The sequence below is a fragment of the Vibrio sp. R12-SG2-ISO1 genome (assembly GCF_059834045.1).
The window spans coordinates 1-47,958 of record NZ_JCBDGO010000012.1; the positions used below are offsets into that span (position 1 = coordinate 1).

The window sequence follows — 47,958 nt, forward strand, 5'->3', positions numbered from 1 at the left end:
GGTGGAAGATTTGAGTTCCTAGAGGCGAGTGCCTAGTTCCTAGAGGGTGGAAGATTTGAGTTCCTAGAGACGAGTGCCTAGTTCCTAGAGGGTGGAATATTTGAGTTCCTAGAGGCGAATGCCTAGTTCCTAGAGGGTGGAAGATTTAAGTTCCTAGAGGCGAGTGCCTAGTTCCTAGAGGATGGAATATTTAAGTTCCTAGAGGCGAGTGCCTAGTTCCTAGAGGATGGAAGATTTGAGTTCCTAGAGGCGAATGCCTAGTTCCTAGAGGGTGGAATATTTGAGTTCCTAGAGGCGAGTGCCTAGTTCCTAGAGGATGGAATATTTAAGAAATTGTTTTTCTCTAGGAACTAGGATCTAGGAACTAGGAACTTTTACTTATCAACGATATTCTAGTGGCTAGGAACTATCATCTAGGAGCGTCCTATGCCTCGAGCGTCCATTGCTAAACGCCGCCGTTGGAACAACTGGCTTATCCTTGGCATCATCGCCTTTATGGTGATTCTCAATGCCCCTTCGCTCATCAAAGCGTACTTAATTGGCGAGCCCGCGACGCCGGTTGTATCGGATGCATCACTATCGAGCGAGTCGCAGGCGGCGCTGCCCAAATTACCAAAGCTACTCAACCCCAATTACCCTGTCAGCGCGCTCTATTACCGCGGTGTGGAAATTGAGCTCAAAGATGGCAAACTGGTTTCCAATGTAAAATTGAAAGACGATGTTCCACCGCCAGACATCATCGAGCGCTGGCGTTCGATTGAAGGGACATGGGTATCGCCAGAAAATTTCGACACCATGCAAGCCAGTCTCGGCAATCCAGAAACCATCGAAGTCTGGTATCAGGGCCTAGATGAGCCCCACCGCATCACGCTGTACAAAACCGAACAATTTTGGCTACTAAAAAACTGGCAAGACGATTGGATTGCGATCACCGTGGATCCCGACTTCCTACAGCCGCGGTATTGAGGGAGTTCCTAGTTGATGAAAGTTCCTAGTTCCTAGTTGATAGTTCCTAGTTGATAGTTCCTAGAGGGGGTTGACTTGACTGGGGGCTTAGACATACTTTTCTAGGCACTAGGCACTAGGCACTAGGCACTAGGCACTAGGCACTAGGCACTAGGCACTAGGCACTAGGCACTAGGCACTCAAAACTAGGAATTTACACCCATGCCAGAATTACCCGAAGTCGAAGTGAGCCGTATGGGAATATCGCCCCACCTTATCGGCCAAACCGTCGCCAAAATCACCATTCGAACGCCCAAACTGCGTTGGGCGATCCCCGCAGAGCTGGCTCAACTCGAAGGGCAAGTGATTCAAACCATTACGCGACGCGCCAAATATCTGCTGATTGAAACTCAAGCGGGCTGCGCGATTGTGCATTTGGGCATGTCTGGCTCGCTGCGAGTGTTGGATGCGGAGATCCCGGCAGGCAAACACGATCACGTGGATCTCAAACTCTCGAATGGCAAAGTGCTGCGCTACAATGATCCGCGCCGCTTTGGGGCGTGGCTATGGAGTGAGGACGGGCAGCACGCTGTACTCGCCAACTGTGGCCCAGAACCGCTGACCGAGGCATTTAATGCCGAGTACTTGCTAGAAAAAGCTGTCAACAAACGCGTTGCAGTAAAGCAGTTTATTATGGACAACAAAGTCGTGGTCGGAGTGGGCAATATTTACGCCAATGAGTCGCTGTTTAGTGCTAAAATCCACCCCAGCCGAGCGGCGGGCAGCTTATCTCTGCCAGATTGGCAGCAACTGGTCAGCGACATCAAAGCCGTACTGGCGACCGCCATCAAACAAGGCGGCACAACGCTGAAAGATTTCGCCCAAGCAGACGGCAAGCCCGGCTACTTTGCCCAAGAGCTACAAGTCTACGGCAAAGCCGGAAAGCCCTGCCCAACCTGCGGCGAGCCGATTGAAGCGCTCAAAATTGGGCAGAGGAATACGTTTTATTGTGGTAGGTGTCAGGTATAGCGCTCAGCTCAACTAACCTACTAATGCGAGTTTCTTTGCGGTTTGGGTGCGCTTTCGATTAGTGATAAATGTGGTAGTGAACTTTACAACAGTCGACATAAAAATGGAGTCTTGTCACCTTTGTTCAATATATAAAAAGGTATAGTTGTTTAAAATATGAATAAATATAAGTTTTTTCGCCCAAAATTAGATTTACTGTACTACTTTCCTTTGATTTGGATTGTTACAGGTATGTTTTGGGTATCCAATGGAGATAAGTCATTAGTTGCGTTTGTTGTCCTTTCTGCTAGCTTCTCGTTTTATCAGTTCGGATTTTCGGCGGTTAAAGAGAACTTTACCTCAAACCGATGGCTTCAGATAATACTCGCCTACGTCGTATTTGCATCTTTGTCTTATGCTACTCATGGGTTTGGATCAAGAGAGTTAAGAGCATCAGTTGTTGCTCTCGTCTATCTGGCAACACTACCAAAATCGGTTGTTAACGTTCATTTTTTAAAGGTTATTGTATTAATTGGCGTGTTGAATTGTTTAGCGATAAGTGTATTTTTTCAATATGTTAATCCTACCGATAGAATATTATGGCCAGTTAATGCTATCCCATTTTCAAATTTTTCAGCGCTACTCGCAATTTTATCTCTGATGTTTTATTTCAATGAAAGTGAATCAGTATTGAGAAAAATTTTTATCCCTGCTTTCTTATTTGGTTCTCTAGCGACAATATTTACTCAAAGCCGTGGAGTTATACTTAGTTTACTTGTTGTTTTGTTTTTTATTTTACTTTTTTCTTTTATGAGAGGAATCTTAAATAAAATAAAGATACGACATGCTGTTTTTGGTCTTGCTATCACTATTTCTTTTCTGATGGCTTCTTATCCATCTATAGAAAGTCGTATAAGACAAACAACCAATGAGATAAGTGAAATTAAGGCCGGAAATCTAAATACTTCGATCGGACTCAGAATATTAATGTATGAGAAAGCAATAGAGCTTTCTCAATACAAACCGTTTCTAGGGTACGGTAAGCAGCTTCAGCCTTATATAGACCAACTTTTCGAGCGTGGAGAAATCTCAACCTCTCTACACAAGTACATGTCTATGAACTTTCACAATGGCTATTTAGAAAAGTTAGTTATTTCTGGTATTGTTGGTCTAGCATTGATGTTTATTATGATTTTTTATCCCGTAGTGTATTTCTATCATAATAGAGATAGTTTTTGGTGTTTATTTGGTCTTGTCCCGGTTTCTCTCCTATATTTTCTTTCCAATATTATAGATACACCATTTACTAATGGGCATAGTTTCGTTGTTTATTTGATATTTATTGGTTTAATCTTTGTTTTAAATGAGATAAAAACGGAGAAAAAAGCATGAAGATACTCTACTATGTCAAGCATGCTCTTCTCAGTGCTTATCCTCATTGCTATTTTATTTTCGCTAAGAACCGTTTGGAAGCTAAGCATAAAAATAATAAAGATCAAATTGAGGATAGAGTTAATTATTATTGTTCAACGGATTGTTTTCTACTGAATGACGAGGGGGTTGAGATTGAAAAATATAAGCGCAAAGGTTACACGTCGTATTACTTCGATCTTAAAGAGTTTCTCCACTACTTCCCCAAGCATTTTCGATTCGCCTACTATTTTGGTGACGAAACGCATATTGAACCTATCCCAACCTTATTTAAAGCTCGCCCGATAGCAGGGAAGAACAGTAACTCCGTTTTGTTTAAGCTTGATAAACGTCGACATTTCCGTTTTGTGGATGACAAACTTCGCTTCGCGGAAAAGAAAGATATGGCGGTGTTTCGTGGTGCCGTTACGCAGCCGCATCGAATTCGCTTTATGGAGGCGATGTTTGAACACCCTCGCGTCGATGCCGGGCAGTCGAATCCATCGGACGAGCATCCAGAATGGCAAAAGCCTTTTATGTCGGTCGAAGAGCAGCTTCAGTACAAATTTTTAATTTGCTTGGAAGGCAACGATGTCGCGTCGAACCTGAAATGGGCGATGTCTTCGAATTCTGTGGTCATCACGCCTAAGATGAAATATGAAACTTGGTTTATGGAAGGGACGCTTGAGCCGGGCGTGCATTATATTGAAGTCAAAGACGATTGGTCAGACTTTGATGAAAAGATAGAGTACTACTTGGCGAACCCAGAGAAAGCAGAACAGATCGTTAAGAACGCTCATGCCTATATCAAACCATTTCAAGATGAAGAACTTGAAAAACTCGTGTGTATTAAGACACTTGAGCGATATTTCGAATTGTCTGGCCAGCTTAATAAAAGCTGACTGAGAAAGAGTAAGCAATGAACATATTAGTAATTGGCCCATCATGGGTGGGCGATATGGTGATGTCGCAGGGGTTGTACATTGAGCTAAAGCGACAATACCCTGATGCGAAGATCGACGTTCTCGCCCCCGCTTGGTGTAAACCGATTTTGGAGCGAATGCCGCAAGTGAACCAAGCGATTGAGATGCCGCTTGGGCATGGCCAGTTTGATTTGGCGACGCGCTACCGGTTAGGAAAATCACTAAAAAAGAACGCCTACGACGCCGCTTATGTGCTGCCCAACTCAGCAAAGTCGGCTCTCATTCCCTTTTTCGCAGGCATCAAACGACGCGTGGGTTGGAAGGGTGAAATGCGCTACGGATTACTCAATGACATCCGCAGCAACAAGAAAGCCTTCCAATACATGCTTGAGCGCTATGTTGCGCTTGCTCACCCAAAGAATGAGATGACGGGGAGCGGATGTTTAGGTGCCTTGCAGGATTTACCCTACCCTCACTTAACGGTGGTGCCTGAGGCTCAATCGCAAGCCATGCACGCTTTAGGGCTCAATCGTGAGCGCCCAATTTTAGGGTTGTGCCCCGGCGCAGAATTTGGCCCGGCGAAGCGCTGGCCAGATCAACATTTTGCTACCGTTGCGGCTGAGATGATTGGCCGGGGGTATCAGGTGTGGTTGTTTGGCTCAGCGAAAGACCGAGAAGTCACCGAACAAATCATTCAGCAGGTCCCAAAAGAGAAGCAAGGCCACTGTTTCAACTTAGCCGGAAATACCAGTCTTATTCAGGCGGTGGATCTTATTGGTGCGTGCCACACCGTCGTGAGTAATGACTCTGGCCTTATGCACGTTGCGGCGGCGGTGGGTTGCAATGTCGTCGCGGTTTATGGGTCGAGTTCACCGAAATACACGCCGCCACTGACTAAAAAACTGGCGATACTTAATACGGATATTGATTGCCGTCCGTGTTTTGAACGTACCTGTCCCAAGCAGCATCTTAAGTGCTTGGTTGAGCTTGATCCTCAGCGAGTGATCGGTGCCATTCAACAGTTTGATGGCGGCCACTCTCAAGCCGGGCGTTTGATTTGATGCGAGCTCTCTACACTCTGCTTCTCGCGTTAGTCAGCCCCCTGTTACTTTGGGGGCTGTATCGAAAAAGGCCAAACAAACCCGAATTCGGACCTCGCTGGAAAGAGCATTTTGGTGTTACCCCGCCGCTTGCTGAGGATGAAAAAATCTCTAGCGGCGTGATTTGGGTGCATGCCGTCTCTGTAGGTGAGGTGTTGGCGAGCAAAAAACTGGTGTTGACACTCAAGCAGCGTTACCCCAACAAGCGCGTTCTTGTCACCACTACCACCAGTACTGGCGCTGAGCAAGTGGCGAAGATGGGGCTAGAGCATCGCTACATGCCGATCGATTTTCAGGGATGTGTGAATCGCTTCCTGGATGTGATTCAACCAGAGGTGATGTTAATCATTGAAACAGAGCTGTGGCCAAATACGCTTCACACGGTGGCGAAACGACACGTGCCCATTGTATTGGTGAATGGTCGCTTGTCTGAAAAATCTGCACGTCACTATCACAGATTACGCCGTCTTATTGCGCCAGCTTTAGCCTGTATTCGGCAAGTCTTGAGCGTTCACGAAGAGGATTCGACGCGCTTTAAACAGCTTGGCGCTAGCAAGGTGCTTACTACCGGGTCGTTAAAATACGACATCACAGTGGATGCCAACACACCGTTATTAGGCCAGCAACTCAGAGAGAAATTAGGAACATCAAGACTGGTGTGGGTGGGCGCTAGCACCCACAGTGGCGAAGATGACATTCTCTTTAATGCTTATAAACAAGCGAAAAAGTCATTACCGAATCTCCTGCTTGTTTTGGTGCCCCGTCATCCTGAGCGTTTTGATGACGTCGCAAACAGTGCGATACAACAGGGTTTAACCCTCGAACGCCGCTCTGATCAGCAGGAGGCACCAACCCCAGAGCAAACCGACGTATACTTGGCCGATACCATGGGCGAAATGATGTGTCTGCTTGCCGCCAGCGATATCGTGTTTATGGGGGGAAGCCTTGTCGGCCAAAAGGTCGGAGGGCATAACTTCATTGAGCCTGCAGTTTTATCCAAGCCGTGCTTGACGGGGCCGAGTTATTACAACTTTGCGGATTTAGCGCAGCAGCTTATTCAAGCGAAAGCTCTAGCAGTAGTCAGTGATGAGCAAGAGATAGCGCAGCAGCTTATGATGTTTGCTTCTGCTCCAACCCTCGATGGTGGTGCGGGTTATGATATAGTGCGAAGAAACCAAGGTGCCTTAGATAACACCCTAAACCTCATTCAACGTTTAATAGAGAATTCACCATGATCAAAACCTTCATCATTCATGTCAGTAAGGGCTATGAAGAGCGGCGTAAACACATTGATGCTCACTTGCCGAAGAGGGGGATCAGTGAGTACGAGTATATGCTGCGTGGCGACATTAATGATTTGAGTGATGAGGTACGAAACGAATTTTTTGGCTCTGAGCTAAGCTTGGCTGAAAAATCCTGTTTCTATAAGCACTACTTAGTTATGAAAGAGGTGGTTAGTAGGAAAATACCACAAGTCTTAGTGCTCGAAGATGATGCCGTTTTAGATAGGTTTTTCTCTACTCATCTTGAGCGATTTTTGGATGAGTTAAAAAGTGAAAGTAATTATATTGTAAATATTGAAGAGGCATCCAGTCAGGTGCCATTTTCTATTCGAGAAAAGGGTAAGTCTTTGTATTTGTCAGAGATCAACAAACTGACAGGTGGTTTGATTTATGACTATCACTTTGCCAAAAAAGTAGTATTTTTTCTAGAAAACAATAGGAATGAACAGCCTATTGATACCACTATAGGAAAGATTAGGCATTGTGTTGGTTTTAACCTGTATTGGACTCACCCGACGTTGGTTAAGCAAGGTAGTAAAAGTGGTCTATTTAATAGTGATCTGAGTGGAAGGCGTGCGGGGTTTTATACGGCTTTTCGTGCTTTATTTAAAGACTTTTATAAGAAATACCTTTTGAGTAACGTTAAAAAAAGTCACAAGTCGCATTTTTTAAGCGTGAGAAAGTACTAGCTGTTGTATTGGGTTTCTATATTTTTAATTATAGATTCAGTGCTATTTACTTTTGATTTTTTTGACTCTTTTAATATAGAGCGTTTTAACCTCTCCAAATTCCCTTGCTTCCAAGAGTCCCCAGATTGTTGGAAGCACTTATCGAAGTCAATAATCCAAACGCTCTTATTTTCATCGATGAGAATGTTATGCACATTCAAATCGGTATGATTGACACCCACATCGTGCATTTTCCGAATTTCTTGCCCCACTGAATGCAGTGTCGATTCGCAAACTTTATTTTCTCTAAGTAGTGAGATTAGCGATTTAGCACCGACAATACGCTGAGTAATAATATCCGCTTGATAAGATAGGCAAGACTTGACTACTCTTGCTGCAACGGGCTTGGGCACGTTTACCCCATGTTCAGCAAGGTGTTTAAGTACTTGCAACTCTTGTAGATTTCGGAGCTTTTCTTCTCCGAAGTATAGAAAACGGTCATTGATGACTTTACCCAACAGCCCGCCACGATAGTAATGACGCATGGCATACTCAGCGATCTCCCCTTGCACAAACCATGTCACTCCTCGGCCTTTTGCACAGCCGGTGATAGCGTTTTGGCTGCGCCAAAAATCGATATTGAAAGCGTCACTGACATTTTCTTTCAGTAGTGAAGTATCGTACCAGTATAAATGGTCGCCTTGGATTTGCTTGGTTAGCATGCTGAGTTACGTATTGATCGGGGTTTGTGGCATACTAACATCTCAAGAAAAGAGATAGGAAATAAAACTTCATGGCTCGAACGCTCGCCAATGTGCCACCATCGGGAGAGGGGCTAAACATACTTCTGGTACTGACGCGTTATCTAGGGGACACCTTGCTGATGACGGGCGTTATTCGTAGCCTGCGTCATGCCTACCCGAAAGCCCATATTTGTGCCTTGGTGGCGAATAAAGGTAAGTTTGCACTCCAAGGTAATACAGACCTTGATGAGTTATTGGTGATCAGCGATAAGTTCTCCATGAAAGAACTCCTGACGTTGTTACCTAATCATTTTCGCCGCTACGATTGGGTGATCAATGATAAGCCATCGGGCAAATGTGAGACATTTGCATTTTTGTTTGGAAAGCTGGGGCGCAAGAAGCATTGGCAAGCCCGAGTCATCGATCAGAAAAGAGCGGGGACCTGGCGCTCAAAGCCACCATTTTGCCACCACAGTGTGATGGATGATGATGACACGGAGCACCGAATAGTCAGAGGGTCGAGATTGTTGCAACCCCTAGGGATTGAACAACAGGCAGGCGTTTGGGCACCAACCGAGGAACTGTCTTTTGCCTTGTCTAAACCCTATTGGGTGTTACATATACCGGCCTCCAATGATCTTAAACAGTGGCCAATCGAGTTTTGGACTCAGCTAATACACTGGTTGGTTGAGCATCAGCTTGCTGTCGTGCTCACTGGCTCGCCAGCAAAGAGAGACAAGCAGCTGGTTTCAAGTGTTATGAAGTTACTTGGGAAAGTAGAGAATGTAAAGGATCTCTCCGGACAGCTATCCATTGCCCAAATGGCGACGCTGATTGAAAAGAGCGACGGTTACATTGGTCCGGATGGCGGTACAACGCATTTAGCTTCTGCGTTTAACGTGCCGATTATTGCCATCTTTAATAAGCATAATGCGGCAATGTGGGCGCCATGGCCCTATCAGCTCTCTTTTGAAGCTTATATGTCGTCACCGTTCAATGATGAACTACCATCTCAGACATTACGCAATGTCACCGTCCTCCAGCCTGATAAAGCATCTCATTTAGTATCAATAGATGCCGTCATCACTTGTATTAAAGAGTAAACGACATCATGAAAGTGAGCTTAATTGTCACAACCTATAATTGGAAAGAAGCGTTAGAAGCGGTACTTAATAGTGTGCGCCAACAAAGCATGTTGCCCGATGAGGTGATCGTTGCTGATGATGGTTCACGTACTGATACTAAAGACCTAATTGACCGCTTAGCGTCACAATTTCCCATACCTCTTATCCATAGTTGGCAAAAAGATGACGGTTTTAGGGCTGCTGAAAGCCGAAACCGAGCGATGGCAAAGGCCAGTGGCGATTATCTTATCATTATTGACGGTGACATAGTCTTGCCCTCGTTTTTTATTGAAGATCATGTTAGGAGCGCGCGAAAAGGGTGCTTCATTCAAGGAGGTCGCGTGCAAATGAGTGAAGCACTCTCGAAACGAGTCATTCAGACGGGAGAATTGCCAGGTCTTTTCTCAAGTGGGATCAAAAATCGCAAGAACATGATTCATAGCCCTTTGCTTTCTCGCGTCTTTACTCGTGTATGGAACTCCGATCGCTCGACTAGAAGTTGCAATATGTCGTTTTGGCGAGAAGATGCCTTAACAGTCAATGGCTTCAATAATGACTTTGTTGGTTGGGGGAGAGAAGACAGTGAATTCGTCAATCGCCTGCTCAATGCAGGGGTTGAAAGGCTGTATCTCAAATTTATGGGGGCGGGTTACCATTTGTTTCACAATGAGAACTCTCGCGCTTCGCTTCCAGAAAACGATCGGATATTTTCTGATACCGTCAACAACAAGCGAGTGCGCTGTATAAATGGTATTGAAAAGTTTTTAAATCATGACTAAATCTCCCCAATCCATCTGCATCCTACGCCTTTCCGCCATTGGCGATACCTGCCACGCGCTGGCAATTGTTCAGCAGATTCAACGCACCTACCCCGATTGCCAAATCACTTGGGTAATGGGAAAAATAGAAGCGCAGCTGTTTGGTGATCTCCCCGGTGTGAAGGTGGTGGTCTTTGACAAAAAGCAGGGCTGGCAGGGGATGAGAGCCGTCTGGCACGCCTTGAAAGGGGAGCGTTTTGATTATTTACTCCACATGCAAGTGGCACTAAGGGCTAGCTTACTCTCGGCGGGCATTCGCGCGCGCATCAAAGTCGGGTTTAGTTGGGCAAGAGCGAAAGAAGGGCAGTGGTTATTTACCAATAAAAAATTGCCCGAGACTCACGCCGAGCATGTTCTGGATAACTTTGCTGAGTTTGCACGCTTTCTTGGCTGCCCAGAAGCGCCGCCTAAGTGGTCAATCCCGGTTAGTGAACAAGATAAATCCATCGTGAAGACGCTTGAGCATCCATACTTGGTGATAAGCCCTGCGGCAAGTAAAGACGACAGAAACTGGCTCTCCGAGCGCTACGCAGAGGTGGCCGACTACGCCCATGCGCAAGGGTTGCATATTGTATTGTGTGGCGCGCCAACCGAGCGAGAAAAAGCGCTGGCGCAGAGCATCACTGACAAGATGTCTGTACCCGTGACTAACCTCGTCGGCCAAACCAACCTAAAGGCGCTTACGGCTGTGTTGGCTGGGGCGCATTGTGTGCTCGCCCCTGACTCTGGCCCAGCCCATATTGCCACGACGCAATTGACACCCGTTATCGGGTTATACGCGCACAGTAACCCTAAGAGAACAGGGCCTTACTACAGCCAGCGTTTTGTGGTGTCTGTCTATGAGCAAATTGCGCAGCACCAATATGGCAAACCGGTTGAGGTGCTACCTTGGGGCAGCCGAGTCAAAGGCAAGGCCTTGATGGCGCAAATCACCGTGGAGGCCGTGAAACGCACTTTGGATGATTTGCTCTCACATTATCCAGTTCAGTTCTCACACATACCCACTCCACCGAAGACAGATAAATAAGGACGATGATGCGTATTGCTGTTTACCCAGGTACCTTTGATCCGGTTACGAATGGACATTTTGATTTAATTCAACGCGCCGCCAAGATGTTTGACCACTTGGTGGTGGGCGTTGCCGAAAGCCCGAGCAAAAATACCCTGTTTAGCCTTGATGAGCGAGTCGCGTTGCTTAAAGAGACCTGCCAAGGAGTGAACAATGTTTCCGTAAAAGGGTTTAGCGGCCTATTAGTGGATTTTGCCACTGAGCAAAACGCTACTATTTTAGTACGCGGGTTACGTACGACGATGGACTTTGAATATGAGTTTGGCCTCACCACTATGTACCGCCGTTTAAAACCCGGGCTAGAAAGTTTGTTTCTCACCCCTTCTGAAGAGTTTGCGTTTCTCTCCTCGACTCTGGTAAGAGAAGTCGCGATTCATGGCGGAGAGGTACAAGAGTTTGTGCCTGCTTGCGTGCATCAAGCCATACTGTCTAAAACCAACCAGACCTCCCATTGATGATGAATATCTTAATTTATACCCAAGCGACTTTGCCGGTAAAAAACTACGGCGGCACCGAACGCGTGATCTGGGATCTTGTGTACGCTCTGCACTTGCTCGGCCACAAGGTGACCTTATTGGCCGGGAAAGGCACGCAGTGTGAATGGGCAACGGTGATTGAGTACCAACCGGATCGCTCGGTCGCAGAGCAACTTCCACAAAACATCGATGTGGTGCATTTTCATAGCCAGCCGGAGCCCGTTCCCTGCCCCTATGTGATTACCCAACATGGCAACTCGTCAGGCCCAATTGACCGCAATACCATTTTTGTTTCCTCGCAACACGCACAAAACCATGGTGCACAGGCCTTTGTTTACAACGGCTTAAATTGGGACAACTACCTCAAGCCCGACTTTAATGCGAAACGAGAGCGTTTCCATTTCTTGGGAAAGGCCGCGTGGCGAGTGAAGAATGTCCAAGGTGCGATTGATATCACTAAGAAGGCGAATCAGTCTCTCGATGTATTAGGTGGGCACCGTTTGAACTTCAAAATGGGCTTTCGCTGCACGCTCGATAGACACGTGCGCTTTTTAGGCATGGTGGATGACACGACAAAATCTCAGATCATGACACGCTCAAAAGGGCTGATTTTCCCCGTCACCTGGCATGAACCGTTTGGTTTGGCGATCACCGAAAGTTTGTATTTTGGCTGCCCAGTCTTTGCTACGCCTTATGGCTCTTTGCCAGAACTCGTTAATGAGCAGGTGGGGGTTTTATCCTCTGATGAGGCCGCGCTGGTAGCGGCGGTGAAAGAGGCTCAGCGCTATCAACCTCACATTTGCCATGAGTACGCGCGTGATCACTTCAATGCCAATGTGATGGCAAAAGCGTACGTGGCGCAGTATGAAAAAGTGGTCAACGGTGCGGTGTTGAACCCAAATCTTGGCGAGATTATTAAAGACTTTAAACGCTTGCCCTACACAAAATAAACAAGGGAGCCATCGTGCTCCCTTGTTTGACTAGATAAAGGTTTACCGCTTGATTTGCTTATGTCTATGATCAGACGAGCGATTAGTAGCCTACGTAGGGATCATTACCATCTCGCTGCGTTTTCAACAGCTTTAAGATCCACATGTATTGCTCTGGTTTTGGCGTGACGAAGGTTTCGACGACTTCATTCATTGCTCGTGCATCTTGAACATCATCACCGGAAAACTCGGCCATCGGCGGCAAGATCTCAATTTCGTATTGGCCCGTTTGGGTATTGTAACTGGCAAAGGTTGGGACAATTTTTGCTCGGCTGACTTTCGCGAGTTTGCCAAGGCCAGGCAGCGTGGCTTTCTCTGTAGCAAAAAAGTCCACAAACACACTTTGCTCAGGGCCATGGTCTTGATCGGGCAAGTAGTAACCGAGGTAACCGTCTTTTACGGATTTGATAAAGGGTTTAATACCGCCGCTTCTGTCATACACTCGGCCACCGTATTGAACCCGTTGCTTGTGCATCAGCCAGTCTGTCACCGGATTTTTCTGGCTATTGGCCATCGCCGAGACAGGAAAACCGCGCGAGGCCAACAAAATGGCCGGAATATCAATCGCCCAAGAATGAGGCACCAATAAGATGGCACTTTGCCCGTCTTGCTGGAGCTGCTCTAAGTGCTCTAATCCCTTAATGACCGAGTGCTTTTCTAACCACTGTTTGCTGCGCAGTGAGATAGCCGCAAACCCCAGTAGAAACGTCCCCGCCGTAAGTAAGCACTCATGCAGTATGGCTTCTCGCTCTTCCTCCGAGCGCTCAGGAAAGCACAACGCCAAATTAATTCGCGCTTTTTGTACCGACCCTTTGCGTTTCTTCACCATTTTATCGGCAATAACTCGCGCAATCGCCACTCTCGCCCTATTGGGCAGCAGCGCTATCGGCAACCCGACCAATAACCCAAGCCAAAGCCCCCAATATTTAGGCGCTAGAAACGCTCGGCGAAACGTCGGATTATACGCCTTAGGATCAAAATCGTTTCGAATTGAACTCATAAATACCCGATACTCTTCCAGGAACTAGGAACTAGGAACTAGGAACTAGGCTCTCACCCCATTACCCAACACCCACAACCAATTACCCGTTACTTATTCACCAACCCCATATACTCCGCCACCCCTTCCGCTACCGTCTTAAACGCATGCTCACAACCTACTGCGCGCAGTTTCGTCAGATCCGCTTGAGTGTACTCTTGGTACGCGCCTTTCAAATGTTCTGGGAACGGAATCGTCTCAATCTCGCCTTTGCCGTGGTACTTGATCACCGCTTTCGCCACTTCTTCAAACGATTCAGCATTACCCGTACCAAGGTTAAAAATACCCGATACGCCATGCTCAAAGAACCACAAGTTCACAGCTGCCACATCACCCACGTAGACGAAATCACGCTTAAAGTGCTCGCTACCGGCGAAGAGTTTCGGGTTTTCACCTGCGTTCATTTGGTTATTGAGGTGGAAGGCGACAGAGGCCATCGAGCCTTTGTGCTGCTCACGCGGGCCGTAGACGTTGAAGTAGCGGAAGCCGGTCACTTGAGAGAGCGTCTCGCCGTGCGCTTTGGCATCTTCCCACACGCGTCTTACGTAGTTATCAAATTGCTGTTTGGAGTAGCCGTAGACATTCAGTGCGCCTTCGTACTCTTTCTCTTCAATAAAGGTATCCGTCTCACCGTAGGTGGCGGCTGAGGAGGCGTAAAGGAACGGGATCTCTCTATCTAAGCAGTAGTGCAGCAGCTCTTTCGAATACTCGTAGTTGTTGAGCATCATGTACTTGCCATCCCACTCGGTGGTCGCAGAGCACGCGCCCTCATGGAAGATGGCTTCAATTGGGCCAAAGTTCTCACCCGCCATGATCTGAACAAGGAAGTCGTCTCTATCCATGTAATCAGCAATATCCAAATCCACTAAGTTCTGAAACTTTTTGCCGTTCTTCAGGTTATCGACCACCAAAATATCGTTAATGCCTTGCTCATTCAGCGCCTTGACAATGTTACTGCCAATCATACCCGCGCCACCAGTTACGATGATCATACGTTTGTTTACCTCAGCCTAGAAATTGTTCGTTATGGGCGAAGTATATCAGGTACTGGGGATAAGTTCCTAGTTCCTAGATCCTAGTTCCTAGAAGGGGTGTGGGGGAGCGCGTCAATTAGGGTAAAGCCCCAGATTATTGCTGGCACGATAGACAAATCACTTCTACGCATCCAATTCTAGGAACTAGGCACTTGTCTTCCACTAGGAACTCACCTCTAGAAACTAGGCACTTGTCTTCCACTAGGAACTCCCCTCTAGGAACTAGGCACTGCTCTTAACTAGGAACTCATACCTAGGAACTAGGAACTTCTTTTCCACTAGGAACTTTTAAGAACTCTTCTTAACCACCCCTCCCGTCAAATACAACCCAATCGCCGCTAATACCGGGTACCCGAACGCCTCATTAATCATCTCGCTGATGGGTTGCCACTCAAAACCGTGCATACAGCCGATCACCACCATCGAATGGAGCAACACATAAGGGATGGTGAACAGCAGCACAATATAACGTTGAACCAACTTAAACGGTTCAAACGCTTTGAGCAGGGCGAGTTTGTGCTTGGCTTTCTCTTCGTTGGTGAAAAACATCGCATCTCCTGTGTCGGTGAGGGCTTCTAGGCTTTTATCGATAAACGACGGGCTACCAAAAATACGGCTCCAAAGGCTCATAGGGTCTCCTTGTTAGTTTGTTTAACCACAGAAACGGATTGGACAGGGTGAAGCACCATCACCGGGCAGGTTTTGTTGGCAAAGGCGTGGTGCGGTTTGACCTGCTCATCGCTAATGCCATGTTCTTGCTGCAACCGTTCGATTAAACCAAACAGCGCTTTGCGCTGGGCGAGGGTGAAGTTGTCTTGCGCACCGCCTTGCTCATCACACCCGCCCACCACACAAATGCCAATATTGCCGCGGTTGTGGCCACGCACATGGGCGCCGATGTGTGACAGCGGGCGGCCTGTCTCTACTTGCCCATCACGCGTGATCACAAAGTGATAGCCAATATCTCGCCACCCTTTTGCTCGGTGCCAAGCGCGTATGGTGCTGGCGCCAATATCCTGCTCGGCACGGGTCGCGCTGCAATGCACGGTGATCGTGTTTAGGGGGCAGTGTGGATTATGTGCAGAGGTCACGGGTAGTGAGGTGGGGTTTGTTGAAGTTGGGGGCATCGGTTTTCCTCATGATGGTAATGGGTAATGGGTAATGGGTAATGGGTAATGGGTAATGGGTAATGGGTAATGGGAAATGGGTAATGGGTTATGGGTGTTGATGTTCGGTGCATAGGGTGGTGAGCGCATCAGTAAAAGCCTTGATGGCGCGTGCGAGCGTTTGCAGCGCTTCACCGGATTGCTTGGCAAGGTTTACCAAATCACAGCCATTTACCCATAGGGCGTAGGTGAGCTCATAGCCTAGTGGCTCTGCGCGTTGGGCCTGGGCGATTAGGGCGATAAACCCCTCACGGCTGATGGGGCTGTGCGGGTAGGTGGAGGTGGGAAAGTAGATCTCCTCTAGGGTTGGGTCAAAGGGGGAATACACGTAGCAGAGGCGACGAATCGCCCATTCACGACATTGGTGACACACAGGCATAGCAACTCCCTTCTCAATCAGGAGGCGACACTCTACGCGACATTTCGCCATTAGGGTTGGTGAAATGCTGGTGATTTATACAGCCCGAGAGAGTAAGGGAAAAAATGCGAGCGGGTACAAAATTAGGTGCATATCCCATGAGCCAAAGAATGACCAGGCGTGAGGCGCCCTGCAACCTCATCAATTCGCGCGGCATTTCTGCCGTATGGCCAACCCTAATCAATAAGAGGCTGTTTTGTTTGTTGTTTACATTCCAATAACAAAACCGAGGAGCGCCCATGAGCCACACCCTAGTCGCCACCCTGATGAAAGCCAAAACCGGATCGCCTATCAGCAAATTGATCTTACTTAAGCTGGCCGATAACGCCGATGTGCACGGCCGCTGCTTTCCCTCTTACCAGTATTTAGCGCTCTATTGCGAAGTGTCGCTGCGCACAGTGAAAGAGCACATCAAACGGCTAGAGGAGCAAGGCTTTCTCGAACTGGTGCACCGCTTTGACAAACGCGGCCGCCAGCGAAGCAACTTGTACCAGCTCTACACGCCTGCCCATTTACACGTGGAACTAGACGGCACGAGCACCGGCGATGAGGCAAATGCTTCACCCTCACCCCGTGCAGCGGCTGCACCGAGAATCTCCCAGTTAAAGAGTAATAAAGAGGGTTATAGGCAGGCAGCGACACCCCCGCGCGCTGTGGATAAGTTAGTCAGCGAGTATCACGCCAAAGGGCGAACCCACCCGTTTGAAGAGCGCATTCAAGGTTTGATCAAAGCCCGCAAACGCAGCCGTGCGGATGAGCAAAAGAAAGGGGAGGAGGCATCATGAAACACCGACTATCACTCACTGAGCAAAAGCACATCTTAAACTTATACATCACCCGCGCCAGCGGCCGACCGCGAGAGTTGCTCGACGTGCTATTAGGCGCGTACCCCAAGCCAATGAGTTGCCGCGAACTCAGGCTCGCGCTTAATATGACCGGTGGCCATGCACTCCCCTCTGCGGTGCGCAATGCGGAGATTTTTATTGATGTGATTAAGCGTTACGATAGCACCACAAAAAAGACCTATTACCAATTAGATGATCAATGTATTCAAAGGGCCGCAGTGAACCAGCTGATGGATAGCTTAGTTCGCCCATCACCAAGCTAAGTGAAAGGGCATTCAGCAGTTTAATCCCCCTAATAAATGGTGTATTATTTTGCGCAAATTTATGCATAGATTTTCTATGTTTACATCAATTCGGTGAATGCTAGTGCTAGTGGGGGTGTGACCTAAGGGCGGTAGCGTGTTTCAAGAAAATGTTCACATGTCAATGTGGCAGTTACAGCGCTTTAAGCAAAGTGCTGTTTTAACTTTGGTAAAATGGAATGAAAATACTCGTAACAGGTGGTGCTGGTTTTATTGGTTCAGCAGTTGTTCGACATATTATTGAAAATACGACTGATAGTGTCGTGAATGTGGATTGTTTGACTTATGCGGGCAATTTGGAATCACTTGCCAGTGTGGACTCAAATTCTCGCTACACGTTTGAGCAAGTCAACATTTGTGATCGTGCTGAGCTCAACCGCGTATTTGCAACCCATAAGCCTGATGCAGTAATGCACTTAGCTGCTGAATCGCACGTTGACCGCTCTATCACAGGCCCTGCTGCGTTTATCGAGACTAACGTCGTTGGTACTTATACGTTGTTAGAAGCGACACGTGGGTACTGGAATAAACTCGATGACAGTGCGAAACAAGCGTTTCGCTTCCATCACATCTCGACTGATGAAGTTTATGGTGACTTACCACATCCAGATGAAGCGCCAGAGGGTTCAGAACTGCCAATGTTTCTTGAAACCACACCGTATGAGCCATCCAGCCCATACTCTGCATCAAAAGCCTCGAGTGATCACCTAGTCAGAGCATGGCTACGCACCTACGGTTTGCCAATCATGGTGACCAACTGCTCGAACAACTATGGCCCTTACCATTTCCCTGAGAAATTGATCCCACTTGTTATTCTTAATGCCCTTGAGGGTAAAGATCTACCTATCTACGGTAAAGGTGATCAAATCCGTGATTGGTTGTTTGTCGAAGACCATGCTCGTGCACTGTATAAAGTGGTGACCGAAGGTAAAGTCGGTGAGACCTACAATATCGGCGGCCACAACGAGAAGAAAAACATCGAAGTGGTGAACACGATTTGTGACATCTTGGACACGCTCGTACCAAAAGACACACCATACGCTGAGCAGATCACCTATGTTCAAGACCGCCCAGGTCACGATCGCCGTTATGCGATTGACTCAACTAAGATGCAAAAAGAGTTAGGCTGGACACCGGAAGAGACCTTTGAAACAGGCCTTAAGAAAACGGTGCAGTGGTATTTAGATAACTCAGAATGGTGCCAGAACGTGCAAGATGGCAGCTATCAGCGTGAGCGCCTTGGCGTTGTTGCAGGTGAGGTGGAGTAATGAAAGGGATTGTGTTAGCTGGTGGGTCTGGTACGCGCCTCTACCCTTTGACAAGAGGTGTATCTAAACAGTTATTGCCTATCTACGACAAACCGATGGTGTTTTATCCTATCTCGACATTAATGCTAGCAGGTATCCGTGATATCTTAATCATCACGACACCAGAGGACAATGCGGGCTTTAAGCGCTTACTGGGTGATGGCTCTGACTTCGGAATTAACCTTGAGTACGCGATTCAGCCAAGCCCAGATGGACTGGCACAAGCTTTCATCATCGGTGAAGAATTTATTGGTGATGATTCGGTGTGCTTAGTTTTGGGGGACAATATCTTCTACGGCCAATCGTTTAGCCAACAGTTAAAGCATGCGAATAAATTAACAGAGCAGGGCTTGGCAACGGTATTTGGGTATCAAGTCAAAGATCCAGAGCGTTTTGGTGTAGTGGAATTTGATGAAAAAATGAAAGCGGTCTCGATTGAAGAGAAACCGGATAATCCCAAGTCGAACTACGCAGTAACAGGACTATATTTTTACGATAATCGAGTCGTTGGGCTTGCTAAAAAAGTAGAACCTTCTGAACGAGGTGAGCTAGAAATTACCACCCTAAACGAAATGTACCTCAACGATGGCTCTTTAAATGTGGAACTTTTGGGCCGCGGATTTGCATGGTTGGATACAGGTACTCATGAAAGTTTACATGAAGCTTCTTCGTTCGTTCAGACAATTGAGCATGTTCAAGGTCTAAAAGTGGCGTGCTTGGAGGAGATCGCATGGCGAAACGGTTGGCTAACAAATGAACAACTACTTGAAATTGCAAAGCCAATGATGAAGAACGAATATGGGCAGTATTTATCTCGATTGGTGACCGAGGACAACAGATGCTAAAGAAGGTATTAGTTACTGGTTCGAACGGCCAAGTTGGAAGTTGTCTGGTTGAGCAACTGAGTTCTCGTGATGATGTCGAACTTTTAGCAGTTGATAGAGAGCAGTTAGATATTACAAAACAAAGCGCTGTGGATGAACTTGTTTCAACTTTTCAGCCGAACTTTATTATCAATGCTGCAGCACATACAGCAGTAGATAAGGCTGAAGAGGAAATTGAACTTTCTTACGCTATTAATGAGCAAGGACCTAAATTTCTAGCTGAGGCTGCTAACCGCATTGGTGCGACCATCTTACACATCTCGACGGACTATGTGTTTGAAGGTAATAAACATGGACCTTACTCAGAAGAGGATGAAACCAACCCGCAGGGGATTTATGGGGCTAGTAAACTTGCCGGTGAGTTAGAAGTCGAAAAGGTAAACCCCAAACACATAATTCTGCGTACCGCGTGGGTATTTGGTGAGCATGGCAACAATTTCGTAAAGACAATGATTAGACTCGCTAAAGATAGAAATACTCTAAGTGTCGTGGGCGATCAATTTGGTGGCCCCACCTATGCAGGGGATATTGCCAGAGTACTAATAGCCATGGTTGATACTATTGCAGAGAATGAGAAACAAGCGCGATTTGGCGTGTATCATTACTCTGGCTTGCCACACGTTAGTTGGTTTGAATTTGCAGAATGTATTTTTGCTAATGCAGTTGAGCGAGGGATATTAGAAAAAGCCCCAACACTTCGTTCTATAACTACCGAGCAATATCCAACACCAGCTAAGCGTCCTGCAAACTCCAAGCTGGATACTGGAAAGATTACACGTGAATTTGCAATTGACGCGAGCGATTGGCAGCAAGCAATTGAAAATTTAAATCAGTATGAAGGTTAATCATGAAAGTTATTGATACAGCGATTCCAGATGTGAAAATAATTGAACCAACAGTTTTTGGTGATGAACGTGGTTTCTTTATGGAAACATGGAATCAAAAACACTTTGAAGAGCTAGTCACAGGTAAGCAGACCAAGTTTGTACAAGACAATCAGTCAAAATCCAAAAAAGGAATTTTGCGTGGCCTTCATTATCAAACTGAAAACACTCAAGGAAAGCTTGTACGTGTTGTTTCTGGTGAGGTTTTTGATGTCGCTGTGGATATTCGTAAAGACTCGCCAACGTTTGGTAAGTGGGTTGGTGAGTATCTATCTGCTGACAATAAAAGACAGTTGTGGGTGCCAGAAGGGTTTGCTCATGGATTTTATGTAACCTCTGAAGAAGCTGAGTTTGTTTACAAGTGCACGGATTTTTATAACCCAGAAGCAAATGTAACGTTAAAGTGGGATGACGACTTGATCAATATAAGCTGGCCATTTGAGCGCGACTTCAGCCCAGTTTTATCATCAGCCGATTCAATAGGTTTATCATTTGAAGAATGTAAAGAAAGTAACATGCTATTATGATTAAATTAATAATAAAGCGCTTTACGCCAAATTTCCTAATCAATATCAAACGTGAGTTGTTCAATAATTTTAAACTATTAAGTAACTATTGCTACGACTATAAACGTTACACGAAGCATAGTGGGACAACGAAACAAGATAATCAAGAAAAGTTAATAGGTAAAATAATAGCACATTACCATGTGATAGAAAAAGGGCTCTCATACGAGATTACAAAACCCAGATTTGGACTAAGAACAGTATTGGATTTGATTGATTTAATCACTATATATCGAACAAGTGGATTTGACACTGAACACATTCATTACAATACATCCATTTCAGTTATTAAAAAGTACATTGCTAGACATACGGAAATGTCAGAGGATATTACAGTTGTCATAGAAAGGTTTAAGAGTATTGATATCAATGACTCACCTAATGATTTAGGTGGAGTTAGCTTGATAAGAAAAGCTGATATACATGAGTCAATTAAATTCGATTTTGAAAGCTTCTTTAACTCAAGACATTCGATACGCGACTTTTCGGAAGAAGAGGTAAATAATGAACTTATCTATGATGCAATAAGAATAGCTCAAAAATACCCTTCTGTATGCAATAGACAGGCAGCCAGAGTGTATATCTCAGAAGATAAAGAAACGGCTAATCGACATCTATCGTATCAGAATGGCAATCGAGGATTTAGAGAAAAAATAAATCGAGTACTGGTAGTAACCGTAGATTTGAGTGCTTTCGAGAATGCAAATGAAAGGAACCAAGCATACATTGACGGAGGGATATACTTAATGGGACTGTTACTATCATTGCATAGTAAAGGTCTCGGTACGGTCGCTCTTAATTGGTCTACATACAAAGAACATGATTTAGCATATAGGGATTTTTCAAACATACGAGACTCGGAAATTATAATTTCATTCATAGGCATTGGCCATATTAAAGATGACGTACTGATTCCCAGATCAGAGCGAACTCCATATCAAGAGGTAGTGAGAACTCTAAATGCTAGATGACATTAAGAAGTTTCTTAGGAGAAACCTCAATAGAATCATTTATAGGCGCTACATTGATAATGACTATGCTAATCCAACTAGCAACAATAAACTAGTCTTAGTTACACATGAAATGACTAGAACTGGAGCTCCAATGCTTTTGTTGTACGTTGCTAAAGCGCTATTTAGCCTTGGTTGGGACCTTGTGGTTATTTCTAGAACTACAGGTCCACTAATTAAAGATTTCTCAAGATACAGCAAGGTTATTATTTCATATGATGTAGGTAAACTTCAGAATAGAATAGTCGATTTAAGAGAAAATGGATTCAATCAGGTTTTTATTAACTCTGTTATCTCTGGAATATGGATACCTCATTTTAAACTAGCAAATTATAGAGTTGTTTCTTTGGTTCATGAGCTGCCGAGCGTGATTAAAGCATGGAAAGCAGAAGAGTGTCTCAGGATTGTAGCTGATGACTCAGATGAAATAGTTTTCCCATCTGATTTTGTAAAATCCTCTCTAGAAAAGCTTGGAGTAAAATTTCATAATTATCATATAAAACCTCAAGGTATTTTTCTTAATGAAGCCAATGAGCCAAAAGATGAAAATGCATATGACGAAATTATTGAAACATATAAGCTAGAAAAGAAAAAAATAATTTTGAATGTAGCAACTGGAAATTATCGCAAAGGCTTTGATATTTTCTGTAATGCTGCGGAAGCTATACCTGAGTATAATTTTATCTGGATTGGTGATATTGATACGTCACTGCTAAAAAATCACCCCGATAACTTAATTACTCCAGGCTATGTTAGAGATGTTACCATTCTAACAAAGTTTTATCGAGCTGCATCACTGTTCTTTATATCTTCTAGAGAAGAACCTTTTGGCTCTGTAATATTGGAGTCTTTATATAATGGGACGCCTATAATTGGATTCAGAAACGTTGGTGGATATGAGGATATAATAAATGAATATGGCCTTGGAGTTTTGGTTGAGCTTGGAAATATTGATGATCTGAAAAAAGCTATAGAAACACTTATAATTGACGGACGATATCTAGAAGAGCTATCGATGAAGAGTCATAGGGTAATTGTTGAGAATTATTCATTTGAAAGATATATAGACTACCTTGTGAACATATAAAAATGATCGATAAGTATAATTTCTTCCGTAGTACATTGTTTTTTTCGATTTCAACTTTTGGGAGTAGAGCTATTACATTGCTTTTACTCCCGCTATATAGTTACAGCTTGTCATTGTCAGACTATGGTGAAGTCGATTTAGCTTTAACAGCGATTATGCTGATTGTGCCTATTGTGACATTAAATATTCATGAGTCTCTCCTTAAATTTTTAATGGAGGGCAATGACGATGACTATTTATATTCGGCGTTGGTCTTCTTAGTGGTAGTACTACTCCCTCTTACGACCATATTCATATTTGTAAATTACCTAGTTGTTAAGCTTGAAATTATTTATTATCTTGGTGCTTCTATTGGTATGGTTGCAGTATATGAAGCGCTATCAAAGTCTGTTAAGGCTAAAGGACTGCAGCCCGATTTTGCTAAATCGAACATATTGATAGCGATAGTCTCTTTATGTTTGAATTTCGCGTTAGTCTACTACCTTAAATTGGGTTCTATTGGTGTAATCCTTAGCCACTCTATATCCTTTTTATGTGGTTCTATTTTCCTGCTCGGGAAGATAAACATTAGAAAATTGGTATCTGCTAGTGGCTTTAGATTTGAACATCTTAAGAAGATGTTAATTGTTTCGATCCCACTAGTGCCGAATGCAATTATGTGGTGGGTTTTCAATGCTTCAGATAGATTTATTATACTAAATTACCTAGGTACTGAAGATAATGGCTTATATGGCGTAGCGAATAGAATATCATCTATATTGCTAATTGTATCTACGATTGTCTATCAGGCGTGGCAACTGAAAGCTTTTAGTATTAAAAATAATGCAGCGAGAAAGGAAGTCTATACTATATATATTCAAAACTATATGCTATTCATTTTCTTCTTAGCAGCGGTATTTGTTTCTTTTAATCAACATTTCATGGGTTGGATACTATCAGATGAGTACAGTCAAAGCTGGAGAACTAGTAATATACTCATAATGTCAACATCATTCTACTCACTAGCTAGTGCGATAGGTGTCTTTTATGTAATTGATTCTAATACAAGGAAAGCCTTCTATAGCTCCTCTATTTCTGCCATAGTTAATTTGTTATTAAATTTTTTCTTGATACCTATCTACGGTATAGATGGTGCGGCGATAGCAACTCTGTTAAGCACATTGTGTATATTCATTCATAGAATATTTGATAATAAAACTTTTTTCTCTGTTAGTCTGAAATTTTTGATTTCCATTCTATCTTATTTGATTCTTGCTTTTTATCTATCTCTATATGAGAGTTTCTATATATCGTTGACTTTGTTGCTGGTAATGTTTTTTTATATTCTTCGCTCAAACAGTGGGTTTTTAAAAAGTAGGATTGATATATATGTCAAAAAATAAAGTTGGGATCATAACAATTTACTCTGTTTACAACTACGGGGCGATGTTGCAGGCTTACGCTTTGCAGCATTTTTTGGCTAGTAATAAAGTTGAAAGTGAGATTATATCATACAAGCCATATGATATATGTAAAGCATATGACTTCTATTGGAAAGACTTAATTTACAGACCAAGAAACGCATTGAGTCTCCTTAAGCAAAAAATCCTTTCATCAAAAAAGTTCTATAGGTTTAGAGCTTTTCACAATCAATATTTGGTACGTAGTTCTACCATTTATCGAAATGGAAGCGAACTCAAAAGCTCTAGCTATAACACTATTATTACCGGAAGTGACCAAATATGGAACCCAAATATTACAAATCAAGATACTAATTTTCTTGCAGCATTTGCTAATGATAATGTAAAGAAAATAGCCTATTCTTCAAGCTTTGGAGTCAGTCAAATTGATGCCAATTGGTCTGACAAGGTTGCAATTAATTTATCAAAGTTCGACACATTGGCTTTAAGGGAAGATACAGGAATTGACATTGTTGAAAAACTGGTGCCAACGAAGAAAAAACACTTAGTATTAGATCCTGTATTTTTGTTAGACCGCGAGTTTTGGGATGAATTTGTTCAGAAAGCAAATATATATACTGAGGATAAGTATCTATTAGTATACTCGCTCGAGGTTAGTAAAAAAATAATAGAACAGAGCATTGCAATATCTAGAGAACACAATTTGAAAATCATTACGGTACATCCATTTCGATCTGATTATGATTTTGCGGATATTTGTATCAATGACGCCGGTCCAATTGAGTTTGTCAATTTAATAAGAAATGCGGAATATGTACTGACAAATTCTTTCCATGGTACAGCCTATTCGATTATCTTTAACAAAAAGTTAGTTTGCGAACCTCATTCTATGACAGGTACACGTATGCTGAGTTTGTTAAAGAGGTTCGATGTTAAACAAACTCGAGAGATCGTATCTAATAAAGAAATTTACGTATATAGTTTGAACGAAGCAAGTTTGGATTTATTGGAAAAGAATAGGATCTTTTCAATGGAAACTTTGTTAAACTCTTTAAGTGTTGTTCATGAGTAATGCAATAAATATAGCTCTGGTTACAGTTGTCTTGTTTTTGTTGACAAGACAATTTCCACTTTCATATTTGTCGCCAGTAATGAACGTTGCTACATTAGCAATATTTATTGTTGCTCTCTGCACAAAATATAGAGATAGAGCTTTTTCTATCATATTATTATATATTGCTTTTCTAGGATTATATTCTTTATTTAAAGGTAATGACCCTTTGCTTTTGCTTAGGGCTATGATAGTGATGTTAATTCTAGTCAGCGCACATTATATAGTTATAAAAGGGCTATTACTATATCGAATTTTTACAATTGTTTACTTGATTCAGGCATTAGTAGTAATTTGTCTTTGGGTTTACTTCACAGTTAAATACCCAGGAGGTATTGGTTATCACGAAGCTCGTGTCTTTTTCTTGGACAACAGTTTTGGTGATATATATTCTCATGGACTGATCTATAAAGTCCAGATAAAGGGTAATGCATTGCTACCTTTTGCATATATGCTTTTCACATTTATTAATCACAGCAACAAGTGTTATAGAGTTTACTTTGTTAGAGTGATCTTTCTTCTTTCTATAATTTTGGCTGGTAACTTCATGTTCCTTGTTGCAATAGCCATATTCCACATATTATTCTATTGTTATAATCTCGACACCTTAAATGCTTATCGGAGAAAAGGTTTTTTAAACTTAAACAAGTTTATTTTGATTATATTTATGATACCAATCGCCGTAAGTATCTTTTTCGACGTTGTAGTATCTAAATCCGAATTAGGTAAAACTTCATCCATGGGTATAAGATATGACCAAGTTGAGGTACTAATTAATGATTTGTCAGTTACGCCAATAGACATGATTTTTGGTACGGGGCTAGGCCATACCATTTCTGCAAAAACAGAGTCGAGAGATTATCGAGGTGATGTCTACTTCGAACTCCAAGTTTTTTATTTCCTTAATCAGCTAGGGATTTTAAATTTCATTATTTTATTTACCATTATGTTTGGTGTTTTTTATACTAAGGCTAAGAATAAAGGAGTATCGGTATTATATGTATCTTATATTAGTTATGCCTGTTCAAACCCTTATATCTTAGACACTAATCATGTTGTTGTTATAATCATGTTGCTATATTTAAGTCATCTATGCGAGGATAATTTTGCTTTTCGATAATATATTTTCTTTTTTGGCTTCTGCTTTTAGAAGAAAGACAGTTCCCAATGTTCTATATCCAAGGACATTAACTGACAAAATTTTGAGGATAAAACTTTCGCCAAATCATCAAAAGGCTGAATTGCGTGCTTTGGTAGCGGACAGGTTGGCTGTGCGTGAATATGTAAGGAGTAGATCTGATAGATGTAAAACTATCCCGTTGTTATGGTTTGGGGATGTGTTTACTGAAGATTGTTATGACAAATTGCCTAGTAAGTTTGTTATTAAAGCAAACCACGGCTCAAAAATGGTTCGTATTGTTGATAAAACTGAGCCGGGAAACAACTTTGAATCTGTTTTATCAGAAGTAAGTGAATGGAAAGATATAGACTACTACAAAAAAGGACGCGAATGGGTTTATAAAAAAACACCCAAAACATTGCTTGTGGAGGCGTTTATTGATTTTGAAGATGATGTTCCTCCTGATTATAAGTTTTTTTGTTTAAATGGAAGAGTTGAGTTTGTTCAAGTTGACCTAGACAGATATACGGGACACTGTCGTAATTTATATGATCGAGAATTTAGGCGTTTGCCTGTTTCATATCAATTTCCTAATGGTTACGACATCGAAAAACCTGGTTTATTTGATGAAGCTTTGAGAATCGCCGAAGAATTATCTAATGATTTTGACTTTATTCGTACAGACTTGTACATACTTGATGACGGAATCTATTTTGGCGAGCTAACTAATTTCCCCGGAAACTGTTTGGAATCTTTTACTCCCAGTTCATTTGATATAGAAATGGGCAAGAAATTGAAACTTGAATAACAAGAAATCTAAGGAATTTAATGAAGGTTTACGGTATCATAGTTGCGTATAATCCAACTCAAGATGAAATCCAAGGTGCGATTACTCGACTAGAAGGTCAATGTGATCTCATTATTATTTGTAACAACTCAGATAACGGAGTCGAAATTGATGATATTCCAAACCACAAGGTAATAAACTTTGGTGAGAATTTGGGAATTGCTAGGGCTCAGTCTGTTGCAATGGAATGGGCCTTTTCTAATGGTGCTGATTTTGTCATCCAGATGGATCAAGATAGTATTCTTGATGATGAGACAGTCCCGCGACTCGTTGAGTCATATAATCAAGCAACAGCTATTGGGCTAAAGGTTGGCGTTATTGGTCCTCGACACTTTGATAAAGTCACGAATGAAGTAGATGAAGGGCGCTTAATTAAGGGCAAGATGGTACCAGGTACTAATTTCGAAGTTATACATGCTACTATTAGCTCTGCAAGCTTAATTCCAAGATCTGCATATATAGCAGTAGGCGGTATGGAAGATGGATTATTTATTGATTCGGTCGATTGGGAATATTGTTGGCGATTAAAAACCCACGGTTTTCTGACCATTCGTGTCAATGATATTTTATTGGGACACCGTGTTGGAAACGGAAAAAAATCAGTGGTTGGCAAACTAGATGTCCGAGTTCCAAGCCCAATAAGGCATTACTATCACACGAGGAACTTATTCCTTTTAACATTTCGTAATTACGTCCCTTTATATTGGAAGCTTAGTAATTATGCTAAATTGCTATTTAAGCTATTCGCATATCCATTTATTTTTGAAGACGGAAGTATTCGATTTAAATACATTATAAAGGGGATTTATGATGGTTTACTAGGTAGATATGGTCGTATTGATGTAGCTAGCAGAGAAAATAAAGATGTCTGATATATACTTTGTCGGAGATATTTGTGCCGACTCTTATAGTTTAGGTAATGCTACGGATTTTCAGAAATCACCTCTTTATGAGTTGTTAAAAAATAATTATACTGTCGGTAATTTGGAAGCCCCAGTCCTCAAATCTCCGATTTTAGAGAATAAAAATAAATTTTCCCTTATTAATAGTCCGGATCTGTCCCCCTTTTATGATGTTTGTAATTTGGTTTCTTTATCGAATAACCACGTTTTTGATCAAGGTTTAGAAGGGTTTAATATAACAAAAAAATGGCTCGACGATAATGCTATTTCATTTGTTGGTGCCGGTGATGACTTACGGAGTTCACGATGTGCGCATATAATTGAACATGACGGAGTCACAATTGGCTTTTTGGGTTATAATTGCTATTCAACAAACGCATCTCATTATGCTGAACCTTCCTCACCAGGTACGGCACCTCTGATTTTTGATTATATTAGAGATGACATAGCTCAGCTAAAAAGAGTTAATGATGATATCAAGCCAATAGTGCTCTTACACTGGGGGGTTGAAAATGAATTTCAGCCAACATCTGAACAAACTAGTATTGCTAGGAAGATAATTGACTTGGGTGTAGAGGCAATTATTGGTACGCACCCCCATGTGATACAGTCTTTTGAGTTCTACCACGGAAAACCAATATATTATTCTCAGGGTAATTTTGTGTTTAATGATTTTGAAATTGGTAAGTGTCAAAAGTATTATCAAACAAAATTCAATAAACAGGGTATGATAATCAAATGTTCAGTTGATGATGGTCAACTTAAGTTTAGCGAGCTTTTTTTCTCATTAGATAAGAACCGGTTGCCTGTAATTGAAAGGGAACCTTTTGATTATATTAGTGTAAATAACGAGGTTTTGAGTAATTATACGAATGAGATTGATTACCATAACTCTACAGAAGAGCTTTCTTTGTCATTAAAATTTAATGGTAAAAATATGCAGGTTGTCTATGGTTCAGATGTCGTGCACAAGTACTCATCTCTCACTTATGAAACTTTAAAATCAAAGATTAAACGGCTGGTTATGTATAGATTGAGAAAGTTGTTATGAACAATATAGCCGTTATTATTTCAGTGTATAAGAGTGACATAAAGGACAACGTGAAGTTCGCAATTGATAGCGTATTAGAACAGTCGGTTAATGATTGTTCGATAGATATATTTCTTCAAGTTGATGGGCCTGTTGAAATTAGCTTGCAGGAGCTTTTGGTTGGTTATAATATAAGGGGTGATGTTTTTGTCGAATTTGTGGAGGTCAATCACGGCTTAGCTTGGCAACTTAACCGGGCAATATCAAGAGTATCTACTTCTGATAAAAAATATGACTATCTTGCCAGGATGGATGCTGATGACATATCGGACTTGAGTCGCTTTCAAAAGCAAGTTGATTACTTTACTTTAAACGATGGGATAGCTGTACTAGGTTCTGATATGATTGAGTTTTACTCATCTGGATATACAACGTATAAAAGCATGGATTCAGACTTTGATACAATGAAAAGCAAAATAATTAAAAAGTGTCCAGTTAATCATCCGTCTGTAATGTTTAACCTCCGTGTATTACCCTTGTCACAAATAGTATACAATGACAAGTTGAAAAATACACAGGATTATTATTTATGGATTGACCTTATAGCGCAAGGTTTCGTTTTTGCAAATATTAATGAGCCTCTTTTGAAGTTTCGTGTTGATGATAACTTCAATGAGCGGCGTGGAGTTCGCAAGTTGAGAAACGATGTGTGTGCTAGACTTTATGCTCTGAACAAGTTAGGCATACATTCAGTGGGTAACTATCTGATTATATTGGCATTGGTGTTGTTTCGTTTGAGTCCCAAGTTTGTACGAATAGCAGCTTACAAGTACCTTAGATAAACTCAAGTCGGGTGGTTGTAAAATGTACACTTTCAACAGTAACAACTTATCGATTGCCGATTAGGTGGCAAACAAGTATTCGCCGAAGTTTCTTTAATTGGTTGGTCAGTTGGTAATTATGATAAATGTAGAGATAGAGCTAGTAAATGAATAATATTCTAGTGTCTGGTTATTCAGGGTTTGTCGGAAGTCATTTACTGAGAAAGTTGGCGGATGATGCTAATGTTAGCTTACTTGGGCGTTCTACTCCGCCGAAATGCTATAAGTATTTTAATGCAACAATTGACTCAAGCTCGGACTATTCTGCAGTTTTGAATGAAATTGATGTTGTTATTCATATCGCTGCCCGCGTCCACATAATGGATGATTCAGCGATCAATACCCTTGAAGCGTACCGAGAAGTTAACACTCGTGGAACCGTCAATTTGGCGCACCAAGCCCTTAAAGCCGGTGTGAAGCGTTTTGTTTTCGTTAGCAGTATTAAGGTAAATGGTGAAAGTACATCTTTTGGTAAGCCGTTTACCGCTGCTGATTGTCATTTGCCGAAAGATGACTATGCTTTATCCAAGTCGGAGGCTGAGCTTGAACTTTTAAGGATTGCTAACAACACGGGTATGGAGGTCGTTATAATTAGGCCAACACTGGTCTATGGCCCTGGAGTAAAAGCTAATTTTGCCTCATTGATGAACCTAATATCCAAGGGTATTCCTCTACCGGTTAGTTGTATCGGAAATAACAGGCGTAGTTTGGTTTCTGTTACCAATCTTGTTGACCTAATTATTACTTGTATTCATCACCCTAAAGCGGCAAATCAAGTGTTTCTAGTTTCCGACGATAATGACGTTTCAACTTCTCAAATTGTTCGTGAAATGGCTACAGCGCTTAAAAAGCCATTATGGCAATTGCCTGTACCTGTTTGGTGTTTCCAATTGATTGGAAAACTGTTCCATAAGGAGGATGTGGTGAGTCGGTTAATAGGCTCGCTGCAAGTTGATATTTCCCATACCAAACAGACGTTGGCTTGGACTCCTCCTCAAACTCTAGAGGATGGTTTTAAGGAAACAGCTTTAGCTTTTTTACATACTAAACGGAAGTAACTCAGATGATTAGACTAATAGACTTTCTGGTCGCTTTCTTCGGCTTGCTCTTTCTTTGGCCACTTCTCCTGGTTGTTGCTTTGATGGGGTTGTTCGATACCGGATCTCCATTTTTTGTCCAGGAGCGTGTTGGCCGTAGCAAAAAGCCATTTAAACTTATTAAATTTCGTACAATGTCAGTTGAGACTGAATCGGTTGCGAGCCATCTCGCTAGTAGTACCTCTATTACAAAACTTGGCGGGTTCTTGCGTAAGAGCAAGATAGATGAACTCCCCCAGCTTATTAATGTACTTCGGGGCGAAATGAGTATTGTAGGTCCACGGCCCAATCTATTTAATCAATATGAGCTCATTAGAGAGCGCGAAAGCAGGGGCGTGTATGACGTACTTCCAGGTATTACTGGCTTGGCACAAGTAAATAATATTGACATGTCGACACCAGAACTGCTGGCCAGAACGGACAAGAAAATGATAGAAACGTTAACACTTCAAGACTACTTCAAATATATCTTAATGACCGCCACAGGTAGTGGCTCTGGTGATGTAGTAAAGTAATGATTTTATGCGGGCATCTTGGTGCTTCATTCGGATGCCCTTACTTCAACTCTTTTAGAACTCTCTTATCCGTGTTTCCTACTCACTACGTTTATAACCCTCCCTGTGGTTGTAGTTTGGCCACCTAATTAGAGGTGTTAATATACACCTCATAGATTCAATTTTAAAACATGCATAATAGCAGAAATCCGTTGGTTAAAAGGTTATTAGTGGCTATCTAAAAGCTCCTCTCAACTCTTACAACTAAGATTAAATCTGGCTTGCCAGAATGACTCGCCAAATCGGAGGGTAGTGTATTTAGCTTATGGCTCCAGTGGTCTATGTATCGAACTGTCATACAACAGAAACCCTAAATTGGACGCCACCTCAAACGCTCGAAGCTGGCTTTCAAGAAACTGCCCAAGCATTTTTGCATTCGAAGAGAAAGTGATATTTATGATCAGACTATTAGACTATTAGACTATTAGACTATTAGACTATTAGACTATTAGACTATCTGGCAGCCTTCTTTGGCTTGCTTTTCCTTTGGCCAGTATTGCTTACTGTGACTGCAATCGGCTTTTTTGATACGGGGGCTCCGATTTTTATCCAAGAGCGAGTTGGGCGTAACAAGAAGCCTTTCAAGCTAATCAAGTTTCGTACGATGTCTATAGAAACAAAATCGGTAGCTAGTCACTTGGCGAATAATGCTTCGATTACTAAACTAGGGAGTTTTCTTCGTAAAACTAAAATTGATGAGTTACCCCAGTTGATTAATGTCTTGAAAGGTGAAATGAGTTTGGTCGGACCTCGTCCTAATTTATTTAATCAAGAAGAGTTGATTAGAGAGCGCGAAGTACATGGCGTATATGATGTACTGCCAGGCATCACCGGTCTGGCTCAAGTGCAAAATATCGATATGTCGACCCCAGTACTTTTGGCTAAAACAGATAAGCTGATGATAGATTCGTTGACTGTGAGAGATTACTTCAAGTATATCTTAATGACTGTGACGGGCAGTGGCTCGGGTGATGCTGTCAAATAGTGCCGCCTATTGGGGTGATCCTTACAACCCTATAAATATCAATAAGGATCAACCCTTTAATCCTATATCTGTCTCACGCATGAGTCGATTTCACTCTTGTTTTACGCAAAATGAGACAGCGGTTTTAGCCCCAATTGTCAGAGTAAGCCGTCGGGTGTTTAATGCTCGGTCGGGCACTCCAGTCCCTTATTTTCGGCATCCTTTGCCGTTCGTTTTAGATGTATTAGAAGAATCAAAAATATGAAAATTGCTATCGCTGGCACCGGCTATGTTGGTTTGTCAAATGCCATGTTGCTGGCCCAAAATCACGAAGTTGTGGCCGTTGACATTATTGAAGAAAAAGTCACACTGCTTAATAACAAGCAATCACCGATTGTGGATACTGAAATCTCAGACTTCTTGGTCAATAAAGATCTCAATTTCACGGCAACGTTAGACAAACAGCTGGCCTACAAAAAGGCCGACTATGTGGTGATTGCCACCCCAACAGACTATGACCCGAAAACCAACTACTTCAACACCCAGTCAGTCGAAGCGGTCATTAAAGATGTTATGGCGATCAATCCAAGTGCTGTTATGGTGATTAAGTCGACAGTGCCTGTTGGTTACACGGCGCGAATCTCACAAGAGCTAGGCTGTGAGAACTTGATCTTCTCCCCAGAGTTTCTGCGTGAAGGCCGCGCACTGTATGACAACTTGCACCCCTCTCGCATCATTGTGGGTGAGCAATCAGAAAGAGCGCGCGTCTTTGCGCAGCTGTTGCTTGAAGGGGCAGAGAAGAAAGACGTACCAGTCCTGTTTACCGATTCCACCGAAGCGGAAGCGGTCAAACTTTTTTCCAACACCTATCTAGCCTTGCGTGTGGCCTATTTCAATGAGTTAGATACCTACGCAGAAACCCACGGCCTCAATGCACGTCAAATCATTGAAGGGGTGGGGTTAGATCCGCGTATCGGTAATCACTACAACAACCCTTCGTTTGGTTACGGCGGTTACTGCCTACCTAAAGACACCAAGCAACTGCGAGCCAACTACCAAGATGTGCCAAACGAGATCATTGGCGCGATTGTTGACGCCAACCGTACTCGTAAAGATTTCGTCGCCGACTCAATTATCAGTCGCAACCCGAAACGTGTGGGGATTTACCGCCTAATCATGAAGTCAGGATCTGACAATTTCCGAGCATCGAGTATTCAAGGGGTGATGAAACGTATCAAAGCGAAAGGTATTGAAGTTGTGGTCTATGAACCTGTTCTTCAAGAGGCTGAGTTCTTCCATTCAGAGGTCATCAAGGATTTGGAAGAGTTTAAATCAACTTGTGATGTGATCGTTTCTAACCGTATGGTTGACGAGATCCGTGATGTTGAAGAAAAGGTCTACACTCGCGACCTATTTGGTAGCGACTAATCTTTTTTTGAATTAGATGTTTTGATGATAGTTTGAATATTTGGCTGGTAAGTGTATGAAATATTTAGTAACAGGCGCCGCTGGTTTTATTGGTAGTGCTACAGTAGAAAAGCTTAATGCGGCAGGACATGATGTTGTCGGAATTGATAACATCAATGACTACTATGACGTAAACCTTAAGCATGCTCGCCTCGAGCGTATTACTCATCCTCAGTTTCGTTTTATCGAGATGGACATTGCTGATCGCCCTGCGGTTGAAAAGCTTTTTGCCTATGAGCAATTTGATCGGGTCATCCATCTGGCGGCGCAAGCCGGCGTACGTTACTCTATTGAAAACCCGCACGCTTATGCAGAGTCTAACCTTGTTGGCCACCTGAATATTCTAGAAGGGTGCCGTCAGGCGAAAGTTCAGCACTTGGTGTACGCCTCATCTAGCTCAGTCTACGGATTGAATGCTAAGGTGCCGTTTGCAACGAGTGATAGCGTAGACCATCCTGTGTCACTTTACGCTGCCACGAAGAAATCGAATGAGTTGATGGCTCATAGCTATTCTCACCTCTACGATATTCCAACCACGGGCCTACGATTCTTTACGGTATATGGCTCTTGGGGACGCCCAGACATGGCACCGTTTATTTTCACTAAGAAGATATTGGATGGCGAGACCATTGATATTAACAACAATGGTGATATGTGGCGCGACTTTACTCATGTTGATGACATTGTTGAAGGGGTGGTACGCATCGCTGATGTGACGCCTGAACGCTCAGAGAGCTGGACCGTAGAAGAAGGGACACCGGCGTCAAGCTCTGCACCTTATGCGGTATACAATATTGGTCATGGTTCTCCAATTAATCTCATGGATTTCGTTAAAGCGATCGAAGTCGAATTGGGCATCGAAGCGAAGAAAAATTTCCGAGAAATGCAACCTGGTGATGTGTATCAAACCTACGCGGATACACAAGATCTGTTTGAAGCAACGGGATATAAGCCTAAAGTCGGCGTTCAACAAGGCGTTGCGGAGTTTGTGGCTTGGTACAAAGCGTTTTATTGCGCTTAGTTGTCGGCTCTTGTTTTGAGGGACCGTAAGAGTCACCTGCGATTCCCGCAGCGTGACTCCTCCTCTTTTTCCGAGTAATATGAACTCAGTCTACTAAATTATTCCAATACACTATGCAGCGACTTCAGTTTCTTTGGCAACTTTCCCGCACCAACAAACGCATTGTTAGCGTATTGGTGGACGTGCTTTTAATTTTCTTCGCCTTTCACCTCGCGTTACTGGTGAGGCTGGGGGATGATGATTATCTCTCTCACCCTCCTGTGTGGGGGGTATTGGCAGTCGTGACGGTCGTGACGGTGGCGGTGTTTGCGCGCTTAGGGCTGTATCGGGCAGTGCTGCGTTACCTCACTTTTCAGGCGTTGTTTGTGGTCACGGCCGGGGCGTTCCTTTCGGCGTTGCTGCTGTCCGCATTAAGCTTTTACATGACAGAACAAGTGCCACGCACTGTACCGATCATTTATGGCGCGTTCTTGGCGTTGTTTTGTGGTGGCCCGCGCGTAGTGGTACGCTCGTTGGTGGCGCAGAGCGTTCAACGCAAATGTCGTGAGGTGGTGATTTATGGCGCCGGCTCGGGCGGGCGCCAATTGGCGATGGCATTGCGAAGTTCGGGGGAGTACCGCGTACGCGCGTTTATTGACGGCGATGAAACCCTCACCAATACCGTGATTTTAGGTTTGCCGGTGCTGGCGATCAGTGATGTGATGCCGCTCATCAACAAATACGATATCTCTCAAGTACTGTTGGCGGTACCTAGCGCCAAGCGTTCGCGCCGTAAGGCGATTTTGGACAAGTTAGCCAAGCTGCCGGTGGAAGTACTCACTGTGCCAGACATGACGGACATCGTCTCCGGCAAAGCCAAAATCGATGAGCTCAAAGATGTGCCTATCGAAGATTTGCTTGGGCGCGATCCGGTTGAGCCACAGCAAGTGCTGCTTGAAGCCAATATCAAAGATAAAGTCGTGATGGTCACCGGCGCTGGCGGCTCGATTGGTTCGGAACTGTGTCGACAAATTGTTCTGCAGCAACCACAAGCAATCGTGTTGTTTGAGTTGTCTGAGTTTGGCTTGTACCAAATTGATCGTGAACTCAATCAACTGAAGGCGGAGAAGGGGCTCACCTGTGAGATCATTCCGCTGCTTGGTTCTGTACAGCGCCAGCACCGTTTAGAAACCGCGATGAAATCCTTTAAGGTGCAAACCGTTTATCACGCCGCGGCCTATAAACATGTGCCCTTGGTCGAGTACAACGTGATTGAAGGGGTGCGCAACAACGTCTTTGGCACATACTACACGGCCTGCGCCGCGATTGATGCTGGGGTTGAGTCTTTTGTGTTGATCTCAACCGACAAAGCCGTGCGTCCGACCAATGTGATGGGCACCACCAAGCGAATGGCGGAACTCGGTTTACAAGCCCTCGCTGAGCAAGAGAACGCCAAACGCAAGGGCACGCGTTTTTGCATGGTGCGTTTTGGTAATGTGTTGGGTTCGTCGGGCTCAGTGATCCCGCTGTTTAAAAAGCAGATTGCAGCAGGTGGCCCCGTCACGGTGACGCACCCTGACATTACTCGCTACTTTATGACCATCCCTGAAGCCGCGCAGTTAGTGATTCAAGCGGGTGCGATGGGTAAAGGGGGCGACGTGTTTGTGCTGGATATGGGGGAGTCGGTGAAGATTACCGATTTGGCACAGAACCTGATTCACTTATCTGGCTTAGAGGTCAAATCCAGAGAGAACCCGCATGGCGACATCGACATTCATTTCTCAGGCTTGCGCCCTGGGGAAAAGCTCTACGAAGAGCTATTGATTGGCGACAATGTCAAACAAACGGCGCATGAGCGTATCATGACGGCGCAAGAAGTCTTCTTACCGTTTGATGAGTATCAATCTCTGCTCAACCAATTGGATTTGGCTTGCCATTCTCTGGCCCATGAGCGTATTCGTGAACTGTTGCTTGAGGCGCCAACAGGGTTCAACCCAACCGATGGCATTGGTGACTTGGTGTGGAAAAACCTCAAAACGATGGACGAAACAGAATCGGCCGTTGTGGAGTTGATGCGCGGATAAGCGGTGACATCGCCCTCTAGTCACATTTGAATTCACAACGTTGATAAAACAAAGCCACTGATGCGTTCAGTGGCTTTGTTGTTTATAGCGTGAGTGGTACCCGTCGCCTTTCAATTACAGCATAGAGCTTTCTTGCTGCTGCTTTTGCTGCTTCTCTTTTTCCGATTGCTGATTAAAGGCCGACATCAAATCCGAATGAATGTAATTCATCGATAGCTGAAAGCTCATATGTGGCGCGTTTAACGTGATTTCCGTCTCTCCATCTTGGTAGGTGGCAGACTTATTGCCCACAAACGGAATTTTCTGATTGATGAGCCGATACTTTTGTGCGAGCACGCCATTTAAGTAATCGAACTTATTTTTAGGCAGCTCCGTCAACACGCCAACCAGTGTGCCTGATCGGTTAAAGATGGTGGTTACATCGCTAATGTCTTCAAACTGGATTTGGCTCTGTGAGATTTGATACATATCACCTTGGCTGTATTTATTGACACCTTGATGAGTCACCCTGTATTGACGTTTTAGATCGTCCACGGTGGTCTCGCCAATGGTTAAGCCAAATACCGTCGGGTTGGCCATTGCCGATTGGCAGAAAAATAAGAGTGCGAAGAGATATTTTTTCATTGTCAGTCCATTTTAGTAAAGGTGGGTATTGTTGAGATAACCAATGGTATGGTTTTTAGGCAAGTAAACCTCGGTCCATTGACTGCCAGTCGATAGCACATAGGCGCGATCTCCGCGTGACACACTCAGCAAAGCTTCGCTGTCAAAATCGGTCGCTTTGTAAACCGACGTGGTCTCCACTTGAACGGTTTTGGTTCTTAGCTTGTTGAGAATCGCTGATAATTGGGATTGCGCTTCTTTATAGTTTTTCTGAGTAGACTTAGCGTACCAGAAGGCCGCCAATTCATTGTTTTTTCGGACACCTCGTCCGTTTTCATATCTTCCTGCAAGGTTGTACTGAGCCACTTCATCACCGCGTTTAGCCGCTTTTTCGTACCACATGAAGGCTTGAGCGTCGTCTTTTTCTGTCCCTTTCCCTTCAGCATACATCACGCCAAGGTTATTCTGTGCCGAGAGGTTCCCTTGCTCCGCCGCCTTTTTATACCATTTGAACGCTTGACGTATATCCATAGAGACGCCTTCTCCATTGCTGAGCATCCAGCCTAGTCGGAATTGAGCATCGTGGATGTCTTGCTCGGCGGCTTTTTCAAACCATTGGTAGGCTTTTTGGTGATTTTTTTCTCTCCCGTAGCCAAGGTAGTAGTGGTTCGCAATATAGTAGTCAGACCACGCATGGCCTTGTTTGCTGGCGTTCAAGAAATAGTCGTATGATTGGTGGTAGTCTTTTTTAATGCCATCGCCAAAGTAGTACATTTTGGCCAAGTTAAATGATGCATATTTGTTAGCCTTAGCGACTTGAGAGAGTAACTCAAACGCTTTTTGCGTGTCTTTGGCTGTACCGATGCCGTACAAATAATATCGGCCTAGGCTAGAGATGGAAGTGGTGGAGCCGGATGAGGCCGCTTTCGACATCCAATAGAAGGCTTTTTCTTCGTTGATCTGAGTGCCTTGACCCTCTTCATAGAGCCAAGCTAAGTTTCTTGCCGCATCTCGATTGTTACTTTCGGCAGCTTTGGAATACCATTGCAAAGCCGTTGCATAGTTTTGGGTAACGCCATTTCCTAAGTCATACGCTAATCCGATAAAGAATGAACAATATGAGTGGCTCTCCACACAGCGTTCGTACCATTTCAGCGATTGTGTGTAGTCCTCTTGGCGCCAATACCAATCCCCCAGTTGTTTTATCGCTTGTTGATCGTGTGTTTCTGCCTTAAGCCAGAGCGGGAATAGATCGTTGTTGTCGGCCAGCACTTTTGTCGCTTGCTCAACTTGGTTTTGTGACGCTTGGGTGAGGTAAGAGAGCGATTCTTTAAACCTTTCTTGTGCCAGCAGATACATACCATAGTCGTATTGCGCCATGGCTAATCCTGAATCTGCGGCTTTTTTCAGCCACTCGATATCTTGACTCGAGGGGCGATTGGTTGAAGTAAAAAGACGGTACATGGATTGAGCGTCGCCGTCTAAAGCCAATGTGTGCCATGTATCTCGAGCTTTCTCGTGCTCGCCCTCTTGATACGCCTTTTCTGCCGATTCATACGTTGCAGCGCAGCCTGATACCATCAATGCAACGAAAGTACTCACCAACCACTTGTTCTTTAGCATTATCCCTAACCTTAAGTACTGTAAAAAATAGTAACAATATCTTAATTATGCTACAAAATGCATCGTTTGTTTTCAATGAGTTGTGTGTCTTGAAGCCGGGGTTGAGGGGGAAAAGCGGCGGTTTGTCACTTTTTTAATAGGGCTGTTGATTCGCTAACGAATGAGTACTATTGAGTGAGCAGTGTTGGATTGCTTGTTTCTCGTATTACGGGCGGTTCACCTTTACTCGGTTTCGTCCGTTACGTTTTGCGTCATAGAGCGCATGATCAGCTCTTTTCAGAACGTCGGAGACTTGTGTGTCGTCAGTGCCTAGACTGGCGACGCCGATGCTGATGGTAACGGGCTTCGCATCGTCTAGTGCCAGATTCGCGATGCGTGCTCTCAAGGTGTTGGCGAGGTGTGAGGCACCGGTAAGGTCAGTGGACGGACAAACAATTAAAAACTCCTCTCCACCCCAACGACCTAACACGTCAGTTTGGCGTAGGGTGTCACGAAGTGTGTTGGCAATGGTGCGCAATGTGTTGTCGCCCACATCATGGCCATACGTATCATTGATGACCTTGAAGTGATCGATGTCGATAAGGATAACCGCAAATGGATGGCCATACCGTTGCCCTCTTTGAAACTCTTGGTTGAGCACACGATCGAGTTTCCTGCGGTTATAGATACCAGTCAGTGGATCGGTCACCGACAGTTGTCTTAATTTGGCTTCGAGTGTGATTCGATCGGTCACATCCTCGATGACGGCTTGAACCGCTGGCTCTCCATCCCATTCAATCAAGTTGTCGTAGACGCGAAAGTAACGAATCTCGCCATCAAAACATCGATTTTTCACAACCGTCTTGGCCCCCGATAAACGGCCACTAATGAGTGATTGATAACGTACCTGAGCGCTGGCGTGTTCCTCCTCTGGTAGGAAGGAGAGTAAGTTGACATCACGGAGTACGGTGTCGATGGACGGCGCGCGCATCAAGTCAACCCAAGCTTGATTGACAAAGATGGGTTTGAAGTCGCGGTGGACGCTAATACCTTGCCCAGACTTAGTGATCAGCTGCTTGAACTTTTGCTCATTTTCCTGAAGTTGCTGTTGGGCTCGTTCTTGCGCTGAGAGATCGATAACCGTGACTTGTAAAGCCGGTTCTCCGTTCCACTCAATCACATGATCGATGGCAAACACTGCGAACTCTCGACCGTGTCGATCGCGATTACGAAAGGTTCTCCCGCGGGGAAGAACGTCACCTTTGAGTGTTTGATGATAGTTATCGATCGCTTGGGGATGGTAGGAGGGATCAATCAAGTCAAGAAAGGAGTCTATCGAGTTGAGAAGTTCAGAGGCGCTAGAGTAACCATACAGGTGCGCGTAGTATTCATTGACGAATAAGGTCTCTAAGTTTTGGATAATGATGATGCCGTATTGGGTATCAATGGTTAACTTTGGCATGCCAGTCCTCGCACTCATTTTGCACACATGTGCAACCGAATACGCATATTACGATCGGAAGAAAAACGAATCCACAATTGTCATCACGTTGTTTTATCATCCGAATAATCCGATGGCGCGAAAGCGAACCTGAATTGAGCGGTCAAAGAGTGAACGATTGACGTGTCAGGTTGGGGGGGAGTGGCTGACTAAACGCCGATGTTATTGACATGAGTTCATATGCGCCTATAATCGCAGCCCGATGGTAGTTATTCATAGCATTTATGGATAGTTGGCGTGTACCAAACGCTGCCATCTTTTAAGGCCCTCTATGTCCTTAAAAATGACGTTTAACATACATGAGTATCTTATTTGTATGAAGCCAAGTCTTTGACTTGGCTTTTTTTTACGCTCAGATAGGGGTATCACGCCCAGCTAGCGCGGGCTGTTGGCTAATATTCGAAAGAGATATCGTGTGTCACGATGGATTTGGATAAGCCATCACAAAATGCGTTTTAAGACTCTATCCGCTCTCACGCGGGTGATCTTGCGCATTAGCTTCTTCACCGGCAGCGGGTAGTCTTCAAACTTCTCCACTTGCTTATATGTGCAAATTAACTGCGTGTGCTTGAGAATATTCTCCACTTCCAGCTCGAATTGCGGGGTCAGGTGATGGTAGTCATCTCTGATGAGCAGCGCGTTTTCGAGATCTAGGCTCCAAGCACGTGGGTTGAGGTTGTTGCCCGTGATCATCATGTAACGCTTATCGACCCAAATCCCTTTGAGGTGGAAGCTGTTTTCATCGTGCTTCCACAGTCTCAAAGAGAGCTTTCTGGCGGCAATATTGGCTTCATTGGCTTTGGCAAACGCGCGCAAGTTGCGCTCGTAGAGATACGGCAGGCCGCCAATGGTTTTGAACTCTTGCTCCGGGGAGATGTAAAAGTCGTTGGCGGTCTTATCACCCACCACAATGGTGACTTTTACGCCGCGGCGGATGGCTTTTTTCACCTCTTTCGCGACGCTGCGCGGGAAGTTGAAGTAGGGCGTGCAGATGAAAATCTCATCTTTGGCCATCGCCAGTAAATGGTTGATGCTTTGGTTGAGCTTGTTGCGCTTTTTCCCCACGCCGACAATCGGCGTCACCGCCACTTGATGCGCGCCAATGCTTTGCGGCTCAAACGGGTAACTGGCTTTGGCGAGTTGCGCGCGCAGTTGGCGAATTTGCGCCTTGATCTGCGCGGTTTCCGGCTTGCTTGGGCACGCGAGATCGTTCACGGCCGGGTGCGCCACCATGGCTTCATCAATAAACTCGGCCATGCTATCGGCGAGCGCTGGGTTCGCCAATACATGGTAACGGTCAAAGCGGTAGCGCTCTTTATAATGCAGGTAGATGTTGTTTAAGCTGGCGCCGCTGTAGATGACTTGGTCATCTATCACAAAGCCTTTGAGGTGCAGCACACCAAACACTTCACGTCCACGCACCGGAATGCCATACACAGGTACGCGATGGGTATACTGCTCAGCAAAGCGCTTGTACATCGCGGCGTTGGTTTCGCCTGGCTCTGCGCCAATCAGCCCACGCTGTGCGCGGTGCCAGTCGACGCACACTTTGACATCAAGGCCTGGGTTACGCTGCTTGGCTTCATAGAGCTCGGTGAGGATCGCTCGGCCGGCCTCATCGTCTTCCAAGTAGAGCGCAACCAGATAGATTCGCTTGCTTGCCTGACGAATCGCTTCAATCAAGCGAGTTCGAAAATCGGCCGCAGAAAACAGCGTTTCAAACTGAGCTGGATCCTGAGCCAGAGCAGGCAGTTGCTCAAACAAATTACGATTGGTCATCATGGTGACGGCGTTACCTTTCTTTAAAGTGGACAGGGAGTTTAGCAAGAAATCGGTGATGGTTGATAGGTTTGCATCATGACGAAAGTGTATTTTTGTGTGTGGGGGGGGAGTTCCTAGTTTCTAGTGCCTAGTTCCTAGAGGGTGGGGCTAGTGGTTTTTGGGGGTGTTTTATGCTTAAACGTTTGCTGCTAGGCCGTGGGTACTGAGATCTTGTTTTGTGTCTCTCCATTCCCCTCTAGGCACTAGGAACTAGGACCTTATTTTCTCTCTCCCTCACTTCAACTGAATACCGTGACGTTGAATATGAGCGAGTAAGTCCTCTGAGGTGACAGTGTGTGTGATTATCACATCGACGTTGTAGGGGAGCGTTGATTGCTCGAATTGGTCTTGAATTTGGGCGATGGTACTCATCGAAAGATGCGGACCCTCTAGAGCGAGATCGATGTCGGAGCTGTCTTTAAAGGTGCCTAGCGCCCTTGAGCCAAACACCCAAGCGTGCTCGACGAGTGGGTGCGCAAGGACAATCTCTTCGATTAATTGGTATTGATGGGGTTTTAGACCCATCGTTGCAGCGCAGGTGTCGACGTTTGGTGTGAGCATAGGCGGGTTAACCGTGCTTAGCCTGCAAATAGTGGGTGACTTGTTCTATCACCGGCGCAAACGACTCCAAAATGAGCTTTTGAGCTTCGAGTACGTTGGCTTCGTCATAGGTATGCGACAGCAGGTTGCGTTTAATCAACGCCTCCAATAGTGTTTCGCACTGCTCAGAGGAGAGGTGCTTCGCTTCCAGCGCGGTTCGAAAGACACTGCGCGGAGAGGCGACATCAAAGCCCTCGAATTCAAGCAAGTCTTTTAACGTTTTCCACGTTAGCTCGAAGGAAAACTCAAACGTTTGCACTAAACCCGCCAGTTCCAGTTCGTTGTAACTCTCTTGCGCGCAGGCTCTTTTGAGCCTTTGTTGCACTTTACTCAAATTTTGTAAACGTAGCTTCCAACGGTCTGGATTTGAGTTCATCGTTGTTCACCTGGGCAGGATGGGTCTCGCTTTAATGGTTACTTTACTGTGTTTGGGGGGAAGTTCCTAGTGGGGGGAGTTCCTAGTGGTTAGTTCCTAGTTCCTAGAGGGTGGAGGCTAGTGCCTATTGCCTATTGCCTATTGCCTATTGCCTAGTTCCTAGAGAGGGGCTATTGGTTTTGGGGTTTGTTTTATGTTCAAACGTCTGTTGCTGGGAGCTATGAACTAGGATCTTATTTGTGTTTCTCCATTCCCCTCTAGGCACTAGGAACTAGGAACTCGCCTCTAAATTCCCCATCGCCACCAACTGTGGTTTACCCCGCACATAACGCTCAAACAGATTCTTCACATCATTTGGCAGTGCGCTTTTATCGAGCGTGGTAAAGCCATGTTGGGCGTAAAAGGCTTCGAGGTGAGGGTAGGCAAAGCAGTAGTCGTGTGGGCCGAGGATGTGCTTTTGGCAATACTCAAGCAGCTCGTGACCCAACCCTTGACCGCGCTGGCTCGGCACCACAAGCATGCCGGTTAATAAGCGATATTTAGCAAGGCTTCGAAAGCGTACCACCGCCGCGATTTCGGTGCCAATATAGCCCGCAATCACCAACTCATCACTCTTCGCCTTACCCGCCGGATAGTGCGCTTTATACAAGCGGTTCACCAGCGGCAGCTTCATCGCCTCAACCTCAACAATCTTTGAAAACACCCCAAACTCCTTGCCATCCATCTACCTCTCTCCATAATACCACCCACCACCCACCACCCACCACCCACCACCCACCACCCACCACCCACCACCTCTAGGCACTAGAAACTAGGAACTCTCATTCCCATCGAGTAGAATATCAACACCTGTCAACCACCCAACCTTATCCATGCTGACACCCATGCCTAAAACCATTCAAACTCACGCCGACCTCGCTTGCCACCATACCTTTGCTATCGCGCAAACCTGTGAGGTGCTGATTGAAGCCCACACGCAGCAGGATATTATCGACGTGTATCAAAACCGTGCGTATGCGACGTTGCCTAAGCTGATGCTGGGTAAGGGCAGCAATATGCTGTTTACCGCGCCGTTTCAAGGTGTGGTGATCATCAATCATTTGCTCGGCAAAACCGTGCAAGAGAGCGACACGCATTGGCATTTGCATATTGAGGCGGGGGAAGATTGGCCATCACTGGTGAAGTGGTGTGTGGAGTCGGGCTATTACGGGCTGGAAAACCTGGCCTTGATTCCGGGCTGTGCAGGCAGTGCGCCGATTCAAAACATTGGCGCTTACGGCGTGGAGCTACAAGATGTGTGCGAATACGTGGATGTGCTCTGTCTTGAACGCTTTGAAGTGCGCCGAATGCACGCGCAAGAGTGCCAGTTCGGTTATCGTGATTCGATTTTTAAACACGATTTATACCAAAAAGTGGTGATTGTGGCGCTCGGCTTAAAGCTCGCCAAAGCGTGGCAGCCCAATATTGCTTATGGCCCGCTGCAAGGCTTTGCGCGTGAAAGCGTCACCGCCCAAGAGATTTTTGATACTGTGTGCCGCGTTAGACAAGAAAAACTGCCCGATCCGCGCGTGCAAGGTAACGCAGGCAGTTTTTTCAAAAACCCCGTTGTGAGCAAATCAGACTATGAAAGGTTAAGCGATGCATTTCCAACGCTGGTGGCTTATCCCACAGGTGATGCAGGTGAAGGCGCGATGAAACTTGCCGCCGGCTGGCTGATTGACCAATGTGGGCTAAAAGGGCATCGCATTGGCGGCGCGCAAGTTCATCCAAATCAAGCATTAGTGATTGTAAATACTGGCAACGCCAGTGCCGATGATGTGCTCACGCTCGCCGCGACAGTGCGCGCCAAGGTACAAGAAACCTTTGGTGTCACGCTTGAGCACGAAGTGCGCTTTATGGGGCCACAAGGTGAGACGCGCCTTGAAATGCTACTGGAAGAGGGGCGAGTCAGCACGGCGGAGTCGTCCATTGATCGCGCAGTGCAAGGAGAGATGCGATGAAAGAGCACCACACCAAACTCATACTCTTGAGCCAGCTCAGCGACGGTCAATTCCATTCGGGTGAGGCGCTCGGTGAGCAACTCGGCATCTCACGTGCGGCAGTCAGTAAACACATTAAAGGTATTCAAGAGTGGGGCGTCGATATCTTTCGCCTGCAGGGCAAAGGTTACCAATTAGCCAAACCAATGCAGTTGCTTGATGAAGCCGTGCTCAAAGCCGGCGTAGCAACGCCACTTGAGCTGATCCCGATTATTGACTCGACCAATCAGCATCTTCTCAATCAGGCAGACAGCCTGACGTCAGGCGCGGTCTGTTTGGCGGAATACCAAGCCAAAGGGCGTGGCCGACGCGGCCGAGAATGGATCTCACCGTTTGGCTCAAACCTGTATCTCTCGATGTTTTGGCGTCTGGATGCTGGCATGGCCGCCGCGATGGGGCTGAGCTTAGTCGTCGGCGTGGCGATTGTCGAAGCGCTCGAAGCCCTCGGGATTGACGGTGTGAAACTCAAATGGCCCAACGATCTCTATTACCAAGACAAAAAACTCGCTGGGATCTTGGTCGAAATGTCCGGTCAAGCGGGCGGCGCCGCCAACCTTGTGATTGGCATGGGCATGAACCTGCAGATGGCCGCAGGCAATGAACGCGCCACCTCGGCCATTACCCAGCCTTGGACCTCACTCTCTGAGGTGACCGGGGAAAGCATCGATCGCAATCAACTGGCGATCACCTTAATTAAAACCCTGCACCGCGCGCTGTCTGACTATGAACTGCAAGGGATGCACGGCTTTGTCGAGCGTTGGAACCGGTTGGATAACTTTCTCGGCCGTCCTATAAAACTCATTATGGGGCCAAGAGAGGTGGTTGGCATTGCAAGGGGCATCAACGCGCAAGGCGCGGTGTTGATTGAGACAGAGCAAGGGGTAGAAGAGTATGTGGGCGGGGAAGTGAGTCTGAGGGGCGCATGAAAACGGGCGAGCGAATACTCCACATTATCAAACGCGAAGGGAGCGTGACCGCCAAGCAGATTGCCGATCTGCTGGATATGACCACCATGGGCGCGCGTCAACACTTGCAAGCGTTGGAAGACGACAGCTTGCTGGCGATTGAAGATATCCGCGTCAAAGTGGGGCGACCAACGCGTCACTGGTCACTGACGGCGAAAGGCCATCGCCATTTTGCCGATCGTCATGGAGAGCTGACGATTCAAGTCATCGACGCGGTAGAGCGTCTATTCGGCCTCGAAGGGGTAGAAAAAGTGACGCTTGATCGCGAAAGCCAAACCTTGGCGCACTATCAAGCGCGTATGCACGGCTGCGAGACGCTGGAAGCCAAGCTTCAAGCCCTCGTTGAGATCCGCGAACAAGAGGGCTATATGGCCGAGTTCGAAGCCTGCGACGGCGGCTATCTGTTCACCGAAAACCATTGCCCCATCTGCCGAGCCGCGACCCATTGCCCGAGTTTATGCCAATCAGAGTTGAACATCTTCCGCCAACTGCTTGGTCCAGAGTGTCATATTGAGAGGACGGAGCATATTGTGCGGGGGGAGAGGAGGTGTAGGTATAGGGTTGTAGAGGCGAGTTCCTAGTGCCTAGTTCCTAGAGGGGATTAGAGGTGAGTTCCTAGTACCTAGTTCCTAGAGGGGACTCAAGCGAAGCTTGAATGGGTTTTTCTAGGAACTGTCCCACAACTGAGACTCCCCCCTTCCCCCTCTTTTTATCGCTGACTTTTTAACCTATTCTTAACGTTTGATGGGTGAGGCAAGGAGGCGCACATGGACACTTCACCGCTTTTTCAGCAACTGCCGCCGTTCGATGAACTGGTCGAATTGGCGCAAAAGAATCCCGATGCGTTTGTCGCTCTCAAAAAAGAGATCTGCGAGGAAATGATCAGCGCGGCGTCT

At 44.9% G+C, this 47,958-nt stretch carries 50 protein-coding genes; 37 read left to right on the forward strand and 13 right to left on the reverse strand.

Going from position 1 to position 47,958, the window contains the following annotated elements; all coding sequences use genetic code 11:
* The first annotated feature begins 426 nt into the window (after positions 1 to 426).
* From AC6R10_RS10195 to AC6R10_RS10225, 7 genes are all read left to right on the forward strand, one after another.
* A complete protein-coding gene (locus AC6R10_RS10195) occupies positions 427 to 966 on the forward strand; it encodes a hypothetical protein (protein WP_500672149.1) in 540 nt (179 codons plus the stop codon).
* 201 nt (positions 967 to 1,167) lie between these two features.
* Positions 1,168 to 1,974 (forward strand): bifunctional DNA-formamidopyrimidine glycosylase/DNA-(apurinic or apyrimidinic site) lyase, encoded by an 807-nt coding sequence (gene mutM, locus AC6R10_RS10200; RefSeq protein ID WP_500672150.1) that lies wholly within the window; start codon positions 1,168 to 1,170, stop codon positions 1,972 to 1,974.
* Between the two features lie 156 nt (positions 1,975 to 2,130).
* A complete protein-coding gene (locus tag AC6R10_RS10205) occupies positions 2,131 to 3,345 on the forward strand; it encodes an O-antigen ligase family protein (protein WP_500672151.1) in 1,215 nt (404 codons plus the stop codon).
* Positions 3,342 to 4,265: a glycosyl transferase family 90 gene (locus AC6R10_RS10210; RefSeq protein WP_500672152.1), complete on the forward strand. Its 924-nt coding sequence runs from the start codon at positions 3,342 to 3,344 to the stop codon at positions 4,263 to 4,265. The genes AC6R10_RS10205 and AC6R10_RS10210 overlap by 4 nt, the downstream gene beginning before the upstream one ends.
* A 17-nt stretch (positions 4,266 to 4,282) precedes the next feature.
* Positions 4,283 to 5,347, forward strand: a complete 1,065-nt coding sequence (waaF, locus tag AC6R10_RS10215) for a lipopolysaccharide heptosyltransferase II (protein ID WP_500672153.1) — start codon at positions 4,283 to 4,285, stop codon at positions 5,345 to 5,347.
* Complete coding sequence (waaA, locus tag AC6R10_RS10220; protein WP_500672154.1) at positions 5,347 to 6,621, forward strand: lipid IV(A) 3-deoxy-D-manno-octulosonic acid transferase; 1,275 nt, start codon at positions 5,347 to 5,349, stop codon at positions 6,619 to 6,621. Before waaF ends, waaA begins: the two co-directional genes overlap by 1 nt.
* A complete protein-coding gene (locus AC6R10_RS10225; RefSeq protein WP_500672155.1) occupies positions 6,618 to 7,358 on the forward strand; it encodes a glycosyltransferase family 25 protein in 741 nt (246 codons plus the stop codon). Before waaA ends, AC6R10_RS10225 begins: the two co-directional genes overlap by 4 nt.
* Here AC6R10_RS10225 and AC6R10_RS10230 read toward each other — a convergent pair.
* Entirely contained in the window at positions 7,355 to 8,059 is a 705-nt protein-coding gene (locus AC6R10_RS10230) for a 3-deoxy-D-manno-octulosonic acid kinase (protein WP_500672156.1), read from the reverse strand. The two genes, AC6R10_RS10225 and AC6R10_RS10230, sit on opposite strands and share 4 nt — an antisense overlap.
* A 71-nt stretch (positions 8,060 to 8,130) precedes the next feature.
* Between AC6R10_RS10230 and AC6R10_RS10235 the strand changes: the two genes are divergently transcribed.
* The 5 genes from AC6R10_RS10235 to AC6R10_RS10255 are packed head-to-tail and all read left to right on the forward strand — an operon-like array spanning position 8,131 to position 12,517.
* Positions 8,131 to 9,183 carry a glycosyltransferase family 9 protein gene (locus tag AC6R10_RS10235; RefSeq protein WP_500672157.1) on the forward strand — a complete coding sequence of 351 codons (1,053 nt, stop codon included), beginning with the start codon at positions 8,131 to 8,133 and terminating at the stop codon, positions 9,181 to 9,183.
* A gap of 8 nt (positions 9,184 to 9,191) precedes the next feature.
* On the forward strand, positions 9,192 to 9,983 hold the full coding sequence (locus tag AC6R10_RS10240; protein WP_500672158.1) for a glycosyltransferase family 2 protein: 792 nt from the start codon (positions 9,192 to 9,194) through the stop codon (positions 9,981 to 9,983).
* A complete protein-coding gene (locus tag AC6R10_RS10245) occupies positions 9,976 to 11,049 on the forward strand; it encodes a glycosyltransferase family 9 protein (protein ID WP_500672159.1) in 1,074 nt (357 codons plus the stop codon). The genes AC6R10_RS10240 and AC6R10_RS10245 overlap by 8 nt, the downstream gene beginning before the upstream one ends.
* Positions 11,050 to 11,057: 8 nt before the next feature.
* Positions 11,058 to 11,546: a pantetheine-phosphate adenylyltransferase gene (gene coaD / locus AC6R10_RS10250; protein ID WP_500672160.1), complete on the forward strand. Its 489-nt coding sequence runs from the start codon at positions 11,058 to 11,060 to the stop codon at positions 11,544 to 11,546.
* Entirely contained in the window at positions 11,546 to 12,517 is a 972-nt protein-coding gene (locus AC6R10_RS10255) for a glycosyltransferase (protein WP_500672161.1), read from the forward strand. Before coaD ends, AC6R10_RS10255 begins: the two co-directional genes overlap by 1 nt.
* An 82-nt stretch (positions 12,518 to 12,599) precedes the next feature.
* Here AC6R10_RS10255 and lpxM read toward each other — a convergent pair whose 3' ends face one another.
* The 5 genes from lpxM to AC6R10_RS10280 form a co-directional block, all read right to left on the reverse strand.
* Positions 12,600 to 13,556, reverse strand: a complete 957-nt coding sequence (lpxM, locus tag AC6R10_RS10260; RefSeq protein WP_500672162.1) for a lauroyl-Kdo(2)-lipid IV(A) myristoyltransferase — start codon at positions 13,554 to 13,556, stop codon at positions 12,600 to 12,602.
* Between the two features lie 89 nt (positions 13,557 to 13,645).
* Entirely contained in the window at positions 13,646 to 14,587 is a 942-nt protein-coding gene (gene rfaD / locus AC6R10_RS10265; protein WP_500672163.1) for an ADP-glyceromanno-heptose 6-epimerase, read from the reverse strand.
* A gap of 330 nt (positions 14,588 to 14,917) precedes the next feature.
* Positions 14,918 to 15,259 (reverse strand): hypothetical protein, encoded by a 342-nt coding sequence (locus tag AC6R10_RS10270; RefSeq protein ID WP_500625410.1) that lies wholly within the window; start codon positions 15,257 to 15,259, stop codon positions 14,918 to 14,920.
* Positions 15,256 to 15,756 (reverse strand): N-acetylmuramoyl-L-alanine amidase, encoded by a 501-nt coding sequence (locus AC6R10_RS10275; protein WP_500672164.1) that lies wholly within the window; start codon positions 15,754 to 15,756, stop codon positions 15,256 to 15,258. Before AC6R10_RS10275 ends, AC6R10_RS10270 begins: the two co-directional genes overlap by 4 nt.
* 88 nt (positions 15,757 to 15,844) lie before the next feature.
* Positions 15,845 to 16,174, reverse strand: coding sequence for a hypothetical protein (locus tag AC6R10_RS10280; protein WP_500672165.1), 330 nt, complete (start codon positions 16,172 to 16,174; stop codon positions 15,845 to 15,847).
* 278 nt (positions 16,175 to 16,452) lie between these two features.
* Here AC6R10_RS10280 and AC6R10_RS10285 point away from each other — a divergent pair, with 278 nt between their 5' ends.
* The 21 genes from AC6R10_RS10285 to AC6R10_RS10385 all read left to right on the forward strand — a co-directional run bounded on the left by AC6R10_RS10285 (position 16,453) and on the right by AC6R10_RS10385 (position 37,555).
* Positions 16,453 to 16,998: a helix-turn-helix domain-containing protein gene (locus AC6R10_RS10285; RefSeq protein ID WP_500672166.1), complete on the forward strand. Its 546-nt coding sequence runs from the start codon at positions 16,453 to 16,455 to the stop codon at positions 16,996 to 16,998.
* Positions 16,995 to 17,321 (forward strand): hypothetical protein, encoded by a 327-nt coding sequence (locus AC6R10_RS10290; RefSeq protein ID WP_500672167.1) that lies wholly within the window; start codon positions 16,995 to 16,997, stop codon positions 17,319 to 17,321. Before AC6R10_RS10285 ends, AC6R10_RS10290 begins: the two co-directional genes overlap by 4 nt.
* Before the next feature lie 218 nt (positions 17,322 to 17,539).
* Positions 17,540 to 18,628: a dTDP-glucose 4,6-dehydratase gene (gene rfbB, locus AC6R10_RS10295; RefSeq protein ID WP_500672168.1), complete on the forward strand. Its 1,089-nt coding sequence runs from the start codon at positions 17,540 to 17,542 to the stop codon at positions 18,626 to 18,628.
* The gene (rfbA, locus tag AC6R10_RS10300; RefSeq protein ID WP_500672169.1) at positions 18,628 to 19,512 is read left to right on the forward strand and encodes a glucose-1-phosphate thymidylyltransferase RfbA; all 885 of its coding nucleotides are present in this window, start codon (positions 18,628 to 18,630) and stop codon (positions 19,510 to 19,512) included. The genes rfbB and rfbA overlap by 1 nt, the downstream gene beginning before the upstream one ends.
* Complete coding sequence (gene rfbD / locus AC6R10_RS10305; RefSeq protein WP_500672170.1) at positions 19,506 to 20,396, forward strand: dTDP-4-dehydrorhamnose reductase; 891 nt, start codon at positions 19,506 to 19,508, stop codon at positions 20,394 to 20,396. Before rfbA ends, rfbD begins: the two co-directional genes overlap by 7 nt.
* A gap of 2 nt (positions 20,397 to 20,398) precedes the next feature.
* Positions 20,399 to 20,962: a dTDP-4-dehydrorhamnose 3,5-epimerase gene (rfbC, locus tag AC6R10_RS10310; protein WP_500672171.1), complete on the forward strand. Its 564-nt coding sequence runs from the start codon at positions 20,399 to 20,401 to the stop codon at positions 20,960 to 20,962.
* Positions 20,959 to 21,972: a nitroreductase family protein gene (locus tag AC6R10_RS10315; RefSeq protein ID WP_500672172.1), complete on the forward strand. Its 1,014-nt coding sequence runs from the start codon at positions 20,959 to 20,961 to the stop codon at positions 21,970 to 21,972. The genes rfbC and AC6R10_RS10315 overlap by 4 nt, the downstream gene beginning before the upstream one ends.
* Positions 21,962 to 23,098, forward strand: coding sequence for a glycosyltransferase family 4 protein (locus AC6R10_RS10320; protein ID WP_500672173.1), 1,137 nt, complete (start codon positions 21,962 to 21,964; stop codon positions 23,096 to 23,098). Before AC6R10_RS10315 ends, AC6R10_RS10320 begins: the two co-directional genes overlap by 11 nt.
* 2 nt (positions 23,099 to 23,100) lie before the next feature.
* Positions 23,101 to 24,480 (forward strand): oligosaccharide flippase family protein, encoded by a 1,380-nt coding sequence (locus tag AC6R10_RS10325; protein ID WP_500672174.1) that lies wholly within the window; start codon positions 23,101 to 23,103, stop codon positions 24,478 to 24,480.
* Positions 24,467 to 25,570 (forward strand): polysaccharide pyruvyl transferase family protein, encoded by a 1,104-nt coding sequence (locus AC6R10_RS10330; RefSeq protein ID WP_500672175.1) that lies wholly within the window; start codon positions 24,467 to 24,469, stop codon positions 25,568 to 25,570. The genes AC6R10_RS10325 and AC6R10_RS10330 overlap by 14 nt, the downstream gene beginning before the upstream one ends.
* On the forward strand, positions 25,563 to 26,729 hold the full coding sequence (locus AC6R10_RS10335; RefSeq protein ID WP_500672176.1) for a hypothetical protein: 1,167 nt from the start codon (positions 25,563 to 25,565) through the stop codon (positions 26,727 to 26,729). The genes AC6R10_RS10330 and AC6R10_RS10335 overlap by 8 nt, the downstream gene beginning before the upstream one ends.
* A complete protein-coding gene (locus AC6R10_RS10340; protein WP_500672177.1) occupies positions 26,716 to 27,537 on the forward strand; it encodes an ATP-grasp fold amidoligase family protein in 822 nt (273 codons plus the stop codon). The genes AC6R10_RS10335 and AC6R10_RS10340 overlap by 14 nt, the downstream gene beginning before the upstream one ends.
* 20 nt (positions 27,538 to 27,557) lie before the next feature.
* Entirely contained in the window at positions 27,558 to 28,448 is an 891-nt protein-coding gene (locus tag AC6R10_RS10345; protein ID WP_500672178.1) for a glycosyltransferase family 2 protein, read from the forward strand.
* Positions 28,441 to 29,529 (forward strand): CapA family protein, encoded by a 1,089-nt coding sequence (locus tag AC6R10_RS10350; RefSeq protein ID WP_500672179.1) that lies wholly within the window; start codon positions 28,441 to 28,443, stop codon positions 29,527 to 29,529. Before AC6R10_RS10345 ends, AC6R10_RS10350 begins: the two co-directional genes overlap by 8 nt.
* Positions 29,526 to 30,350 carry a glycosyltransferase gene (locus tag AC6R10_RS10355; RefSeq protein ID WP_500672180.1) on the forward strand — a complete coding sequence of 275 codons (825 nt, stop codon included), beginning with the start codon at positions 29,526 to 29,528 and terminating at the stop codon, positions 30,348 to 30,350. The genes AC6R10_RS10350 and AC6R10_RS10355 overlap by 4 nt, the downstream gene beginning before the upstream one ends.
* A gap of 146 nt (positions 30,351 to 30,496) precedes the next feature.
* On the forward strand, positions 30,497 to 31,447 hold the full coding sequence (locus tag AC6R10_RS10360; RefSeq protein ID WP_500672181.1) for a UDP-glucose 4-epimerase family protein: 951 nt from the start codon (positions 30,497 to 30,499) through the stop codon (positions 31,445 to 31,447).
* A 5-nt stretch (positions 31,448 to 31,452) separates the two neighbouring features.
* On the forward strand, positions 31,453 to 32,001 hold the full coding sequence (locus AC6R10_RS10365) for a sugar transferase (RefSeq protein ID WP_500672182.1): 549 nt from the start codon (positions 31,453 to 31,455) through the stop codon (positions 31,999 to 32,001).
* Positions 32,002 to 32,479: 478 nt separating this feature from the next.
* The gene (locus AC6R10_RS10370; RefSeq protein WP_500672195.1) at positions 32,480 to 33,025 is read left to right on the forward strand and encodes a sugar transferase; all 546 of its coding nucleotides are present in this window, start codon (positions 32,480 to 32,482) and stop codon (positions 33,023 to 33,025) included.
* A gap of 240 nt (positions 33,026 to 33,265) precedes the next feature.
* The gene (locus tag AC6R10_RS10375; RefSeq protein ID WP_500672183.1) at positions 33,266 to 34,432 is read left to right on the forward strand and encodes a nucleotide sugar dehydrogenase; all 1,167 of its coding nucleotides are present in this window, start codon (positions 33,266 to 33,268) and stop codon (positions 34,430 to 34,432) included.
* A gap of 55 nt (positions 34,433 to 34,487) precedes the next feature.
* A complete protein-coding gene (locus AC6R10_RS10380; protein WP_500672184.1) occupies positions 34,488 to 35,492 on the forward strand; it encodes an NAD-dependent epimerase in 1,005 nt (334 codons plus the stop codon).
* A 113-nt stretch (positions 35,493 to 35,605) separates the two neighbouring features.
* Entirely contained in the window at positions 35,606 to 37,555 is a 1,950-nt protein-coding gene (locus AC6R10_RS10385; protein ID WP_500672185.1) for a polysaccharide biosynthesis protein, read from the forward strand.
* A 114-nt stretch (positions 37,556 to 37,669) separates the two neighbouring features.
* Here the strand turns inward: AC6R10_RS10385 and AC6R10_RS10390 are convergent, their stop codons facing one another.
* The 7 genes from AC6R10_RS10390 to AC6R10_RS10420 form a co-directional block, all read right to left on the reverse strand.
* Entirely contained in the window at positions 37,670 to 38,179 is a 510-nt protein-coding gene (locus tag AC6R10_RS10390; protein WP_500631362.1) for a hypothetical protein, read from the reverse strand.
* A 12-nt stretch (positions 38,180 to 38,191) separates the two neighbouring features.
* Positions 38,192 to 39,781 (reverse strand): tetratricopeptide repeat protein, encoded by a 1,590-nt coding sequence (locus tag AC6R10_RS10395; protein ID WP_500672186.1) that lies wholly within the window; start codon positions 39,779 to 39,781, stop codon positions 38,192 to 38,194.
* Between the two features lie 205 nt (positions 39,782 to 39,986).
* On the reverse strand, positions 39,987 to 41,222 hold the full coding sequence (locus AC6R10_RS10400) for a sensor domain-containing diguanylate cyclase (RefSeq protein WP_500672187.1): 1,236 nt from the start codon (positions 41,220 to 41,222) through the stop codon (positions 39,987 to 39,989).
* A 480-nt stretch (positions 41,223 to 41,702) separates the two neighbouring features.
* Complete coding sequence (gene pssA, locus AC6R10_RS10405) at positions 41,703 to 43,043, reverse strand: CDP-diacylglycerol--serine O-phosphatidyltransferase (RefSeq protein WP_500672188.1); 1,341 nt, start codon at positions 43,041 to 43,043, stop codon at positions 41,703 to 41,705.
* A 273-nt stretch (positions 43,044 to 43,316) separates the two neighbouring features.
* Positions 43,317 to 43,643, reverse strand: coding sequence for a nucleotidyltransferase family protein (locus AC6R10_RS10410; RefSeq protein WP_500672189.1), 327 nt, complete (start codon positions 43,641 to 43,643; stop codon positions 43,317 to 43,319).
* A 7-nt stretch (positions 43,644 to 43,650) separates the two neighbouring features.
* A complete protein-coding gene (locus AC6R10_RS10415) occupies positions 43,651 to 44,058 on the reverse strand; it encodes an HI0074 family nucleotidyltransferase substrate-binding subunit (RefSeq protein WP_500672190.1) in 408 nt (135 codons plus the stop codon).
* Positions 44,059 to 44,329: 271 nt separating this feature from the next.
* Positions 44,330 to 44,761 (reverse strand): GNAT family N-acetyltransferase, encoded by a 432-nt coding sequence (locus AC6R10_RS10420; RefSeq protein WP_500672191.1) that lies wholly within the window; start codon positions 44,759 to 44,761, stop codon positions 44,330 to 44,332.
* Positions 44,762 to 44,942: 181 nt separating this feature from the next.
* On the opposite strand from AC6R10_RS10420, the gene murB reads away from it, so the two are divergent.
* The 4 genes from murB to AC6R10_RS10440 all read left to right on the forward strand — a co-directional run.
* On the forward strand, positions 44,943 to 46,058 hold the full coding sequence (murB, locus tag AC6R10_RS10425) for a UDP-N-acetylmuramate dehydrogenase (RefSeq protein WP_500672192.1): 1,116 nt from the start codon (positions 44,943 to 44,945) through the stop codon (positions 46,056 to 46,058).
* Positions 46,055 to 47,023, forward strand: coding sequence for a bifunctional biotin--[acetyl-CoA-carboxylase] ligase/biotin operon repressor BirA (gene birA, locus AC6R10_RS10430; protein WP_500672193.1), 969 nt, complete (start codon positions 46,055 to 46,057; stop codon positions 47,021 to 47,023). The genes murB and birA overlap by 4 nt, the downstream gene beginning before the upstream one ends.
* Complete coding sequence (locus AC6R10_RS10435) at positions 47,020 to 47,643, forward strand: helix-turn-helix transcriptional regulator (protein ID WP_500672194.1); 624 nt, start codon at positions 47,020 to 47,022, stop codon at positions 47,641 to 47,643. The genes birA and AC6R10_RS10435 overlap by 4 nt, the downstream gene beginning before the upstream one ends.
* A 186-nt stretch (positions 47,644 to 47,829) precedes the next feature.
* A partial coding sequence (locus AC6R10_RS10440) for a DUF3135 domain-containing protein (RefSeq protein WP_500672196.1) occupies positions 47,830 to 47,958 on the forward strand: 129 nt, incomplete at its 3' end.

Coding starts and splice junctions, on each gene's coding strand:
- AC6R10_RS10195 (WP_500672149.1), top strand. CDS start 427: ATGCCTCGAGCGTCCATTGCTAAACGCCGCCGTTGGAACAACTGGCTT.
- mutM (WP_500672150.1), top strand. CDS start 1,168: ATGCCAGAATTACCCGAAGTCGAAGTGAGCCGTATGGGAATATCGCCC.
- AC6R10_RS10205 (WP_500672151.1), top strand. CDS start 2,131: ATGAATAAATATAAGTTTTTTCGCCCAAAATTAGATTTACTGTACTAC.
- AC6R10_RS10210 (WP_500672152.1), top strand. CDS start 3,342: ATGAAGATACTCTACTATGTCAAGCATGCTCTTCTCAGTGCTTATCCT.
- waaF (WP_500672153.1), top strand. CDS start 4,283: ATGAACATATTAGTAATTGGCCCATCATGGGTGGGCGATATGGTGATG.
- waaA (WP_500672154.1), top strand. CDS start 5,347: ATGCGAGCTCTCTACACTCTGCTTCTCGCGTTAGTCAGCCCCCTGTTA.
- AC6R10_RS10225 (WP_500672155.1), top strand. CDS start 6,618: ATGATCAAAACCTTCATCATTCATGTCAGTAAGGGCTATGAAGAGCGG.
- AC6R10_RS10230 (WP_500672156.1), bottom strand. CDS start 8,059: ATGCTAACCAAGCAAATCCAAGGCGACCATTTATACTGGTACGATACT.
- AC6R10_RS10235 (WP_500672157.1), top strand. CDS start 8,131: ATGGCTCGAACGCTCGCCAATGTGCCACCATCGGGAGAGGGGCTAAAC.
- AC6R10_RS10240 (WP_500672158.1), top strand. CDS start 9,192: ATGAAAGTGAGCTTAATTGTCACAACCTATAATTGGAAAGAAGCGTTA.
- AC6R10_RS10245 (WP_500672159.1), top strand. CDS start 9,976: ATGACTAAATCTCCCCAATCCATCTGCATCCTACGCCTTTCCGCCATT.
- coaD (WP_500672160.1), top strand. CDS start 11,058: ATGCGTATTGCTGTTTACCCAGGTACCTTTGATCCGGTTACGAATGGA.
- AC6R10_RS10255 (WP_500672161.1), top strand. CDS start 11,546: ATGATGAATATCTTAATTTATACCCAAGCGACTTTGCCGGTAAAAAAC.
- lpxM (WP_500672162.1), bottom strand. CDS start 13,556: ATGAGTTCAATTCGAAACGATTTTGATCCTAAGGCGTATAATCCGACG.
- rfaD (WP_500672163.1), bottom strand. CDS start 14,587: ATGATCATCGTAACTGGTGGCGCGGGTATGATTGGCAGTAACATTGTC.
- AC6R10_RS10270 (WP_500625410.1), bottom strand. CDS start 15,259: ATGAGCCTTTGGAGCCGTATTTTTGGTAGCCCGTCGTTTATCGATAAA.
- AC6R10_RS10275 (WP_500672164.1), bottom strand. CDS start 15,756: ATGCCCCCAACTTCAACAAACCCCACCTCACTACCCGTGACCTCTGCA.
- AC6R10_RS10280 (WP_500672165.1), bottom strand. CDS start 16,174: ATGCCTGTGTGTCACCAATGTCGTGAATGGGCGATTCGTCGCCTCTGC.
- AC6R10_RS10285 (WP_500672166.1), top strand. CDS start 16,453: ATGAGCCACACCCTAGTCGCCACCCTGATGAAAGCCAAAACCGGATCG.
- AC6R10_RS10290 (WP_500672167.1), top strand. CDS start 16,995: ATGAAACACCGACTATCACTCACTGAGCAAAAGCACATCTTAAACTTA.
- rfbB (WP_500672168.1), top strand. CDS start 17,540: ATGAAAATACTCGTAACAGGTGGTGCTGGTTTTATTGGTTCAGCAGTT.
- rfbA (WP_500672169.1), top strand. CDS start 18,628: ATGAAAGGGATTGTGTTAGCTGGTGGGTCTGGTACGCGCCTCTACCCT.
- rfbD (WP_500672170.1), top strand. CDS start 19,506: ATGCTAAAGAAGGTATTAGTTACTGGTTCGAACGGCCAAGTTGGAAGT.
- rfbC (WP_500672171.1), top strand. CDS start 20,399: ATGAAAGTTATTGATACAGCGATTCCAGATGTGAAAATAATTGAACCA.
- AC6R10_RS10315 (WP_500672172.1), top strand. CDS start 20,959: ATGATTAAATTAATAATAAAGCGCTTTACGCCAAATTTCCTAATCAAT.
- AC6R10_RS10320 (WP_500672173.1), top strand. CDS start 21,962: ATGCTAGATGACATTAAGAAGTTTCTTAGGAGAAACCTCAATAGAATC.
- AC6R10_RS10325 (WP_500672174.1), top strand. CDS start 23,101: ATGATCGATAAGTATAATTTCTTCCGTAGTACATTGTTTTTTTCGATT.
- AC6R10_RS10330 (WP_500672175.1), top strand. CDS start 24,467: ATGTCAAAAAATAAAGTTGGGATCATAACAATTTACTCTGTTTACAAC.
- AC6R10_RS10335 (WP_500672176.1), top strand. CDS start 25,563: ATGAGTAATGCAATAAATATAGCTCTGGTTACAGTTGTCTTGTTTTTG.
- AC6R10_RS10345 (WP_500672178.1), top strand. CDS start 27,558: ATGAAGGTTTACGGTATCATAGTTGCGTATAATCCAACTCAAGATGAA.
- AC6R10_RS10350 (WP_500672179.1), top strand. CDS start 28,441: ATGTCTGATATATACTTTGTCGGAGATATTTGTGCCGACTCTTATAGT.
- AC6R10_RS10355 (WP_500672180.1), top strand. CDS start 29,526: ATGAACAATATAGCCGTTATTATTTCAGTGTATAAGAGTGACATAAAG.
- AC6R10_RS10360 (WP_500672181.1), top strand. CDS start 30,497: ATGAATAATATTCTAGTGTCTGGTTATTCAGGGTTTGTCGGAAGTCAT.
- AC6R10_RS10365 (WP_500672182.1), top strand. CDS start 31,453: ATGATTAGACTAATAGACTTTCTGGTCGCTTTCTTCGGCTTGCTCTTT.
- AC6R10_RS10375 (WP_500672183.1), top strand. CDS start 33,266: ATGAAAATTGCTATCGCTGGCACCGGCTATGTTGGTTTGTCAAATGCC.
- AC6R10_RS10380 (WP_500672184.1), top strand. CDS start 34,488: ATGAAATATTTAGTAACAGGCGCCGCTGGTTTTATTGGTAGTGCTACA.
- AC6R10_RS10385 (WP_500672185.1), top strand. CDS start 35,606: ATGCAGCGACTTCAGTTTCTTTGGCAACTTTCCCGCACCAACAAACGC.
- AC6R10_RS10390 (WP_500631362.1), bottom strand. CDS start 38,179: ATGAAAAAATATCTCTTCGCACTCTTATTTTTCTGCCAATCGGCAATG.
- AC6R10_RS10395 (WP_500672186.1), bottom strand. CDS start 39,781: ATGCTAAAGAACAAGTGGTTGGTGAGTACTTTCGTTGCATTGATGGTA.
- AC6R10_RS10400 (WP_500672187.1), bottom strand. CDS start 41,222: ATGCCAAAGTTAACCATTGATACCCAATACGGCATCATCATTATCCAA.
- pssA (WP_500672188.1), bottom strand. CDS start 43,043: ATGATGACCAATCGTAATTTGTTTGAGCAACTGCCTGCTCTGGCTCAG.
- AC6R10_RS10410 (WP_500672189.1), bottom strand. CDS start 43,643: ATGCTCACACCAAACGTCGACACCTGCGCTGCAACGATGGGTCTAAAA.
- AC6R10_RS10415 (WP_500672190.1), bottom strand. CDS start 44,058: ATGAACTCAAATCCAGACCGTTGGAAGCTACGTTTACAAAATTTGAGT.
- murB (WP_500672192.1), top strand. CDS start 44,943: ATGCCTAAAACCATTCAAACTCACGCCGACCTCGCTTGCCACCATACC.
- birA (WP_500672193.1), top strand. CDS start 46,055: ATGAAAGAGCACCACACCAAACTCATACTCTTGAGCCAGCTCAGCGAC.
- AC6R10_RS10435 (WP_500672194.1), top strand. CDS start 47,020: ATGAAAACGGGCGAGCGAATACTCCACATTATCAAACGCGAAGGGAGC.